The sequence below is a fragment of the Bacteroides sp. BFG-637 genome (genome assembly GCF_024793605.1).
Taxonomy (GTDB): domain Bacteria; phylum Bacteroidota; class Bacteroidia; order Bacteroidales; family Bacteroidaceae; genus Bacteroides; species Bacteroides vicugnae.
This window is the reverse complement of record NZ_JANUPD010000002.1, coordinates 4,152,343-4,210,013: the sequence shown is the minus strand read 5'-3', so window position 1 is coordinate 4,210,013 and position 57,671 is coordinate 4,152,343. Positions and strand designations below refer to the sequence as shown.

At 41.4% G+C, this 57,671-nt stretch carries 38 protein-coding genes and 3 pseudogenes (2 of these 41 only partly in view); 13 read left to right on the top strand and 28 right to left on the bottom strand.

Annotated features, from left to right (window positions below; translation table 11 throughout):
- From NXX38_RS16155 to NXX38_RS16120, 8 genes and pseudogenes are all read left to right on the top strand, one after another.
- Nucleotides 1–1,963: the 3' portion of a TonB-dependent receptor gene (locus NXX38_RS16155; protein ID WP_258980202.1), read on the top strand. It extends 1,154 nt beyond the left edge of the window; the window shows 1,963 of its 3,117 coding nt (coding positions 1,155–3,117); the start codon falls outside the window, past its left edge; the stop codon is at nucleotides 1,961–1,963.
- Between the two features lie 20 nt (nucleotides 1,964–1,983).
- The gene (locus NXX38_RS16150) at nucleotides 1,984–3,465 is read left to right on the top strand and encodes a RagB/SusD family nutrient uptake outer membrane protein (RefSeq protein WP_258980200.1); all 1,482 of its coding nucleotides are present in this window, start codon (nucleotides 1,984–1,986) and stop codon (nucleotides 3,463–3,465) included.
- A gap of 19 nt (nucleotides 3,466–3,484) precedes the next feature.
- The gene (locus NXX38_RS16145) at nucleotides 3,485–4,999 is read left to right on the top strand and encodes an IPT/TIG domain-containing protein (protein ID WP_148366211.1); all 1,515 of its coding nucleotides are present in this window, start codon (nucleotides 3,485–3,487) and stop codon (nucleotides 4,997–4,999) included.
- Between the two features lie 15 nt (nucleotides 5,000–5,014).
- Nucleotides 5,015–6,439 (top strand): hypothetical protein, encoded by a 1,425-nt coding sequence (locus NXX38_RS16140; RefSeq protein ID WP_195649074.1) that lies wholly within the window; start codon nucleotides 5,015–5,017, stop codon nucleotides 6,437–6,439.
- Nucleotides 6,440–6,480: 41 nt separating this feature from the next.
- Complete coding sequence (locus tag NXX38_RS16135) at nucleotides 6,481–7,707, top strand: alginate lyase family protein (RefSeq protein ID WP_258980198.1); 1,227 nt, start codon at nucleotides 6,481–6,483, stop codon at nucleotides 7,705–7,707.
- A gap of 519 nt (nucleotides 7,708–8,226) precedes the next feature.
- A complete protein-coding gene (locus tag NXX38_RS16130; protein ID WP_004325616.1) occupies nucleotides 8,227–9,213 on the top strand; it encodes a Gfo/Idh/MocA family protein in 987 nt (328 codons plus the stop codon).
- A 154-nt stretch (nucleotides 9,214–9,367) separates the two neighbouring features.
- Nucleotides 9,368–9,839, top strand: a pseudogene (locus NXX38_RS16125) (nucleoside deaminase).
- A 40-nt stretch (nucleotides 9,840–9,879) separates the two neighbouring features.
- Nucleotides 9,880–10,686, top strand: coding sequence for a fimbrillin family protein (locus NXX38_RS16120; protein WP_195649072.1), 807 nt, complete (start codon nucleotides 9,880–9,882; stop codon nucleotides 10,684–10,686).
- A 120-nt stretch (nucleotides 10,687–10,806) separates the two neighbouring features.
- Here the strand turns inward: NXX38_RS16120 and NXX38_RS16115 are convergent, their stop codons facing one another.
- On the bottom strand, nucleotides 10,807–12,477 hold the full coding sequence (locus NXX38_RS16115) for an OmpP1/FadL family transporter (protein WP_195649071.1): 1,671 nt from the start codon (nucleotides 12,475–12,477) through the stop codon (nucleotides 10,807–10,809).
- A 25-nt stretch (nucleotides 12,478–12,502) separates the two neighbouring features.
- Nucleotides 12,503–13,828, bottom strand: a complete 1,326-nt coding sequence (locus NXX38_RS16110; protein ID WP_195649070.1) for a hypothetical protein — start codon at nucleotides 13,826–13,828, stop codon at nucleotides 12,503–12,505.
- Between the two features lie 331 nt (nucleotides 13,829–14,159).
- Between NXX38_RS16110 and prmA the strand changes: the two genes are divergently transcribed.
- The gene (gene prmA / locus NXX38_RS16105) at nucleotides 14,160–15,026 is read left to right on the top strand and encodes a 50S ribosomal protein L11 methyltransferase (RefSeq protein WP_258980190.1); all 867 of its coding nucleotides are present in this window, start codon (nucleotides 14,160–14,162) and stop codon (nucleotides 15,024–15,026) included.
- Between the two features lie 176 nt (nucleotides 15,027–15,202).
- On the opposite strand, the gene NXX38_RS16100 is transcribed toward prmA, so the two are convergent.
- From NXX38_RS16100 to NXX38_RS16055, 10 genes are all read right to left on the bottom strand, one after another.
- Nucleotides 15,203–15,709 carry a flavodoxin gene (locus NXX38_RS16100; RefSeq protein ID WP_234131984.1) on the bottom strand — a complete coding sequence of 169 codons (507 nt, stop codon included), beginning with the start codon at nucleotides 15,707–15,709 and terminating at the stop codon, nucleotides 15,203–15,205.
- A 12-nt stretch (nucleotides 15,710–15,721) separates the two neighbouring features.
- A complete protein-coding gene (locus NXX38_RS16095) occupies nucleotides 15,722–17,758 on the bottom strand; it encodes a thiamine pyrophosphate-dependent enzyme (RefSeq protein ID WP_258980182.1) in 2,037 nt (678 codons plus the stop codon).
- A gap of 37 nt (nucleotides 17,759–17,795) precedes the next feature.
- Complete coding sequence (locus NXX38_RS16090; protein WP_258980180.1) at nucleotides 17,796–19,160, bottom strand: dihydrolipoamide acetyltransferase family protein; 1,365 nt, start codon at nucleotides 19,158–19,160, stop codon at nucleotides 17,796–17,798.
- Nucleotides 19,161–19,268: 108 nt separating this feature from the next.
- Entirely contained in the window at nucleotides 19,269–19,991 is a 723-nt protein-coding gene (locus NXX38_RS16085; protein ID WP_148366191.1) for a lipoate--protein ligase family protein, read from the bottom strand.
- Nucleotides 19,992–20,010: 19 nt separating this feature from the next.
- Nucleotides 20,011–21,354, bottom strand: a complete 1,344-nt coding sequence (lpdA, locus tag NXX38_RS16080) for a dihydrolipoyl dehydrogenase (RefSeq protein WP_234131987.1) — start codon at nucleotides 21,352–21,354, stop codon at nucleotides 20,011–20,013.
- Nucleotides 21,355–21,429: 75 nt separating this feature from the next.
- Entirely contained in the window at nucleotides 21,430–22,323 is an 894-nt protein-coding gene (locus NXX38_RS16075) for a glycoside hydrolase family 25 protein (protein ID WP_195649065.1), read from the bottom strand.
- A gap of 169 nt (nucleotides 22,324–22,492) precedes the next feature.
- Nucleotides 22,493–24,139 carry a diphosphate--fructose-6-phosphate 1-phosphotransferase gene (locus tag NXX38_RS16070; RefSeq protein ID WP_074556442.1) on the bottom strand — a complete coding sequence of 549 codons (1,647 nt, stop codon included), beginning with the start codon at nucleotides 24,137–24,139 and terminating at the stop codon, nucleotides 22,493–22,495.
- Nucleotides 24,140–24,346: 207 nt separating this feature from the next.
- On the bottom strand, nucleotides 24,347–25,726 hold the full coding sequence (locus NXX38_RS16065) for an efflux transporter outer membrane subunit (RefSeq protein ID WP_074556441.1): 1,380 nt from the start codon (nucleotides 25,724–25,726) through the stop codon (nucleotides 24,347–24,349).
- Nucleotides 25,726–28,830: an efflux RND transporter permease subunit gene (locus NXX38_RS16060; protein WP_148366185.1), complete on the bottom strand. Its 3,105-nt coding sequence runs from the start codon at nucleotides 28,828–28,830 to the stop codon at nucleotides 25,726–25,728. The genes NXX38_RS16065 and NXX38_RS16060 overlap by 1 nt, the downstream gene beginning before the upstream one ends.
- 3 nt (nucleotides 28,831–28,833) lie before the next feature.
- Nucleotides 28,834–30,090: an efflux RND transporter periplasmic adaptor subunit gene (locus tag NXX38_RS16055; RefSeq protein ID WP_258980176.1), complete on the bottom strand. Its 1,257-nt coding sequence runs from the start codon at nucleotides 30,088–30,090 to the stop codon at nucleotides 28,834–28,836.
- 272 nt (nucleotides 30,091–30,362) lie between these two features.
- Here NXX38_RS16055 and NXX38_RS16050 point away from each other — a divergent pair, with 272 nt between their 5' ends.
- A complete protein-coding gene (locus NXX38_RS16050; RefSeq protein ID WP_258980174.1) occupies nucleotides 30,363–32,579 on the top strand; it encodes a patatin-like phospholipase family protein in 2,217 nt (738 codons plus the stop codon).
- Nucleotides 32,580–32,751: 172 nt separating this feature from the next.
- Here NXX38_RS16050 and NXX38_RS16045 read toward each other — a convergent pair whose 3' ends face one another.
- The 11 genes and pseudogenes from NXX38_RS16045 to NXX38_RS15995 all read right to left on the bottom strand — a co-directional run.
- Entirely contained in the window at nucleotides 32,752–35,097 is a 2,346-nt protein-coding gene (locus tag NXX38_RS16045; protein WP_258980172.1) for a beta-galactosidase, read from the bottom strand.
- Between the two features lie 347 nt (nucleotides 35,098–35,444).
- On the bottom strand, nucleotides 35,445–36,704 hold the full coding sequence (locus NXX38_RS16040) for a DUF2264 domain-containing protein (RefSeq protein WP_258980171.1): 1,260 nt from the start codon (nucleotides 36,702–36,704) through the stop codon (nucleotides 35,445–35,447).
- 24 nt (nucleotides 36,705–36,728) lie between these two features.
- Nucleotides 36,729–37,900: pseudogene (locus NXX38_RS16035) on the bottom strand (glycoside hydrolase family 88 protein).
- Between the two features lie 419 nt (nucleotides 37,901–38,319).
- Nucleotides 38,320–39,879: an OmpH family outer membrane protein gene (locus NXX38_RS16030; protein ID WP_258980170.1), complete on the bottom strand. Its 1,560-nt coding sequence runs from the start codon at nucleotides 39,877–39,879 to the stop codon at nucleotides 38,320–38,322.
- Nucleotides 39,854–40,279 carry a biopolymer transporter ExbD gene (locus tag NXX38_RS16025; RefSeq protein ID WP_122137741.1) on the bottom strand — a complete coding sequence of 142 codons (426 nt, stop codon included), beginning with the start codon at nucleotides 40,277–40,279 and terminating at the stop codon, nucleotides 39,854–39,856. The genes NXX38_RS16030 and NXX38_RS16025 overlap by 26 nt, the downstream gene beginning before the upstream one ends.
- A gap of 4 nt (nucleotides 40,280–40,283) precedes the next feature.
- On the bottom strand, nucleotides 40,284–40,730 hold the full coding sequence (locus NXX38_RS16020) for a biopolymer transporter ExbD (RefSeq protein ID WP_258980169.1): 447 nt from the start codon (nucleotides 40,728–40,730) through the stop codon (nucleotides 40,284–40,286).
- Nucleotides 40,714–42,102 carry a MotA/TolQ/ExbB proton channel family protein gene (locus NXX38_RS16015; RefSeq protein ID WP_258980168.1) on the bottom strand — a complete coding sequence of 463 codons (1,389 nt, stop codon included), beginning with the start codon at nucleotides 42,100–42,102 and terminating at the stop codon, nucleotides 40,714–40,716. Before NXX38_RS16015 ends, NXX38_RS16020 begins: the two co-directional genes overlap by 17 nt.
- Before the next feature lie 446 nt (nucleotides 42,103–42,548).
- Nucleotides 42,549–43,175: a hypothetical protein gene (locus tag NXX38_RS16010; RefSeq protein WP_258980167.1), complete on the bottom strand. Its 627-nt coding sequence runs from the start codon at nucleotides 43,173–43,175 to the stop codon at nucleotides 42,549–42,551.
- A gap of 69 nt (nucleotides 43,176–43,244) precedes the next feature.
- Complete coding sequence (locus tag NXX38_RS16005) at nucleotides 43,245–43,430, bottom strand: hypothetical protein (protein ID WP_122137737.1); 186 nt, start codon at nucleotides 43,428–43,430, stop codon at nucleotides 43,245–43,247.
- A 300-nt stretch (nucleotides 43,431–43,730) separates the two neighbouring features.
- A complete protein-coding gene (locus NXX38_RS16000; protein WP_258980166.1) occupies nucleotides 43,731–44,345 on the bottom strand; it encodes a hypothetical protein in 615 nt (204 codons plus the stop codon).
- A 228-nt stretch (nucleotides 44,346–44,573) separates the two neighbouring features.
- A pseudogene (locus NXX38_RS15995) lies at nucleotides 44,574–45,731 on the bottom strand (VapE domain-containing protein); the annotation flags it as partial.
- Between the two features lie 464 nt (nucleotides 45,732–46,195).
- Here NXX38_RS15995 and NXX38_RS15990 point away from each other — a divergent pair.
- The 3 genes from NXX38_RS15990 (at nucleotide 46,196) to NXX38_RS15980 (ending at nucleotide 48,507) form a co-directional block, all read left to right on the top strand.
- Entirely contained in the window at nucleotides 46,196–46,834 is a 639-nt protein-coding gene (locus tag NXX38_RS15990; protein WP_258980162.1) for an HU family DNA-binding protein, read from the top strand.
- A gap of 50 nt (nucleotides 46,835–46,884) precedes the next feature.
- A complete protein-coding gene (locus tag NXX38_RS15985; RefSeq protein ID WP_258980160.1) occupies nucleotides 46,885–47,124 on the top strand; it encodes a hypothetical protein in 240 nt (79 codons plus the stop codon).
- Nucleotides 47,125–47,292: 168 nt separating this feature from the next.
- Complete coding sequence (locus NXX38_RS15980) at nucleotides 47,293–48,507, top strand: IS256 family transposase (protein ID WP_258980034.1); 1,215 nt, start codon at nucleotides 47,293–47,295, stop codon at nucleotides 48,505–48,507.
- A gap of 284 nt (nucleotides 48,508–48,791) precedes the next feature.
- On the opposite strand, the gene NXX38_RS15975 is transcribed toward NXX38_RS15980, so the two are convergent.
- The 5 genes in view from NXX38_RS15975 to NXX38_RS15955 are tightly spaced (at most 26 nt apart) and all read right to left on the bottom strand, a layout consistent with a single transcriptional unit that may run on beyond the window.
- Nucleotides 48,792–50,963 (bottom strand): alkaline phosphatase family protein, encoded by a 2,172-nt coding sequence (locus NXX38_RS15975; RefSeq protein WP_258980158.1) that lies wholly within the window; start codon nucleotides 50,961–50,963, stop codon nucleotides 48,792–48,794.
- 5 nt (nucleotides 50,964–50,968) lie between these two features.
- The gene (locus tag NXX38_RS15970; RefSeq protein ID WP_254008927.1) at nucleotides 50,969–53,461 is read right to left on the bottom strand and encodes a M60 family peptidase N-terminal accessory domain-containing protein; all 2,493 of its coding nucleotides are present in this window, start codon (nucleotides 53,459–53,461) and stop codon (nucleotides 50,969–50,971) included.
- Between the two features lie 19 nt (nucleotides 53,462–53,480).
- Nucleotides 53,481–55,436, bottom strand: a complete 1,956-nt coding sequence (locus NXX38_RS15965; RefSeq protein WP_258980155.1) for a LamG-like jellyroll fold domain-containing protein — start codon at nucleotides 55,434–55,436, stop codon at nucleotides 53,481–53,483.
- A 26-nt stretch (nucleotides 55,437–55,462) separates the two neighbouring features.
- Nucleotides 55,463–57,316 (bottom strand): DUF5008 domain-containing protein, encoded by a 1,854-nt coding sequence (locus NXX38_RS15960; RefSeq protein ID WP_258980153.1) that lies wholly within the window; start codon nucleotides 57,314–57,316, stop codon nucleotides 55,463–55,465.
- Nucleotides 57,316–57,671 carry the final stretch of a fasciclin domain-containing protein gene (locus NXX38_RS15955; protein ID WP_122137731.1) on the bottom strand. 412 nt of this gene lie beyond the right edge of the window, so 356 of the gene's 768 nt are visible here — the last part of the coding sequence; the start codon falls outside the window, past its right edge; the stop codon is at nucleotides 57,316–57,318. Before NXX38_RS15955 ends, NXX38_RS15960 begins: the two co-directional genes overlap by 1 nt.

Below are 57,671 nucleotides of genomic sequence, written 5' to 3'. Positions count from 1 at the left end.
GCCCTCTTTCATGCCTGTACGCCATACAGCCGCCACCTCCGCACTGACCGGCAAACCTATCGGTTCGTATGCACGAGGCAGCGACTTCAGCAATGTTACTTATACCCGTGAAGACGGAACCACTTTCACCCCGACCAGCAGTCCTTTCGGTTCGAGCAACAACAATCCGCGTTCACTGATGGATACGGAAGAACGTTTCCGCGAGGATTACAACCTGCAGGCGAATGCCTCTTTCAATGTCCAACTGATGAAAGGACTGGTATTCACCACTTCCAACGGCTTCTTTATCAAGTATCGCCAGAACAATCAATATCGCGATTATGCAGCGAAGAAAGATGAAGAATCTGCTATGGGTACTTATACCAACCGTCTGTATATCGACTTATTGAGCGAGAACACGTTGAACTATACCGGAAAGACAGGGAAGCATGACTACTCCGTACTGGCCGGCTACACAGCGCAGACTACTTCTGAAAGAACTGCCGGTATCGTCGGACTGGGCTTCCCCACCGACTATATCCATACATTGAATGCCGCAACATCTTTCGACCTTGACGGAACTTACACCCAGAAATACCGTACGGCAATGATGTCCCTATTGGCACGTGCCACATACAGTTATGATGAGAAATACCTGTTCTCTGCCAGTATCCGTACAGACGGAAGTTCTCTCTTCGCCGACGGGCATCAATGGGGCTACTTCCCCTCGGTATCTGTGGGATGGCGTGCTTCGGAAGAGTCTTTCCTGAAACAATTCGGTTGGCTGAACCTGCTGAAAGTCCGTGCCAGTTTCGGTGTGACGGGTAATAACAGTATTCCCGCCAATTCATTCTATGACCTGCTCTATCCCAGCAACTATGCATTGGGAGAGGGAAACGGCAACCTGATCTCCGGACTCGCCAAAACTAGCGAAACCAAAGGTAACAACCGCATCACCTGGGAACAGACTTACGAATACAACGCCGGATTTGACTTGAGCATCCTGAACAACCGCATCAACCTGACAGTGGACGGATACTACTCCATCACCAAACAGTTATTATTCAAACAGCCGGTTCTTTCTTTCACCGGATTCAATAACTACTGGAATAATATCGGACGCATCCGCAACAGTGGTATTGAGATAGAACTGAACACTCATAATATCCGCACCAAGAATTTTGAATGGGAAAGCTCATTCAATATCTCTTCCAACTTCAACAAGTTACTGGAACTTTCGGGAGAAGAACGACTGATCTCTACGGGTGAACGTAACGAAACATATCTGGCACAGGTAGGCAAGAGAGCCATTTCTTTCTTCGGCTACAAGACAGACGGCATTTACAAAAGTCAGGAAGAGGTGGACGCTGTTCCCCACTTGGCCAGCGCCGTACCGGGCAGTCTCCGGATTGTAGATATCAACGATGACGGAGTGATTAATGACAAAGACCGTACAGAAATAGGCAACCCATTCCCGACAGCAACATGGGGATTCACCAATACACTGACCTGGAAAGGATTCGACCTTTACGTCATGATTCAGGGAGTTCACGGACTGGATGTATTCAACGGTGACGGTTACTTTACCGAAACCAAGAAGTTCAACCGCAACTACGTGAAAAACCGCTGGATCAGCGCAGACTACCCGGGTGACGGAAAAACTCCCTCTTTCGCAGCAAACGGCGGTGTCGCCTGGGAATTTACGGATTACCTGATCGAAGACGGCTCGTATGTGGCATTGCGCAACGTGACTTTAGGTTATAAGTTCAATAAGAAGCAATTGAAAAAGATCGGAATCAACTCACTCCGTCTCTATGCTTCAGGACAGAACCTGTTCTATATCTGGTCCAAGGACTACCGTGGTATTAATCCGGAAGCACGCAAGACGAGTGGTTCTTACAGTTCTCCCCTTATCAACGGTTACCAGTCCGGAGGGTTCCCCCTGCAATCGACAGTCACTTTCGGATTCGAACTTAATTTCTAACTCCTTAAAGACAAATAACAATGAAACTAAAACATACATTCATCGGTATTCTCTCGACCTGTGCGTTGGGACTCGCCTCCTGCGACTTGAACATCATGCCAGATTCTTACATAGCCGATATCAACTTCTATAAGAATGAAGCGGAAGTGAATACTGCTATCATCGGCTGTTACGGAGGTATGCACAATCCGTTAAATATAGAATGGGCGCTGACGGAACTCCGCTCGGACAATACCCGCATGAACAGCACCCGTTCCAGTAATGACGCATTCATGCAACTGCTGGCACTGGACCTCGGAACAATGGACGCCAGCAACCCGAATATCCGTACTTACTGGGAGGCTACTTATCAGAACATCAATAACTGTAACTCGATACTGGTTCCCGAAGTGTTGAACGTAGTGGAGGACGAAAAGAAGCGTGCACAATTCGAGGGTGAAGCACTCTTTATCCGTGCTTATCATTACTTCAATCTGGTGCGTCTTTTCGGTCCCACCTTTCTGGTGACGGAAGAGATCAGTATGGAAGAATCATTAAGAAAAAACCGCAGTTCGGTACAGGCTACCTACTCACAAATCATCGACGACCTGAAACGTTCTGTCACGGACTTGCAGGATGTTACGTATAGTTCCAATGACTTGGGACGCGCCACGGTACTGGCAGCCAAGTCACTACTGGCAAAGGTTTATCTTACCCTCGGACAGTATGAAGATGCCAAACCGTTACTAAGCGATGTAGTGACTGTTAAAGGCGAAACGCTGAATGTCAAATATGCCGATGTGTTCGACACGACCAAAGAAATGAACGATGACATTATCTTCACTGTACGCTACAAAAGCGGCAGCCTGGGTATCGGTTCTCCGTTTGCCAATACATTTGCACCGCAGAACAGTGGCGCGAATGTAATCACCGGTAGCGGTGACGGTAAGAATTACCCGACGAAAGAAATATCCGCTGCTTACAGTAAAGAGGATTTAAGAAAGGACGTCAGCATGGCAGACAGTTATTATGATAAGAGCAAAGAGATGGAAGCACAGGTTGCTTATGTCAAGAAGTTCCTTTCAGAAGTATCTGTACGATACGATGCTGAAAATGACTGGCCCATTATCCGTTACGCAGATGTGCTGCTGATGTATGCGGAAGTATTGAACGAAGTAGACGGTCCTTCTGCCGGATTGAAATACCTGAATCTGGTACGTGAACGTGCCGGACTAAGCAAAATCGAGAGTAACGCTGTGACTACCCGTAACGTATTCCGTACCTATCTTGAGAAAGAACGTCGTTTGGAACTGGCTTTCGAAAATCAACGCTGGTTCGACCTCTTGCGTTGGGGCAAGGCCATAGAGGTGGTCAACAAGCATATTCAGGAAACGGAATGGGATTTCTATGCTGGCTATACCCAACAGATCAACAAGTTGCAGGATTACCAATTGATACTGCCGATTCCACAAAGCGTGATCGACAACAATCCGGGCGTCATCACACAGAACCCTAACTATTAATACTAAAAGACACTGAATCATGAAAAATAAATTCTATAGCCTATTCATCTTCTTCGTTCTCACTGCGCTGGCAGGTTGCAACGAAAAAGAATCGACTGATGTCACCGAACAGGGTGATCCTCAAATTATAGAGTTCACCCCGACGAGCGGTAAGTTCGGACAGGAAATCACTGTCAAAGGAGAATTCCTGCGCGATATACAAAAAGCAACGATTGGTGGCGTAGAAGCTACGATACGCTATAAGCTCTCTCAACAGGAGATTGTTATTGTAGTTCCCGCCAATGCCGGAAACGGGAAAATCGTTCTTAGTACGAAAGAAAAAAAGACGGAAAGTGAGCAGTCATTTACGATTGTATATCCGGTTCCCCAAGTGAAGAATGTTCCTGCCGGGGCGCACGTGGGAGATCAGATTGAAATACAAGGTGAGAATCTGGACATCGTGTCTAAAGTTTGTTTCGGCGATAAAGAGGCTTCCATCTCCTATCAGTCCGAAAGAGAAATTGTAGCAACCATTCCTTTCGTCATCACGGATACCGCTCCTATCTCCCTCTATTATCTTGACTCTACAGGAGAGCAGTTCACTCAACCGGAGGGTCCTGCTTTTGAGATCATCAAAGATATTCCGACCATTGACGCAATGGCAGAACGGGTGACCGAGGGAAGTCTGATTACCCTCAACGGAACTTTCCTGAATCTGATTGAAAGCATCCATTTCGGGGATGAAGTGAAAGTGACTAACTTCGTTGAGAAAACTGCCAACAGCATTGTATTCCGTGTTCCGGAATTGCCGGAGAGTGCTACTGTGGACGTTCTGGCCAAATATTATGAGGGAACAGGCAGTCTGACGCTACGGAATGACTGTTATGTATTTATTCCGAGAGTATTCAGCTATCCGAATCTGAAGATGGGCGCACACCGCAATGAAGATTTTGGTAATATGATTAACGGAACTACCGGACAGGTTTCCACCACTTGTATCCTGAAAGATGTTGATTCCCGTGCCCTGATTGATTTTGCAGCGGTACACAACAGTAATAATGACTTTGCATTGAACGGTCCGCAGAACATAAAGGCTAATTTGAGAAATTACTGGTGTAACGGTACTCCATTACCTCCATTGAAGAGTTCTTCTACGGAAGCCGAAGTCAACGAAAACTTTGGTGAGTTTACTTCTACTGTCACCAAACTTCTTGTACTTCAGGAAAGCAAAGGATATGGCGAACTGATTAGAAACATTAAAGAAGGAAACATCGAAGAAATATCTCCTACCGACGAGATTACCAAAGCATTATTCAATATTGACATGGATGCGGAAGGCTCCAACTCGGTACGCAGCCGTCAGAAAGCGGAAGCGGAGGATAAGGAAGCATCGAATATATACAAGGCAGGCAGTGTCGTTGTGTTCAAGAACCTGAAGAAGAATAAATTCGGTATTATGATTATCCGTTCTGTCAATGTAGACTTTGACGCTGTTAAGGCGACGAATGATGCCAATGCAACGATTACTTTCGACCTGTATTACCAACGTTACTAAAAAAGACGAAAGACAATGAAAAGACAATATAAATTTACCGCATTATCGGCAGTCCTGTTCTGCCTGATAGGTTTGTTGTACGGATGTACCCGTGACAATGAAATCATAATTCCGGAAACATCTGTCAATCCACCGGCTACGGATTATTCCGTAGCAATCGGTGACGAGGTTACCTTTACCGGACAGAATATGCATCTGATCTCTAAAGTGGCTTTTGACAATCAGGTGGTCAACATCACTACCGAGCCATCCAACCGTTCGCAAACCACACTGATAGTGGCGGTGCCCGATAATTTCGAAGTGACACAACATATCTCTGTCGTTGCCACTTACAATTCTGTACACAAACTGACTTTGAGTGATGCTTTCGAAGTGGTAGTGCCGGGTGTCACCACTGATGTGAGTTCTGCTACTATCGGAGATAAGATCACACTTACAGGAAAGAATATGCACCTGATTACTAAGGTAAACTTCGGAGATCAAGTGGTATCTTTCGATCCCAATCCAGACCGTTCGCATACTTCACTGATGGTAACTGTGCCCTCTACTTTCGATATAACTAAAAAGGTTCAGTTGAGCGTTACGTATACCACCCATACCGTGAATGTATCTAATGATTTTGAAGTAATCGTGCCACCGGTTATTCCTACTGTCACCACTGTTCTGGAAGGAGAAGTGGGCACAGGAGCCACTATTACGCTGGCCGGAACCAATCTGAATATTATCAAGAAACTAATGGTAAACGGACAAGCATACGAGTTTACAGCTACCGCTACCAGTCTTTCTTTCAAAGCTCCCGAAGACATTACCGAAAATTTAGTAATCGACAATGTAGTATTAGTGTATGACAATGTGCTGGGGGATAATCAGGAACTATCTGTATCGGGAAGCGTAACAGTGAAACCGACACCTACCCTGCCATACATCCTTTGGGAAAATATCGAACTGGGAAGTCATGGAACGGAGAATGCTTTCTTTGATGTTACGAATGGACGGACGATGACTCCATGCGATGTAGTCGAACATAAGGAATGGGTTACTTTCGCAATGGATAATACTAGCGGTGCGCCCACAGCGCGTCTGTTGAATCCGGCCAATATCGGAACCAATCTTCTGAACAGTCAGTTTTGCAATGGTACAGCTTTGAATCTGAATGATTATGCCATCTGGAAAGAGCCTACGCAGACAACCCCGTTCAAGAAAGTCACGGATGACGCACTGATTGCCAAAGTGACAAATGGTGAAATCACCAATATTCGGGATGACATCGGAGATGTGAAAGCGTCTGATATCAAAACAAATACTCCGACTATTGCAGCAGGAGAAGTGTATTACTTCTATCATAAGGAGAAATTCGGATTGATCTGGGTGAAACAACTGAATATTCAAACAGACAGAAAGCTGAATACCATCATTATGAATGTATATTACGAGAAATAGACAATACAATAAAACGAGTACCCCAAAAGTTATATTATCCCATGAATCTACGAGCGAACTACTCCAAGAGAATCCGTTTGTCACTGGCTTTCAGTATTGTTGCAATGACTGTTTGCGCCCAGAGCATCTGGAATGCGGAACATTTGGAACAAGTGAAAAAGTCTCTCAACCAACCCGCATACAGCGCCACTTATCAGAACTTGCTAAAGCAGGCAGACAAGGCTTTGAACGCCCACCATCTTTCTGTTATGATGAAAGATAAGACACCACCAAGCGGAGACAAGCACGACTACTTGAGCCAGGCACGCTATTTCTGGCCGGACCCTACCAAGCCGGACGGTAAACCTTATATCAGCCGTGATGGTGTGTCCAATCCGGAACTGGATAAACTGGACCGTAACCGCTTGGGAGAAATGGCAAATAATGTCACTACACTTGCACTTGCGTGGTATTTCAGTGGCAAAGAACAGTATGCACTAAAAGCAACCAAGCAGATTCGTGTCTGGTTTCTGGATAAGAAAACCTGCATGAATCCACATCTGAAATATGCACAGGTTGCGCCCGGACATAATAATGATCTTGGCCGTTGCTATGGTGTGATAGATACTTATTCGTTAGTGGAAATGCTGGATGCCGTCCAGCTTCTTGAAAAATCCCGTTCGTTCACCTCGAAAGATTCAGAGCAGCTAAAAAAATGGTTCGGGCAATTACTGGACTGGATTCTGACTAGCGAACAAGGAAAAGAAGAAGCCAGCCGCCCCAACAATCATAGTACTGCTTATGATGCACAGGCCATCGCATTTGCACTCTATACAGGCAATCATAAAGTAGCCGAACGGATACTTCGGGAAGTTCCCGAGAAGCGGGTATTCAAACAGATTGAACCGGACGGCAAACAACCCGAAGAATTACGCCGGACATTGGCTTTCGGATATTCAGAATTTAATCTGCAACATCTGATAGATATTGCGACTATGGGAGAAAAAGCCCATGTACCTGTTCTTTCCGTCAGCTCTGCCGACGGACGAAGCATTTACAAAGCTGCCGATTTTCTGAAGCCATATCTTGGTAAGGGAGTCAAAAAATGGCCTTACAAGCAAATCAGCGAATGGAACAGTAAACAACAGGAATTATGTAAAGACCTGTATCGACTGTATCTGCTCGATTCCACTCGCACCGATTATTTAAAGGCATATCAGCAGTTCCGAAAAAAGAACTCCAAAGAGCTTTTCAATCTTCTTTTCCTGAAAGAGAAAGATGCATTGTAAAAAAGGAGAATATACTCCGGAAGCCTACCCATCCAATCCGGTGGAATAGAGAAATAAAAAGCAAATAAAGCCTCAAAGACTTGACTTTCGCTTCCGAATATCGTATCTTTACAGAGTTAATGATAAAGTAGTTTCAATTAAACTACACGCAAAGGAGGGAATTGTGATTCCCTCCTTTCTTTTTATATATCAAAGGAAAAATCATATTCATAGAGGGGAAAGTTCCCCCCACCCCGGCTTTCCCTTCTGTTTTGCCCGGTATTCTTTCTCCTTCAACCCGGGGCATAGCGGTCTTCACCTTGCTTCTTACCGGAATTAGAGTGTGCGTTGCCATCTTTTAGAGGCTCTGTTTTCACCAAACAGATCGTCTGTTCAGGTAAAGCAGAGCCTCTATTGAAGTAAAACGTAATGTCTGTTTTCCCACTGTCTCTGCCAAGTTAATAATCAATAAAGTTGCTCTTGACAAAAAATAGCTTTATCTTTGGGGGGTTGTTAAAGCAGACACAATAGGTATATATTATGAGTGAAAAGATTATCAAATGGGGCTTTATTGGTTGCGGAGAAGTAACCAAGACAAAAAGTGGTCCCGCTTTCCAGAAAGTAGAACATTCGGAAGTCGTAGCCGTAATGAGTCGTGACGGTGCGAAGGCGAAAGCGTATGCCAAAGAGAGAGGAATCAAAAAATGGTATGACGATGCACAAGAACTGATCGATGATCCGGAAGTAAATGCTGTCTACATTGCCACTCCTCCTTCTTCACATGCTACGTATGCCATTATGTCCATGAAAGCAGGCAAACCTGCTTATATTGAGAAACCAATGGCTGTGACGTACGAAGAATGTACACGCATCAACCGCATATCCAATGAAACGGGAGTTCCTTGTTTCGTAGCTTACTATCGCCGTTATCTCCCCTATTTCCAGAAAGTAAAGGAATTGGTAGAGAACGGGACTATCGGTAATGTCATCAATGTGCAGATTCGTTTTGCCCAACCGCCACGCGATCTGGATTACAATCGCGATAATCTTCCCTGGCGTGTGCAGGCTGACATTGCCGGAGGTGGCTACTTCTATGACCTTGCTCCGCATCAGATTGATTTGTTGCAGGATATGTTCGGCTGCATCCTCGAAGCAAGTGGTTATAAGAGTAATCGGGGTGGACTTTATCCTGCTGAAGATACATTAAGCGCCTGTTTCCAATTTGATAACGGATTGGTTGGTAGCGGTTCCTGGTGTTTCGTAGCCCATGACTCTGCCCGCGAAGACCGTATTGAAATTATCGGTGACAAGGGAATGATTTGTTTCTCTGTTTTTACTTATGAACCTATAGGCTTACATACCGAAAAAGGACGGGAAGAAATCTGCATCGGTAACCCGGAACATGTGCAACAACCTCTCATTCAAGCAGTGGTAGATCACTTATTGGGTAAGTCCGTTTGCTCCTGTGACGGTGAAAGCGCAACGCTTACTAATTGGGTAATGGATAAAATTTTAGGCAAACTATAACCCCAAAAAGCAAAAAAAGTATCATTCTTCTCCGCAGTTTACCGATACTGTAAAAAAATTAATAGGGATATTCCATTGTATATTGTTAGTTTTTTCTATCTTTGTATAAAGAAGAGAAGGAAAAAATGAAACTAACAATATACTTTTTTGTACCATGACTAAAGAAGCCTTAATGAGGAAAGCAATCGAGCTTTCCAAAGAGAATGTTAAAAATGGTGGAGGTCCTTTCGGTGCTGTGATTGCCACGAAAGAGGGGGAAATAATTGCAACAGGAGTGAATCGTGTTACGGCATCTTGTGACCCAACTGCTCATGCCGAAGTGAGTGCAATACGTGCCGCAGCTGCCAAACTCGGTACTTTTAATCTTAGCGGATACGAAATCTATACTTCCTGCGAACCTTGTCCCATGTGTCTCGGTGCTATTTACTGGGCACGTTTGGATAAAATGTACTATGGAAACAATAAGACCGATGCCAAGAATATTGGCTTCGATGACTCTTTTATTTATGACGAACTGGAACTGAAGCCTGAAGACAGAAAGCTTCCTTCCGAAATCTTATTGCATAATGGAAGCCCTTACTGCCTTCAAAGCCTGGGCGGCCAAAGAAGACAGAGTAGAATATTAAAAAACCTCTCACTATTATTAACCTATTAATTATCCCTCAAATGAAAAGAAAAAGCCTTTTATTTGTGATGGCATCAGTATGCCTGTTCAGTTGTCAACAACAAGACGAACTGCAAGCCCCCAGTAAAGAAGGTATCAACTTTCTTACTACTGTCGACAATGAAAGTATCACTGACGCTGTTACTCGTAGCAGCAGTACCCTGTCACTTCCTTTAAAAAGTAGTTTTTCAGCCGGAGATGTCATTTCAATGTCCGTTTCCGAGCAGGAATATCAGCCTTTTACCTTGGGAGTAGATAACCAAAATTGGAGCGAGACAGCTACAGATTCGGAAGCTGTAACTTTCTATGCTCATTATCCTGAATTGTCCGGTGATGTAACGACTAGATCCCTCTTTAGTCGCTACCGTGATATCAAAGGCGGTTTAGAATATTTGTTCGGCACAGCCCAAGCCCGCAAAGGTTCTAGCAATGTAGCCCTTACATTCAAGCGAATGACTGCGCCCGTTATTCTACTTGATGAAAAAGGCAACCCGTACGAAGGTAAAGCAATCGTTAAACTTTTCCTGAAGAACAAAGGTGTGCAGGATCTTTTCAACGGTAAAATCGAAGCTGACAAGAATGCAACCCCGGAATATATCAGTATCCGGAAAATTTCAGAAGGTATCCTGACTAACTTGATTCCACAAATAATCAAAGCTGGTGAGAAGATTGGTTCTGTAATCGTAGACGATAAGGAAGAACCTATCATCGCAGATCAGGATATTACCATAGAAGCCGGAAGTCCTGTTACGATGAGACTTTACGGAGGTCGCGGAATTATTGATGAACGGACTCCGTTACGCAGATAAAACAAAAGAATAACAGCGATACTAATAAAAATCCCCGGAACCGCTGTAGACACTCAGCATTCCAGGGATTTTTTACACACAAAAGTTATTATTGAAATTGAAAACTGTCTCTTTATTAGATTAGAAGCGCATACCTACGGTAAACAACACTTGGCTACGTGTATTCGTCACTTTCGTTGCTTCCGGTGAACCAATAACTGTATCACCACCATCTACAAGTCCATTCACAAACGGATAGAAATTTTCTTTATATGTAGAGTATTTATAAGCCAAATCAGCATAAAACATTGATCCGCGATAACCAATACCCAATGTATAATTACTCATTGATTTAGAGTTAGCAAAATCCGTGTCTGTCTGAATAGAGTTTATAGCCAAATCCTTGAAAGCATCCTGATGGAAAGCAGCCGTACTATAATTATATCCTGCCCTAAAAGCAAACTGTGGAATCACCTTATACTCCAAACCAAGACGAACCGTGCTAACCCCTTTCAACATAGATGTCGTACTATTTTCAAATTCATAAGCAGAAGAATTACCTTCGGTATCTTTAAATTTCATGGAAGAATAATCTTGATACTCATACTCTGCTCCCAAAGCCAAGCTCTTACCCACCGTATATCCTAAACTTACATTATAAGTCCAAGGAGTTTGAAAATCGAAAGGAAGAATCATATCCCCTTTTCCTGGAAGATTATCCCATGATTTTACGTCATACCCCTTTATTTCTCCAGTTACAACATCCATCACATCCGATATAACTTGTGCACTTGTCTTATAATCCAAACTATAAAATATTGGCGTGTGTATAGCTAGCCCAACCCGAAAAGGCGAATATTCAAAAGGACGAATAATAGCTCCCAACTTCACATCAAAGCCAGAACCCTTTATTCTATTCCAACTCTGCAAATTATATCCCTCATCATTTCCATAATCCTCATCATAAAAAGTATACTTATTATAATCTACAGAATAAGCACCTAGCGTCAACCCCAAATATACCCGATCATTAAAATTAAATGATACATTAAAATCATATTGATCAATTCCACCGCGTTCTTCCGAGCGAAAGTTTGCATACCCATTATCCAACATTCCTTCAAAATGTCCAGGAGAGATATAAAGAGGATTACCATTTATATCCTTATACTGTACCTCCTTCCCTTGTTCATCCTTATAGGTATAAGGAATATTGTTTACCCCTCCTGTCTTGTCATGTATTGTTATATCCCTAATCAGTCCAGCATCAGCGCCTAAAATAGATAGCCAACCAATACCATTATCCGTATAAGGCGAATCTCCCCATTTTTCAATGCCAGCTGCTTGAGATGCCATTAGATAAGTTTGGGAGTAAAGTCCCAAATTACCTTCCATGCGCATGTTATTATTAAATGATTTCGCTTTATGATAGTTAAAACCGAAATTCACAAAACGTAGCGGAGTTTCATTGCCAATCTTCGAAGAAAATACAAATCCGATGTTATTAAAATCTCCCTTAGTTAAATCGGAATTAAACTTCTTCCCCAAATACTGACTTTCATTTCCATAAAGAGAAAACCCAAATGAAGTCATTACATCACTACTGCGATAAAGGCCAATACCTGCCGGATTAGTCCCTATCGTAGATATGTCTCCTCCAAGAGCTCCCATAGCTCCACCCATACCCACAAATCGAGCAGTTCCATTTAAATCTTTTCCTGTTAGTTTGGCACCGTCATATATCGTTTGTGCCATTCCCCAAGGTGCTATCATCAACATCCCTAGAGCAATTAAAACACTTATCTTTTTCATTCTTGTAAAACCGTTTAATTAATACTTATCTTCTGGCACTGCCACTACGAGAGGATCCTCCACCTGATGATGACCTAGAAGAACCACCACTCGAATAACTGCCCCGAGAACTGCTACCACCTGACGAAGCTGGAGAATAACTACGTGAAGAAGAACGAGAAGTACCATAGGAAGAAGAACGGGTATTACTATTACTTGCTGGAGAATAACTACGCGGTGCTTCTGAACTACCGCGACTATAAGTTGATCTTGCACTACTGCTCCTAGTAGTGGTTCCGGACGAACGCGAATAACCAGAAGAACCAGTCGAACGGGAAGATGAGGAACTTCCGCTACTTCTAGTACTACTTGGACGAGAATAAGTAGCACTGCTACGACTACTTGAGCTACTGCGTTCACCTGAAGTCCGTGTGCCCACTACACGCCTGGAAGTAGTTCCTCTGCTATAAGTAGAACTTGAAGAACGAACAGAACTACCTTCAGAACGAACTGCAGAACCTCCACGAACTGAAGAGCCACTGGAACGAACAGCACTCGAACCATATTGACGAGACGAATTTCTGTAACTGCTTTGTCCGGAAGAACGACGATTCGTATAGGTAGGGCCTGTCCAATGACTGCTTCCACCTCCGCCCCAGCCCCAGCTAGGACCACCGTGCCAGTGGTGGTGATGTCCCCAATAACCGCCGCCATACCAGCCACCCCAGTAGCCGCCATACCAGCCGCCCCAATAACCCGGAGAATATCCCCAAGCGTAATAAGGACGATTCCATCCCCAGCCATAGTTCCATCCCCAGCCGTAAGAGCCATAACGCCAATCCCACCAGAGCGGATTACTGAATGTCGGGAATGCATAAGCATACATACCATCGGTATATACGTTCCAGTCCCATGAATTCGGACCGTAAACTACATCCCAATACAACGGACTGCTGATGCTGATAGCAAAACGCGGATTGCGGAAACGGATGATACGTTCAGCGTATTCATAGTCGTCTTCCGTACCATTGAATTCACCTGTCACCCATTCTCCGTCCAAATCCGGATTAGATTTTTCTTTTATATATAAGGTATCATTATCCATTACGAATTCATTATCACGTGCATCGTAACGGCGGTTATATTCATCCACATCCCGTGTTCTTCCCTTACGGTCCTGAACCACTACTGTAGTACCCGGTGAAGTATAGATGTTGGTCACCTGTTTCTTCGGTTCCTTCTTAACCGGAGTTTCTTTCTTCTCCTGTTTGTCTTTTGAAGGAATGAAGTAAAGGTCGTCATCAACGCTTTGTGCCATCAAGCCTATCGGGAGGCACAAGGCAAATAGCAAGAAATAAACAATCTTTTTCATATCATCTCGGTTTATGTAATTACTTAAACTTATTCACGTTACAAAGATAAGGAAGAGATTTTTCGTTCGAGGGAGATTTTCCCCAAAGGATAATAGGGAAATCCCTATTTCACTACTTTTATAGAGAAAAAGAGGTGTTTGATTCTATCTAAATACGTCTATTTAACTTATGATATCAAAGGTATGGTAAACTTCACATACGATATATACAAATCAAAGAAGTCCATTTGGAGCTTTTGTTGATAGCAACATATACTTCATTAAAAAACTTCGTCAAGACTTCGTTTTTGAGTATCTTTGCCCCATCATTATTCAGATAAAAAGAAAGATTATGAAATATTTTGAGTTTTCATTTCAGACACATCCTTGCACCGAAACGGTGAATGATGTATTGGCTGCTGTATTAGGCGAAGCCGGATTCGAAAGTTTTGTTGAAAGCAAAGGCGGATTGACTGCATACATCCAACAATCCTTATGTGACGAAACTGTTATAAAAAATGCGATAGATGAATTTCCTATACCCGACACAGAAATCACCTATACTTATATTGAAGCAGAAGACAAGGACTGGAACGAAGAATGGGAAAAGAATTTCTTCCAACCTATTATCATTGGCAACCGCTGTGTGATTCACAGTACTTTCCATCAGGATGTTCCCAAAGCGGAATATGACATTGTTATCAACCCGCAAATGGCTTTCGGCACCGGACACCACGAAACGACAAGCCTTATTATTGAAGAATTACTGGACAACGAACTGAATAATAAATCCCTGCTGGATATGGGTTGCGGAACTTCAATTCTTGCCATTCTGGCACGAATGCGAGGTGCACGTCCTTGCACGGCTATCGATATCGACGAATGGTGTGTACGCAACTCCATCGAAAATATCGGATTGAATCATGTAGATGACATTGTGGTTTCACAGGGAGATGCTTCGTCACTGACCGGAAAAGGACCTTTCGATGTCATCATTGCCAATATCAACCGGAATATATTACTGAATGATATGAAACAGTATGTTGCCTGTATGCATACTGATTCTGAAATCTATATGAGCGGATTTTATGTAGACGACATTGACTCCATCCGGGAAGAAGCCGGAAAAAACGGACTGACTTTTATCCATTATAAAGAGAAGAATCGTTGGGCAGAGGTGAAGTTTATTTATAAAGGGGCAACCGAAAATCATGGTTGATATACGCTATTAATAAACACAAAACTCTTGATTGATATAAAAAAAATAGTGACGCTATATGACAATGATACCGTCAGTATCCCAATCATATACCGTCACCATTTTTATTGGATAGCGTCACTATCTCGTAGAAGAGAGAAGATCAGATTATTATGAACGAGGTCTTCACATAGTTGTTACGCGAACTCCCTCTTTATCTGTTGGCACCATTCCTTTATTTTCTCTTCCGCATGTTCAGACTGATTATCCAAATCAACAACCAGACCACACCATTGCCCGCCACGCAAAGCTTTGGAACGTTCGAAAGTGTAACCCTCGGAAGAAGTAAAGCCGACTAGCGTAGCTCCATCCTCTTCAAATACCTCCGCCAACAATCCGATGCCATCCGCAAAGTTTTCCGGATAACGTATCTGATCTCCTAACCCGAAGATTGCAACTTTCTTTCCTTTTAAATTCATTGTCCGTAACTCCGGCAACAATTCATCCCAATATGTAGGAAGTTCTCCGTCAAACCAAGTTGAAGCACCGACAATAAAACAGTCATAAGCTTCAAAGTCATTTTGCCAAGCCTGTTCAATAGGCACTGTTTCTATCTTTTCCTTACTAAATTCTTTCTGTATTTTCTCTGCCACCCAACTCGTTCTTTCAGCTTTGGTAGCATAAAATAAGCCTATCTTTTTCATAATCCACACTATTTAATATTCCAATAATTTCCGGGCAGCCTCGTATATCTTGGTCTCATCCGGCAGAATTTCCTTTTCCAGAATCGGATTAAAACCGACAGGGGTAAAAGTAGACCCCACACGCTGCACCGGTCCATCAAGATAGCGGAACATCTCTCCACTAATCATAGCAGCAAGTTCCGCACCAAAACCGGAGAAAACTTTATCTTCATGAACGACCAATGCCTTGCTCGTTTTCTTGACCGATTCGAATATCGCCTCTTTATCCAACGGAATCAAGGAGCGAATATCAATGACTTCCACTTTCCAGCCACCTTCTTTTTCCAATCGTTCTGCTGCGTGCAGGCAGAAATGGGTGGTATTGCCATAGGTAATAATGCTCAAATCTGTTCCCTCACGACGAACACGTGCTTTCCCGAAAGGTACTTCAAAATCTTCCGGCACTACTGCTGCCGCTTCTACCGAATTATACAATGCTTTCGGTTCGAGGAACAGAGTAAAGCCTTTGGATCGCATACTGGTACGAAGTAATCCGGCAGCATCATCCGCAAAAGATGGGCAGACAATACGTGCCCCCGGTAAAGTGGTCAAAGCTCCCTCCAGGTTTTGAGAATGATACAAGCCTCCACCGATATAACCACCGGAAGCCAGACGCAGAGTTATATTCGGAGCAAATTTCCCATTGCTACGCCAGTACTCATGTGTACACTCCACGTATTGCTCTATGGCAGGCCAGAAATAATCGGCAAACTCCGCTCCCTCAATCACCACATGAATTTTAGGATCAAAACGACTCATTCCATTGGCAGTGCCTACAATATAATCTTCCGCAATCGGTGCACTAAATACACGGGCCTCGCCGAATTCTTGCTGCATACCTTTGGTTACATTAAACACGCCTCCTTTTTCCCTGTTTGCCACATCCTGCCCCCAAATAAAGGTATCGGGATTATGGCGGAATTCAGCTTTCAATGTTTCATTAATGGCATTGACCAGAAAAGTCTTCTCCCCTTCCGCCTCATGTGTACCGTCTTTATATTTCTGTGGCTGATAAGGTTCGGGCATTACAAAATCATAAATGCTTTTAGGATCGGGATCGGGAGCAGCCAAAGCCTTCCGGTTGGCAGCAGACAATTCTTTCTTTGCATCAGCTTCTATTTGTTGCAATTCTTCCTCGGTCAGACGTTTATAACGCAGCAGCATCCGGCGGAACTTCATCAAGGGATCAGCATCTTTCACATATTCCAATTCATTCTCATCCCGATACAAGGTGTGTTTATCTGAATTGGAGTGCGAACCGATCCGGACACAATTCGCCTGCACAATAACCGGATTACGGGTGCTGATAGCATATTCCCGTGCTTCGGTCATAGCATTCATCGAATCGAATACATCCTTTCCGTTGCAATAGATAATCTTCAGGTTCTTGAAGCCCGAGAAGTTCTCAGCCACTTTACGGTTGGCAGTCTGTTCCGATTTGGGTACGGAAATACCATACCCATTATCTTGTATTACAAAAATCACCGGAAGACGTTCGAGACTGGCACCATTGATAGCTTCGTAAACGAATCCTTCGGAAGTAGCCGACTCTCCGTGAGAAGTGATAGCCACCCCTTTATGTCCATAATATACCATTGCTCTGGCCACACCTGCTGCATGGAGGTCGTGTGTACCAGTAGCAGAGGAGATATTTTCAATGTGCCATTCCGGTTTGGCGAAATGGTTCGACATATGACGTCCTCCGCTACCCGGGTCCGTCGCTTTGGAAATACCGTTCAAAATCACTTCTTCAGCGGTCATTCCGGCAGAAAGCACGGTTAACATATCCCGGTAGTATGGGAACAGGAAATCTTCACCGAGGGTGAATACCTGACCAACGGCAAGTTGAATACCATCATGTCCTGCATAGGGAGCATGATAAGACCACCCCAATGATTGCAACAGGTAAGACGGTGCCTTTTCGTCCAAGGCACGCCCCAATGTCATCAGATGATACCACTTTTTCAGGGTTTCTACATCTGTAGTCTTTATATCATATTTCTTTTTCATGAGTAATGAAGTTCTTAATGAATGAAACAATCAGTTATCAGCCTTTCCAATTTTCGAGATAGTCGGCTATAAAATGCAGGAAGTTACCTCCCAACATTCCGTCTACTACCCGATGATCGTAAGACAAAGACAAGTACATTTTATGCCGGATTGCAATCGTATCACCCTCCGGAGTCTCTACAACAGCAGGTTTCTTCTCGATATACCCTACTCCCAGGATGGCTACTTGCGGCTGATTAATGATTGGCGTACCGAACAGGCTCTTGAATGTTCCAAAATTGGTTATCGTAAACGTACCCCCATCAATATCTTCCGGCATTAATTTGTTATCCCTTGCTTTCAAGGCCAGAGAATCGATAGCAACAGCCAACCCGTTCAGATTCAGATGATCGGCATCATGTACCACAGGAACAATCAGGTTTCCATCATTCAAAGAGACGGCAATACCGACATTAATATGCTTTTTGAAAAGAATATTATATCCATCTACCGATACATTCACCTGTGGATAGGCAGCCAATGCTTTTGCCACGGCTTCTGTTATCACAGGCATATAAGTCAGTTTCACTCCTTCGCGACGGAAGAAAGCATCTTTATTTTTTTCACGCCAACGCACCAATTTGGTGACATCCACTTCTACCACATTGGTCACGTGAGGAGATACTTTCTTAGACATAACCATGTGGTCGGCAATAATCCGGCGGACACGATCCATCTCTTTGACTTCGACTCCAGGCATTGCTACAGGAGCAGACGATTTAGATAAAGTGGCAGCCGGCTGGGCAGCAGCGGCAGATGTAGCCGGAGCAACCTTCGGACTTGCCTGTTCAGAAGAAACAGCAACTGATGGTTTGCTTGCGGCCGGAGCAGCAGATGCCGGCTTCGGTTCAACGCTACCTCCTCTTTTCTTCTTTTCAATATAATCTTTTATATCTTTCTTACTCAATCGCCCTTCATAACCGGTTCCTTGTATAGCATCCAGCTCTTCTTTCGGAATCTTAGCTTCCCGCGCCAACTGAATCACAACAGGAGAGTACCAACGTTCTTCCTCTGCAACAACAGGTTTCGATGCAGTATTCGCTGATTCGTTCTTAGCAGTTTCCGCTGACGATGGTGATGTTTCAGAAACATTTACCGGCTCCGTTCCTGAAGATTCTTCTCCATCCAAATCAATTATAGCTACTACTGTTCCTACAGCAACCGTATCACCTTCCTTATATAAAATCTCCACCACTTTTCCCGCTACGGGAGAAGGGATCTCCGCACTTACTTTGGCAGTATTCACTTCAAAAAGCACATCGTCTTCCTGAATCATATCACCTACCTTTACAGACCAAGAGACGATGGTCCCTTCGGTTATACTCTCGCCCAACTTAGGCATTTTTATTTCGAATTTCGACATAGACAGTTAATTTATTATTCAACCTTGAGATATTACAACAACGGGCTGAAATAGAAAGTTTTAAGTTAAGTAAATTTTAACCGGATACTGACAAAGCCAGTCCGGACATCAACGACTATATATCCACTCTTTCTGAATATATTTCTCTTTCCGGAGCTGATTGACAGCCTCTATTTCCTTCCCGTTAAAAGCACTGACAGATTGGGACTTACTGAAATACTGAAAAGCCTTCTCTTTAAAATCAGTTACAGTTCCCTCCGGCAAGTGACTCCGAATATTGGTTACCTCACTCCGAACGGAAGGAACAGCATATACTGACGATAAAGTTTCATCATCAACCATCGGTTCCGGATTCAAAGCTTTATACAAGGCAGTCAGATCCGTATCATACAACAGAGTGCAATGATACAACACCCGATTCTTATGTACGCATTGCGCACTCCCTGATATTTTCAATCCATTCAAATAAATCCCCAATCGTTCATCTCCTTTTACCATCAGGCCTATAGAATTCAAGAAATTCAATGTCCGCTGCAAATAAGTAACAAATTCCGGCAGACGGGGAGCCGTTTCTATAAAAGTCAGATTGACATTACCCAAATCATGATACACCGCTCCCCCACCCGAAAAACGACGGGCAATATGTACTCGTCCCTGTTCCGCCCATTTCTTATCGACTTCCGACCGCAACCGCTGATGCTTACCTATTACCACAGAAGGAGTATCCTGCCAAAGCATGAAAATATCTTCATTTCCCTGCTTCAACAGATATTCCTCTGCTGCCAAGTGAAAGTAAATATCAGTAAACGGACTATAGATACATCGAATCATAGATCAAGCGGAATAAGAGTTAAAACATTATTTCGTGATAAATCTCTCCGACCGTAGGATGCGGAAACACAGTCTTCTGGAATTCCTCCACCGTGTACCCTCTCTGAATAGCAATACCTGCTATCACAATAAGTTCTGATGCCGGATTTCCCAACATGTGACAACCGATAATCCTCCCGTCTTCATCCTGGATCAGCTTACAGAGTCCGTTTCCCTGTTCATTCTCCGCAACGAACCGTCCGGAATAAGCCATCGGTAATTTTGAAACACGGTAAGGAACTCCTGATTTTACCAGTTCTTCTTCTGTCTTTCCCACTCCCGCCACTTCAGGGTTGGTATAAACGACTCCCGGAACACAATCGTAATTCATCCGGTCTTCCACTCCTAAAATATGATTGATAGCGACTTCCGCTTCACGGATAGCGGTATGCGCCAATAAAGAATAGCCTGTAATATCACCACACGCATATACACGAGGATGCGAAGTCAACAGATGTTCGTCTACTTTCACTCCATTCCGATGCAGTTCTATATTCAGCTTGTCCAGTCCTACCTTGGATAGATTTGCCTTACGTCCTACACTAAGCAAGATCTTCTCCGCTTCAATAGTAGACGTCTTGCCTTCTTTTTCTATCACAACTCCATGAGGATTTACTTCCACCACTTTCGTATTCAAATAGAAAGTGACTCCCCGTTTGGCATATTCGGCACGAAGCATACCGCTGGTTTCCTTATCCATCGCTCCCAGAATCTCCGGCATCATTTCTACCACATGCACTTTCACACCCATACTGTTGAAAAAAGAAGCAAACTCCATCCCAATCACCCCGCCGCCAATAATGACCAGCGTCTTTGGAAGTTCCTTTATTTCCAATGCCTCCTTGGAAGTCCAATAACTGATTTCTGACAGTCCCGGTATAGGAGGAATCACTGTATCAGAGCCGGTACATACCAGCAAATATTTCACGGAATAGGTTTCTCCATCACAAATGATTTGTATTTTCCCATCTTTTTCTCCTTCTATCAGAGCTTCCTTTTCTACAATAGTCACTCCGTAAGAACTCACAGTCATCTTCACACCGCCCGTCAACATTTTTACTGTTTTATCTTTACGGCTCATAATCTTGGATAAATCGAACGAAGGAGATTCGGCAGAAACGCCATATTTGGAAGCATTCTTGATGCTATCCAGTATTTTAGCAGAATATAACAAAGTTTTAGTAGGAATACACCCCTCATTGAGACATACTCCACCCATTGCCTTTTTCTCAAAAAGAACGGCCTTTAATCCGTTGGCCCCTGCCCGTTCGGCAGCTGTGTACCCGGCCGGACCACCACCAATAATAGCTATATCAAAGTTCATAATCGTATCTTTTAAGTAATAATACGATTATAACAAATATGAGAAGAGATAAGTTGTAGGGAAAAGAAATACCCGTTACTTAATTGTCAGCTTTTTAAGTTCCTCTAACGAGCCATTGAATACATTCAAATCTACGTCTTCTTTAATACCGGGAACACTTCCCACATCCGTATGTTGCCAAAAGTGCCATTTTCCCTGATACCTTACAGAGTCCACATAATAATGGGCAATCCAATAAGGGTATGCATTGAAGATAGAGTCGTCCAGATAACGGGTTTTAAATTTATAAGAGGTATAAAGAATAGGCTTCACCCCATAATGAGATTCCACCCGGTCCAGCCAGCGTTTGATGCCTTGCTGTAATTCCTTTTTCTCTTTTCGTCCGGTCACTTCCACATCGAGAACCGGAGGCAGGTCGCCGGAATCCAGTTTTACCGTGCGAATAAAGAAGTCCGCCTGTTTCAAAGCATCCGTGCTCGGAATATAAAAATGATAAGCGCCACGGATAAATCCATGATTACGGGCATTGGCAAAGTTTGCCTCAAATGTAGTATCGTTATGATCTCCTCCTTCTGTTGCCTTCATAAAGACAAAATGCAAAGGAGTAGCCGTCTCTTTATTCTGCAACAGCTTCTTCCAATCAATCTTTCCCTGATAGTGAGAAATGTCAATACCATGAATATCATATCCGTCAGGGATGCAGACACCGTATTCCTTTAAGCCATGGCAAGGTTTCCATCGATAAGCATAAGGACGGATAAAGAAATAATAGAAAGCTGCGGAGAAACAACCGACAATCATCACTGCCAGCATATTACGGAGCCAGGTAGGCATCACAGTTCGATGCTTCACCTGTTCCTTTTTTGAGGTACGGGAAGTTTTGGAAGAAGAGGCCGTTCCCTTTCTTTTAGTGGTGGAAACAGTTCTTTTCTTCTGTACGGCAGACATCGGGTTGTTGCGTTGCGGCATTTACTTTAAACGATCAATATTTTTAGAGATAGGCACGGATTACACGGAATACACGGTTTATTAAGAAATAACTAAAAAACCGTGTTAATCCGCGTAATCCGTGCCTGAAAGAACCCTTCATTGCAGCTGTTATTGCAACTGTAACATTAACAACTGCTCTGAAGTGTATTTATTTAGCTTGTTCCAGTTGCAAAGTCTTAGTTGCCTGGTCGCAAACTTCTGTAGGACCGAAGTATTGGATCGGACCCGGATATACATAATCCGTTTCGATAGCCCAACGTTCGCGTTGTGAAGCAAATGCTTTGAAAGGAGCACCATCCAGTTTTACCAATGCTTTCTGGATAACCGGCTTCATTTCACCGTGACGACGTTCCATGTTCATCATCATGGTAATAGGCACACCACCAGCAATCCATTCAGCAGCAGGAGCTGTTGTGTTACGTACAGAAGACATATAACCAGTCTTACCGTTAGCAATCAACATAGAAGCTGTGTAACCCAAAGAGTAGCAATAGTCAGCGTCAAAGTTTGACGGAGCAGCACAACGTCCTTCATAACCGAAGAAGTGGTGTTGAGCAGCAAATTTACCAACATACTTGCCTTCTTCTTTCCATGCAGCCAACTTAGTAGCTACCATTTCAGACAACAGTTTTTCAGTTTCGATCAATGATACCTGAACGTTTCCATGCGGGTCACGATCCAAAGTCAACTGACGGGCAACACCTTCCGGCAGACTTGCATAGATAGCAGAGTTTTCCGGAGAAAGTTTGCGGATGATATAATCACGTTGGTGAGATTTCTTAATCTGACCGAATTCTTCAGCATTGGCAGCCAGGAAGTCATTCAATTCAGCAATCAGACGTTTCATGGCAGGAATGAACTCAACCAGTCCTTCCGGAATCAATACTGTACCGAAGTTATGTCCTTGTGCTGCACGGTCTGCTACCACTTTAGCGATGTAAGTCACTACATCATCCAAAGACATATCTTTTGCTTCCACTTCTTCTGAAACGATACATACGTTAGGCTGTACCTGCAAAGCACATTCCAGTGCAATGTGAGAAGCCGAACGACCCATCAATTTGATGAAGTGCCAGTATTTACGTGCAGAGTTACAGTCACGTTGGATGTTACCGATTACTTCAGCATAAGTCTTACAAGCTGTATCGAAACCGAAAGAAGTTTCAATCATATCGTTCTTCAAGTCACCGTCGATTGTTTTCGGGCAACCGATTACCTGTACACCATACTTCTTAGCAGCATAGTATTCAGCCAATACACAAGCATTTGTGTTAGAGTCGTCACCACCAATGATAACCAGTGCCTTGATACCCAATTCTTTGATGATTTCATAACCCTTTTCGAACTGGCTTTCAGCTTCCAGCTTCGTACGTCCGGAACCGATAATATCGAAACCACCCGTATTACGGTATTCGTCAATGATATCAGCAGTCAGTTCCATATAGTTGTGATCTACCAGACCACCAGGACCCAAAATAAAACCATATAATTTGTTTTCCGGATTCAATTTCTTGATACCGTCGAACAAACCGGAGATTACATTGTGTCCGCCCGGAGCCTGACCACCGGAAAGAATTACACCTACGTTCATAGCAGGAAGAGCAACAGCTTCACCGGCTTCGAATGTAATCAACGGCATTCCATACGTGTTCGGGAATAATGCTTTGATAGCTTCCTGATCGGCTACAGATTGAGTAGCAGCACCTGCTACAGCCTTAACAGCTCCTGATGCCAATGCTTTCGGAAGTTTGGGCTGGTAAGCAGCCCTTGCGATTTGCAATGCACTTTTAGTCATTTTCTTTAATTTTTTATTTAAAGGTGTTAGTAAGTTTCTTGTCAAACTTGAAAAGCGTTGCAAATTTCGCACTTTTTTCCGAATTATGAAAATTCTTCTTCTGTTGTTTTTAAGACAAAAAGAAGAAGAAAGAAAAATTTAAGGCTATCTCCCGACGTGGGAGATAGCCTTTACGTTTTCTTCAGTGAGCTAATTTATAATATAATTCTAGGGATTCTGCTCCCAGCCTCCGCCAAGAGCCTTATAAAGTTGAACCACCGCAATCAACTCGTCACGAATGGCATTACTCAATCCGATTTGGGCATCAAAGTATCCACGTTGGGCATCCAATACATCCAGATAGTTGATGACCCCATTGATGTACTGCAATTGTGCCAGGTCCATGTAGCTCTTGGCCGAACGTTCCAGATTGGCACGAAGTTCGTATACTTCCTTGATCTTGTTGAAGTTGACAATCGCGTTACGTGTTTCTTTGAAAGCTTCCAGTACGGATTTCTCATAACTATGTACTTCAGCCTCATAAGCGGCCTTCTTTGCTTTCAATGCCGCACGGTTCTTTCCCCAGCCAAAGATAGGAGTCAATAAAGCTCCTTCCATAATTGCGTAGGGAGATTTCAGGAGTTCCGACAAAGAAGTACTTTCACTACCGAAACCGCCTGTCAAGGCAAGACGCGGGAACATATTCGTATAGGCCACTCCTACTTTTGCATTGGCAGCAATCAATTTCTGCTCTGCCTGACGAATGTCGGGACGACGTTCCAACAAAGTAGACGGCAACCCTACAGGAAGTGTTTCCGGAGAGTTAAACTCCTGAAGCAAACGGGAACGGGCTATCTTATTAGGATATTCACCCGCAAGATAAGCAATATCGTTCTCTTTCAGGGAGATTTTACGTTCCAAGTCAGGAACCAGAGTGGCCGTACGTGCCAACTCCACTTGTGCCTGTCGATAGGAAGTCTCGGAAGTCAATCCACCGGCAAACCGGATACGTGCCAGACGTACCCCTTCTTCACGGGCTTTCAACGTCTGTTTGACAATATCAAGCTCTGTATCCAAAGCTACCAGTTCATAGTAAGCCTGCGCCACTTCAGCCACAATCGTCATCTGCAATGCACGTTGCGCCTCAATAGATTGCAGATACTCGGCAATGCTGGCCGAACGTGCCCAACGTAGATTTCCCCAAAGATCGAGTTCCCATGAAACAAGAAATTGTGCTTCAAAGGTATCTGATCTCTTGAAAGCGTCTCCTCCATGATTCTCAAGTTCACGTTCCCCTGTCACTTTTCCTTTAATGTCCGGAAGCAATGCCGCCGTAGAAATTCGTTTCTGTGCAGCCATTTCTTTCACACGGGCAGCAGCAATCAGCATATCTTTATTATGATCCAATGCACGCTCTATCAGACTTCTCAATGTAGCATCCGTATAAATATCCCTCCAGTCCTGAGCACCGAAGCTGACCGAATCCTGTGATCTTTCCAAGCTGTCGGGTAAATGAAGATCAGGACGGACATAGCTTTTCCCTACCTTGCAGGAAGTCAGTACTCCGGCAAGTAACAGGATAGCAATATATAGTTTCTTTCGTTTCATTATTTCTTATGTTTTAAGATTTTCGACTTTGTTTTATACACCATCACAAAGAAGAACGGCACAAGAATGATACCAAATACGATAGCAAATATCATTCCGAAAAATACACCTGTACCGATTGCCTGCCGGCTTGCCGAACCCGGACCACTTGCCAGTACCATCGGAAGCATACCGAGCACAAAGGCAAGAGAGGTCATCAGAATCGGACGGAAACGCAATTTGGCTGCGTATATGGCCGACTGCACCAAGTCTTCACCTTTATCTACCTGCACCTTTGCGAACTCTACAATCAAAATTGCATTCTTAGCGGCAAGTCCGACCAACATAACCAAGCCAATCTGGAAATAAACATCGTTTTCCAATCCGCAAACCCAGACTCCCAAATAGGCTCCCAAAGCAGCCACAGGTAAAGAAAGCAATACGGCAATAGGCACTGTCCAACTTTCGTATTGTGCGGCAAGGAAAAGGAAAACGAACAAGAATACCAGTGCCATCACCATACCTGTCTGACCTCCCGCCTGCTTCTCCTGATAGGAAAGACCGCTCCATTCCAGACCGATATTATCGGGGAGATGATCTTTGGCAATCTGTTCCATGATCTCCATCGCCTGTCCGGAACTATATCCTTGCGCAGCTGCTCCACGAATAACGGCCGTAGTAAACATATTGAAACGTTTGATACTTCCCGGTCCTGTGGTATATGATGCATTTCCCAGAGAAGTCAACGGTACCATCGCTCCATTGGAGGCTTTTACGAAAAATAAATTAATATTGTCTTTATGTTCCCGGTAAGGAGCTTCCGCCTGAATATAAACCTTATATATACGGTTGAACATATTAAAGTCGTTCACATACACCGAACCGGTATAAGCCTTCATGGTAGAAAACACATCAGCCAAAGGCACACCCAGCATCTTCACTTTGTCTCGATCCACATCAAAATAGAGTTGTGGGATTTCCGACTGCAAAGAAGATGATAAGCCGGCCAGCTCTTTACGTTTGGATGCATAGTACATTAATGTATCTGCTGCGTCTACCAAATTATCAAAAGTGGCTTCTCCGCGGGCTTCCAGCTGCATCTCAAAACCTCCCGAACTACCCAGTCCCGGAATCACCGGAGGGGTGGACAGATAGACTTTACATTCCGGATATTCCTGAAGATGTTTTTCCACCGTATGCATGATTTTCTCAATAGTAGTACTCTTCCGATCTTCCCAAGGTTTCAGGATCACCGTCAGTTCAGCACGTCCCTGGTTACTTCCGACACGCGGACTACTTCCCGTTACATTCTGTATATACTCAATGTACGGGTTCTTTTCCAGATAAGCAATGGCACGCTCTGTCACGATACGGGTACGTTCCAGAGTAGCTCCTTCCGGTAGTTCTAATTCAATCTTGAAATATCCCTGATCTTCTACAGGTAAGAAACTGGTCGGAATAATACGATGAATCAACATGATAGCAATCAACACCATACCAAAAGCACTCAAAACTCGACGAGGATGCTTGATTGTACGAGTTACGGCAGCCACATACTTATTACTACCGATACCCAGCCATTCATTAATCTTCCGGAAAACGATATTCTTTTTCTTTCCGCTATCCGGCTTCAGAATCAGCGAACACATCACCGGACTCAATGTCAGAGCCACTACTGTAGAAATAAGCACGGACACTACAATTGTCACCGTAAACTGGCGATACAACTGTCCTGTAATCCCACTTAAAAAGCTAACCGGGACGAACACAGCCGCCAATACCAGTGAAGTGGCAATCAAAGCACTGGAAAGTCCGTTCATCGCTTTTTTCGTAGCTTCATAAGGGCTTAGGTGCTCCGTTTCCATGATATGTTCTACACCTTCCACCACCACAATCGCATCATCCACCACAATACCGATGGCAAGGATCAATCCGAGCAATGTCAGGATATTCAGTGAGAAACCGAAAATCAGCATGAATCCGAAAGTACCGATCAATGAAATAGGTACCGCCACTACCGGAATCAACGTTGCACGCCAGCTCTGCAAGGATAGATAAACCACCAGAACCACCAAAACCAACGCTTCAAACAACGTCTTATATACTTCATGAATAGATTCGGAAATATAGGTCGTCATATCGAACGGAATCTCATAGCTCAATCCCTCCGGGAAGTTCTTGCTAATCTCATCCATCGCCTCTTTTACTCTCTCGGCCACTTCCATCGCATTGGCACCCGGTAACATATAAATACCAAGCACGGCAGCATTCTCACCGTTAATACCACTCTCTGTATTGTAGGAAGAAGCTTCCAGCGATACACGTGCCACATCTTTCAATCGAATGATAGAACCATTCGCATTAGCACGCACTACGATATCTTCAAATTGTCCTACAGTGGAAAGACGTCCCTGTGTCGTGATAGGAATCGTGATATCCAATCCCTGTACAGGCTGTTGTCCCAGCACCCCCGCTGCCGATTCACGATTCTGATCTTTCAATGCATTCTGCAAATCCTGTACGGTCAGTCCGAAGTTTGCCAGCTTATCCGGCTGCGCCCATATCTGCATGGCATAATAACGGCTACCGATATTGGATACACGCCCCACTCCGGGAATACGGCGAATCACATCGAGCACATTGATAGTAGCAAAGTTACTCAAGTAAATCTCATCGAACTTTGGGTCAGTAGAAGTCAGACAAAGCGTCATCAACTGACTGGGAGCCTGTTTCTCTACCGAAATACCATTCTGAATCACTTCCGCCGGCAAACGGGACTCTGCCAGTTTCACACGGTTCTGAATCTCAACAGCTGCCAAATCCGGATCAGCAGATACATCAAAAGTAACTGTTGCCGAAAAGCCTCCGGAGTTAGAACTATTTGATTCCATATAAAGCATCCCCGGAGTACCATTGATTTCCTGTTCAATCGGAGTAGCCACTGCCTGTGATACAGTAAGTGCACTCGCACCCGGATAGGAAGCACTAATCTTCACCACCGGAGGGGTAATCTGTGGGTATTGATCCACCGGAAGCATCGTCAGACCGATAATGCCGACAATCACAATCACGATGGAGATTACAGCCGAAAAGACCGGCCTATCTATAAAAAAAGTAACTTTCATCGTTTATTCTCCTTTCGCGTTATCCTTCATTCCGGTAACATTTTCTTTCGCCCCGGCCACTTCACTTTTTGTCGCAGTTATACTATCCCGGGCCTCTGCATCCGATTGGCTCACCCGCACTTTCATACCTGGAGTCAACTTATGGAATCCTTCCACAACAACCATTTCTCCTTCTGCCAATCCTCTTTCTACCACCACATTATTCCCGACTTCCGGTCCTAATTCGATAAAACGCTTTTCTACCGCATTATCTTTACGCATGGTATAAATATAAGCTCCTCCCTTTTCGATGGTAACGGCTTTCATCGGAACAACGAGTGCTCCTTCACGAACATCCAGCAACAATTTCACCTTTGTAAACTGCCCCGGCAATAATACCTGTTTCGGATTAGGCATTTCTGCACGTACGGAGAAAGTACCGGTTTGAGGGTCCACCTGCGGTTCGGCAAAATCCACGTATCCTTTGAATGGATAAACCGTGTTATCCGCCAATGTAATGGTAATATTGGGCTGCCAGGAACGGGTAGAGTCCTGTTGTCCCAAATTAATATTTCTTTCTTTACTCTTCAGATAATCGAGTGCTGTCATACTAAAATCAACCAACACCGTATCACTCTTCACAATAGTAGCAAGCAACGATTTTCCCCCGGGTCCCACTAACGTACCCAAATCCACATTTCTTTCACTAATGTGTCCCGACAAAGGCGAACGGACAATGGTGTAGCCCAACTCCAGTTCAGCCTGTGCCAGATCCGCCTCACTCATGGCTACCGTTGCCTCGGCACTTTCATAAGCAGCTTCCGCATTATCCAAATCCAACTGGCTTGCAGCATTCTGCTCAAACAACGGACGGATACGTTTTAAATCACGCTCCGCCTTCAAAGCCTGCGCTTCGTCTTTTTTCAACTGCGCCCTGGCCTTATCAGCTTTGGCACGATACTGGTCCTGATTAATGACAAACAAAACCTGATTCTTATTGACATATGTCCCCTCGGCAAAAAGCATATTTTCCAGATAGCCTTCCACCCGGGCACGGACTTCGACGAACTGCTGGGCGCGAATACGCCCTACATATTCCCCGTATATCTCTACATCATCTTTCACTACCGGTTCCACAATGACTGTCGGCATTTCCGGTGCAGCCTTCTGAGGTCGGGTCAGTATCCAATATACACCCAACACAACTACCGCACAAATTATAGCAGCAATGGTTCTCTTTCTCCTCAGTTTCAACTCATGTTTCGAAAAGAATAATCTCATATCGAATCTTATTATTTAATTTAACTTATGTTTGTTCTTTACTCCTATATGCAATTCACATACCAAAAATGCGTCGCAGACATTATTAACTTACAATCAAAGCATTACAAATTCTTCTTCTTTTTGCAAAAGTGTGGAAATCCGCTGTATTGTGTAGAAATTATCCACATTTCCGACTTTTGGAACATTTTTTTTAATTCCCATTTCAACAACTAAACAAATTATGCTCTACATTTGTATTATATTAAACATCAACACTAGACCATGTCCTAATGAAAAAACAAATCTTTTCAACATTAGTTTTATCAATTGGCTTATTATTGCCTTTTTCTTTGCATTCTCAGGAGCAAAGAAAAAAGGTAGGTGTCGTACTGAGCGGCGGGGGTGCCAAAGGAATGGCACACATCAAAGCACTGCAAGTGATCGAAGAAGCCGGCATTCCTATCGACTATATAGCCGGTACCAGTATGGGAGCTATCGTAGGTGGTCTTTATGCCATCGGCTATACTCCGGAACAATTGGACAGTATGGTACGGAAGCAAGATTGGACGTTCCTGTTGAGTGACCGTATCAAAAGAAGCGCCATGTCATTAACAGATCGTGAGCGATCTGAAAAATATACAGTCTCTATCCCTTTCACCAAAACTCCCAAAGATGCCGCTACCGGAGGAATCATGAAAGGAGAGAATCTGGCCAATCTGTTTTCAGACCTTACCGTGGGATATCATGATTCTATCAATTTTAATAAACTTCCCATTCCTTTTGCCTGTGTGGCTGCCAATGTTGTCAACGGAGAGCAAATCGTATTCCATGACGGAATACTTTCTACTGCCATGCGCGCCAGTATGGCCATCCCCGGTGTATTTACTCCGGTACGGCAAGACAGCATGGTGTTAGTGGACGGTGGTATTGTAAACAACTATCCGGCGGATGTAGTAAAAGCAATGGGGGCTGATATTATTATCGGAGTAGACGTGCAAAACGCTCTCAAAAAGGCCGACAAGCTCAATAGCGTCCCCGACATTCTGGGACAGATTGTAGACATTACCTGTCAATCTAATCATGAAAAGAATGTAGACCTCACAGATACTTATATCCGTGTCAATGTAGAGGGATATTCATCCGCCAGTTTTACTCCGACTGCTATTGATAGCTTGATGCGAAGAGGTGAAGAAGCGGCAAGAGACCAATGGGATTCGTTGCTTGCCTTAAAAAAGAAAATAGGAATAGCCGAGAATTATACTCCCAAACAACACGGCCCTTATTCTTCCCTATCCAATGCGCGTACTGTTTATGTGACCGACATTTCATTTTCGGGTGTAGAAGTGGATGACAAAAAATGGCTGATGAAGAAATGCAATTTGAAAGAAAACAGTAATATCTCCACTCTACAAATAGAACAGGCCTTGTATCAGTTACGCGGTAGCCAATCCTACTCAAGTGCCAGTTATACATTGAAAGAGACACCTGAAGGCTATCATCTCAACTTCCTGTTGCAAGAAAAATATGAAAGAAGAATCAATTTGGGCATCCGTTTCGACTCGGAAGAGATCGCATCGTTGTTGGTCAATGCAACGGCAGACCTCAAAACTCATATTCCTTCCCGGTTGGCTCTTACCGGTCGGTTGGGTAAACGATATGCCGCCCGCATAGACTACACGTTGGAACCCATGCAACAACGTAATTTCAACTTCTCGTATATGTTCCAATACAACGATATCAATATTTACGAAGAAGGTGACCGTGCCTATAATACAACTTACAAATATCATCTGGCCGAATTCGGTTTCTCTGATGTATGGTACAAGAATTTCCGTTTCGGACTCGGTCTTCGTTTTGAATATTACAAATACAAGGATTTCCTGTTTAAGAAACCTGAAATCTCCGACCTGAAAGTAGAATCGGAACATTTTCTAAGTTATTTTGCCCAAGTACAATATAATACCTATGATAAAGGACGTTTCCCTTCTAAAGGAAGTGACTTCAGAGCTGCCTATTCGCTCTATACGGATAATATGGCACAATACAACGAACATGCTCCATTTTCAGCACTGAATGCTTCGTGGGCAAGTGTCATTCCAGTGACCCGCCGCTTCTCTGTCATTCCTTCCATTTATGGACGTATCCTGATCGGAAGGGATTTTCCTTATCCATTACAAAATGCTATTGGCGGTGATGTCCCCGGTTTCTATATTCCACAGCAATTACCTTTTGCCGGGGTTACCAATCTGGAATTAATGGATAACACCATTATGATCGCCTCTATTAAATTCAGACAACGGATGGGAGCCATTCATTATCTCACATTGACAGGTAACTACGGGCTAACGGATAGTAATTTCTTCGATATATTGAAAGGGAAGCAATTGTTCGGTGTTAGCGCAGGTTATGGTATGGATAGCATCTTCGGACCATTGGAAATATCATTAGGATATTCTAATCAGACAGATAAAGGAAGTTGCTTTGTGAATTTAGGATATTATTTCTAATTACCCAGACAATATCAGTCAAGCAAAAAAGAGAAGTAAAAGAAAAACCGTCACTCACGTGAAAGTTATTCTTTTACTTCTCTATAACTTAATGAACAAACTTAATAATTAACCTTATGACTTAAATGTCTTCAGTGTACATCATAGACATACAATTATCTTATTATTCCCTTTAGATTTTAAAGGGTGTCATTTTCAGATATACCCGATAATCTTTTATCATGCCTGTCTTACCGGCTTCTGCTCTCGGCAAATATGAAAATCCGGTTACTACCTTATCTTCACCGAGATTAATCACAATCTGATGCGGGAATTTATGTTTGGCAGCCGAAGAATAGCTTGTGTGCCAAAAGGTAGATTCCTGCAAGTCGAACACATTCGTTGCAATATTATTCGCTTCTTCCGTTTCCTCACTATCTGCATAAACAACTTTCCAATGTTGGCGTGACAAGGGCTTGCCATCAGCTCCCAGTAACTCCAATTCCGCAATGGCTGCAAAATCTTTCCCATCATGTGCATTCAATGCTTCCAGACAGAAGAAACGTGTTTCCACCTCTTTTCCAAACTTCACATGTTGCCAACCATTACCCGCCTTGAAAGAACCTTTATAAACGGGCGTTTCTCCGCTCAAGTCCAAGTTCTCACCTACTTTACGATGTGCATAGGCAGCACCATGAACGCGTAAATTATCGAGAATAGGTTGTTGCAAGCCTGCCGTTTCCGGTTGTACAGGTCCAGCCATATCCAATATAATCACTTCGTTCTCACCTTTCTTCAACCAACATCCCGGCACATATAAGGTTTGTTGTGGTCCTATTTCCCAGTAACGTCCAATAGCATAACCATTCACCCAGACCATCCCTTTACTCCAGTCAGTCATATCCAGGAAAGTATCACCGGTTTTATCCAGCGTAAATGTTCCACGATAATACGCAGGGTCTTTTTTCGGATTATCTTGTTTCACAAATTTCTTATTCTTTGCAAAAGCATAATCAACCGGGATATTATAAACTTTCCAATTCTTCAATGAAGTAGCAGCACCGTCCGATTGAATTTCCACCTTTTCAGTAATACCTTTCCAATCATAAATACCTTTACCGAAATTCATACGGCCCATCGCTTCTACCAGAATATCCAATTGGGCTCCTTCTTTCACAGGTGGAAGAATAACAGTCCCTTCCCCTTTCAAACGACTTAATGTCGCCAATTTCTTGCCATCAAGGAAAACCTGTGCCCAGTCATGAGCCTCTGTAATTGTCAGAACTTGCTCTTCGTTAGATGCCGGAAGTGTTGTTCGATATAGAATACTTCCCCAACCCTGATCAAACGCTTCCATTGACTGAATATTTTCACTGATTTTTGGCTCCGGCAGATTATCAAACAGTATCGCCACTTCATCTAACTTAAATGAAGGAACAGTAATCGTTGGAATAGAATCCGGGATTTCCGGCAACGATTCGCCTTCAGGTAAATAATTACTTAACAATTTACGTACTTCAAAATATTTGGGAGTGACTTTTCCTGATTCATTGATAGGTGCATCATAATCATAAGACGTACATGTCGGAGAGAAGTTCGGGAAGTTTGCTCCTCCCCAATGTCCGAAACTAGTACCTCCATGAGTCATATATAAACTAAATGAAATATTACGATCGAGCATATCTTTCATTCCTTTTACCAAATCCTCCGCACTGCGTGTTTCATGCTTCGCTCCCCAATGATCGAACCATCCGGACCAGAACTCACTACACATCAATGGAGTATCAGGACGAAGCTCTTTCAAACGTTCAAACTGCTGATCTATATTGGCTCCCGTACCAAAATTGACAGTCCAAAGAAGATCATCCAAAGCATTGTTCTCAAAATTAGAATTCCAGTCACACTGGAATAAAGGTACCCCTGTGAATCCCGCTTGCTTCACAAGATCACGGATAGCAGAAATATAAGGCTTGTCAATACCAAATGAGCCATATTCATTTTCTACTTGTACCATAATTATATTTCCACCTTTGCTAATCTGAAGATCAGCAAGTTGTTTACCAACTTCATTCATGAACAATTTCACACGTTCCATATAATACGGATCCTGTTCACGGAGCTTAATATCTTTCTTTTTCAGTAACCACCAAGGCAATCCGCCCATCTCCCATTCGGCACACACATAAGGACCAGGACGCACAATGACGTACATACCATTCTCCTGCGCAAGACGACAAAATGCTGCAATATCCTTTTGCCCGGTAAAATCATATTTTCCTTCTTCCGGTTCATGGAAGTTCCAGAAAACATAAAGGCAAATGGTATTCATACCCAACGCCTTAGACATTTTAATACGATGTTCCCAATATTCTTTTGGAATACGAGGATAATGAATCTCTGCCGCTTTTACGACAAACGGCTCTCCATTAAGCAAGAAAGTCTTGTCCCCCACCTCAAATGTTCCCTTTGAAGATTGAGTACAGGAAGTGCTGAATACAGTCACTAACAAAATAAGCAAATACAATAAAGGTCTTTTCATTTTCAATCTATTCTATTGTTTTCATGATACATTAATCTCTTTAGAAATTCACCACCGGTTAATGTTTCCATTAAAACCGATAGCGAATTTGAAAACTAATCCCATTTAATTACCCCAAAAAACTAAAACTATTACCTATTGAAAACTGATGCAAAGATGGAATATTCTTCTTACACAAAGGTCTTTAAATCGGTCAAAATAGGATAATATTCATTCAATTTTTCCTAATTATGGCTTTTTAGTATCAATTTGACTCTTTATAAAAATCCCGCCAATACCTCTTAATAGTATTGACAGGATTGATGTTTATAATAAAGGCTAGTTAGTGTTATTTTAAGGATCCATCCTTAGTAATGTATAGTATGATCTTTCGGAAACTCACGACCGCTCCATGCTTTCTTAGAAGTCCAATCTTGAGGAGCCGATGTCCAAAAGGAATGATTAGCAGGAAGTCCTAAAGGAAGAAAAACCTCTGATGTTATATACATACTTCCATTGTTACTATACCAGTCGGCCAGTCCGGTCTGATGCCCAGCAAAGCCTAATTGCAGAAATCCTTTCTCATTGAAATTCCCGTTAACAGAGAATAAACGTTTCATGACGCAAGTTAACGCATTACGAACTTGTCCTTCCGGGAGTTCTTCAGGTAACATTTCTTTCCAGCAGAGCATTGACAACGGTTGGAAAACTCCCAATCGATAAGTCATAGAACGACCAAATACAGGGAAGGACGCTTCAGGAGATATAAAACGCTCCAAAATCATTCCAAAACGTTGCATACGTTTTTTAGCTAAATCTTCAGTCTTTTTTTGCATCTCCAAACTACGATCATGTAATATTACCTTATGATCGTTCACAGTCTGCATTACTTGTACAAACATAGGCTGAATCACATAGCTATTATAATAATCGAACGCAAAAGTTTCTCCATCCGAATACCAACCATCACCTACATACCATTCTTCCGCTTTCCGAACAGCCGTATGAATGCGGAATAAATCATATTGCGCATCGGCTTCCATTAAAAAAGATTCAATCATAGCAGAAAATAGCAACCAGTTAGTATAAGGCGGATCAATTCGACGCAACAACTGGAATTCTTTAATATACCGTTGTTTTGTCACGTCATCCAATGGTTCCCAAAGTTGCTCTTTAGCACGAAGAAAACTACTGGCAATATAAGCCGCATCTACTAGAGGCTGCCCTTCATTTCTCCATAAAAGATAATCGGGGCTATCCGGATCAACAGCATGTGCGTAGCTTTTCAAAGCCCATTCACGCAATTGCTTACGCATTTTTCCTTCTTCCGTGTCATCATCCGGCAAAGAAAGCCAAGGAGCAATACCGGACATCAGGCGCCCGAAACATTCCATATACGTCACATCCTTGCTCCTTCCATCCCAAGTAGGGCTGATTTCTACCTGCATATTTTTCTTCAACTCTCCTTTACTCATATTACTTAATACCGGAGCAGCAATTTTATATGCCATCTGTACCCAATATTCACGGTCGCAGATTTCTCTTTCCACTTTCACTTTTTTGGCATAAATTACCGTGCTTAACATGCACAATAAAATAATGACCAAGATGTTTTTGCTTTTCATCATTACATTTAAATATAAAAATAAATTCTAATCATTCAGATATTTCACCATTTCAGAACCTGCCAACAAGAAAGCTCCTACTCCAAAATCAGCAGTTGTTTCTGGTCCTACATTTTTATGTTGGTCTGCTCTTTCACCAATCGGCTGTACATAACCAATCTTTCCACTAGGTTGCAAAGCTATTTCAGTCAGGTATTCCCAACCTTTTTTTATAACAGGTTCATAAATGACCTTATCCAAAAATCCATTATTCACCCCCCAAAGATATCCATAAGTAAAGAAAGCGGTTCCACTAGTTTCACGTCCCGGGGCCTGTATCGGATCTAATAAACTACGAGTCCAGTATCCCTCTTCCTGCTGTGCAGCAGCTAATGATTTAGCCATCATTTTATAAATCTCAATATATTCGGCACGATGAACATTATTCTCCGGTAAATCTTGTAGTACCTTTGCTAAACCAGCAAACACCCAGCCATTACCTCTCGACCAAAAATCCTTTAATCCTTGATTAGTCTTATGTTTCGGATATATATATTTTCCATCCCGATAAAACAGGGCACTTTCCTTATCATACATCAAATTCTTGGCATACGTAAAGTACTCATACAATTTATCCAAATATTGCTGATTACCCGTAACCTTATAGAGCTTAGTCATCACCGGCATTACCATATACAATCCGTCTGCCCACCACCAATAGTCATTATTAGGAGTTGACATTTCATATTCCATCACCTCCTTCGCACGAGCTATTTTATATTCTGCCGGTTCCCGATCCATATTATATAAATCTATATAAGTCTGAAAACAAATCTGCCAATCTCCGAAAAGAACATGTTCCATCGTTTCACCATAATTATATTTCCACTTGGATTTATCATCAGAAGTAGCCCCTTTCCATTGATTCTTTTCAGCCCATGCCTCTGAATATTTTTTGTAATCTATATTACCTGTCACCTCATAAGCCGCAATATTTCCCGTATGATAAGCTGCCGGATGCCAAAAGCAAATGCCGGTTCCGGATTCTCCTCTTGCCAATAGTTATTAACCTTCTTAATAGTCTCAAGAACCTTTGACTTTGTCCATACACTATCAACAATTACTTCACTCTGACCGTTACTCTTACCTGATTTACATCCTGCCATGCAAATACTGAACACACAGCTTAATACCCAAAAAGAAAATCTCCTAAAGTTCATTAATTATACAGTTTTTCGTGGTTATTATTCAAGTCACAAAGATGTATCCTTTTAAGGATAAAAAGGTTCTATAATGCGTCAAAACCGTACAAAAATCATTCAATATATAGAAAAGTCTTTTGAATAACGATTAAACAGCTTTGGTCTTTGGGGACAAATGATATATTTCTTATAATATTAGTTACTTCCGATAATGAAAGAAACAATCCTTTTTCAGACATTTAAAGTGTAAACTGACCATTCTGATCAGAAAGTGTTTTATGCTTAATTTTCCTCTCAATTATTTTAGTACCAATAATCGGACAACCACATTTGTCCACAATGATTTAATAAAAAAGTTATGGAAGACAACGAGTCTTCACATAACTTTTACCAATAATTAATCCTTAAACAATCTTTCTATTTAAACACATATCTATCTATTTATTCTGAGGAATAATCAAGAAACTAAACCCACAGGGACCGCCACCTCCATTTTCCAGCCGTACCAAAACTTTATTCCACCCCTGCCGGAACTGAAAGGGAGCAATATGTTCATCAATATTATACCAGCTGGTACCGTAATCGCGCCATACATCCTTACCATTAATCCACACGCGTCCGCTGTCATCCGTACCAATAGCTACTAGCATCGTAGTAGCTTCATCAAAATAAAGCTCGGTATAAGCATAGTAAGTCGAATGACCGGTCGTTACTGGAGGGACATTATGCATTGATTCACTCTGCATAAACTTCCAACGGAGCGTCCCGTCAAGCTGCACCTCGTCTCCGATAACTTTTAACGGATCAGAATCCGTCTCCGCAATTCCCATACCTACCTGCCCATCAGTATACACAGCATCAAAGTCAATAGAAACCTCTGGCGGATGAACGATAGAAAAGTCCTCTCGGCCAAAACTCTCCCACGGTCCAATCATATACCATGTATTGATATAGAGCCACCCTTTACGTTCAGCATTTTTAGAAAAGCGCCGTCCGGGCAACGCTTGTGCTTTTACCATTTCCTTACTCAATTTCGAGCCTGAATAAGCACTGAACGTTCCTTTTCCACCTCCGGGAGCAGAAACCTCTCCATTACCTCCCATACCCATACCGATTCCATTTCCTTTACCACTACCGTTACCTCCAGGTCCTCCATTACCCGGACTACCATTGCCTTGTCCCATTCCGTTTCCAGGATTACCAGCCTGACGAACTGCTCCGAACAGACCTTCCAAACGAGATTGTGCTAGACCTGCCTGACGAGTAGCTTGTCCAAGTAATCCACGATAATTATTCAAATCAGCAGTACTCTTTATCTGCAATCCTCCACTGGCATTACTACCAGCCGAAGTTGCCCACTCACTATCCCTTGACTGCATCCTTATCAATTCATCAAAACTCGGCATACGTGAATTTCCCGCTTTCAAAGAACTGTACACTTCAGGGAACGATTGTCCCTTAGATAAGGACTGTTTAGCAGCACTCACAGCCAAATGACTTTGTTGAATTTCAGCCTCATAATCACGCAGCACAGCATAAAGTTCTTCTACAGAAGCATTGGCTGACGGATTTCCAGTTTGAGGAATAGCCCGTGCTTTCGACGTATCATTTGCATCAGCAGGTGCTCCCCATGGCAGTTTTCTTTTTTCCACTTTCGTCAACATATCGTCTTTACGCCGTCTCATTGTTTCAGCCATCGTTTGGAACTTCTTCACCTGCTCTTCCAGATTCTTCTTGACCAAAACTTCCGACTGCTCTACCAACTGTCTGGCATAATTAGACGGTAATGCCCGTTGCGCCTGTTCCTGTTTTACCTTTTCTGTCAAACTTTTCCTGGACTTTTGATTTTTCTGCTGTTTCATTTGCAAATCCATCGCCTCTCGATCAGGAGATGGCATCATCCAAATATAGAATGCTCCTCCCGCAAAACAAATCAGCGCTATCACCCATGATAGGATAACCGTCAGACGGCTACTCCCTGTTGTAGTTTTCGTCATACGTCCTGATTCCTATATTAGTTAAGTTATAAAACTGACAAGCATCCATTACTTCTACAAAGCGTCCGAACGGAGTATGCCTGTCCATATCAATGCGAATACGCTTTCCCGGATCGGTGACACATGTCTGCCGTAATTGTTCCATCATAAAATTGGTTGAGCAAGGTTGCCCGTCCCAATAAAAGTTACCATCGGCGTCCAACCCTACAATAGCCTGCTTATCATCCGGTTTCAATTTAATGGCCGATTGTGAAGTTGGCAGATCAACAGGAATATCCCTATTTTTCACTTTCGTCATGGTAGATACCAAAAAGAATATAAGCAATAAGAACACACAATCGATCAAAGGGGACATGGAAACTTCCGGTTCGTCCTCGTTATTAAATAATGATAATCTCATAGGCTTAATATGGTTTACTCCCAAGGCGTACACGTGTATGTGTAAACCCTTGTATTTGACACTGGTCGAATATTTCTATCACTGTACTTACCGGCACAGTACGATAAGCCGTCACATCAATATTTGTCTCCACTCCCCGACTATTACGTAAATCTGAAAGAAAAGCACTTAAATCTTTCACAGGCAAGTAAGTGCTTTCACCAGAATAGGCATCGTGTCCTACTACCTGATACACATTCTTCTTCTCATCTACTGAGATAATCACCGCTTCCTCACCCGCCCGTGTAGTGGAAAGGCTTGAAGTCATTGTAGGAAGTGTCAATGGAATCTGCATCTCCCATTTTTTCATCATCGTAGTCACTAAAAAGAAAATAAGCAACAGAAACACACAGTCTATCAAAGGAGACATTTGCACTTCTACTTTATCATCGTCATCATAATTCAGTCTCATGCTTTTCCTCCTTACTATCCAGGTACAATTTGGTTATCACTTCTTCAACTTCAACCTCAACCAATGAAGCCATACGCATAATGCGATTTTTGATAATAAAATATAAAGCAATGGCAGGAGCTGCTATAATCAAACCGGCAGCGGTTGTTATCAATGCTTTGGAAATAGAATCAGACAAGATAGAAGCACCACCTTCATCGCCATATAAAGCAACCAAACCGAATGCTTCGATCATACCTACAACAGTACCTAACAGACCGATTAACGGAGCCAATGAAGCAATAACAGAAAGAGGATAAATACGTGCTAAATGCGTACGAATATCACGTGCAGCCATGTCACCCGCTGTTTGGCTTACAGCTTCACGTCCGGCTTTTACATGCTCGAAAATAAAACGTAGCGAATTGGCCAATGTGGAAGGATATTTATCACATGCAGTCAACGCTCCTTTCAAATCTCCATTTATCAAACATTCATTGACACTTTTACACAAAGGTTTCGGAGCCAAACGGCCTTGACGCGAAGTAATCAATCGCTGGATAGCAATTACAAAAGCAATCACTCCCAATAAATACAACGGATACATCATTGAACCACCTGCCTTGATCTGTGCTCCCCAGTCAATTTGTACTCCCTGATCGACTGCAATACTATCTGATACCGCCTCATTATACATCAATTCATCATCTTCCTCCACTACAGGTACAACAGTAGCAATTTCACTCGGAAGTACTTTCGGAGCATTTTTTATATCATCCTGCGTTTTTGCCAAAAAAATCTCATCAAAACCCGCATCACGTCTTTCAGGACAGATAAATGACATTCCGGTTAATGTAATGTTACCGAAATCCTTCCAAAGATCGCGTGTCATCACCATCCAATGCCCGGGCTTGTCACCAAGATTAAGGCCAGTCAACTGATTAATTAGATCCTTCGGTTCCCCAGCAATATATGTAAAATCATATTTCTTTCCTTTCTGATTAACAGACTTTTCAGATACATGAAATTTCATACCTATTTGTTCTCCTCCCCATTTTACCCATGCAAAGGTGATATAACGATATTCACCCGGCCCAGGATTTTCACGAATGGGAATAGATAGTCCGGTCAGCTCTGCCGGACTTTTAGAAGCATTTACATATATATAGTTCTCGGATTTCTTAGAATACCCTCCATCGCGTACAAATTTACTATCCGGCTTTGTCCATTGAGCACCATCCGGCAGTTTAGTACTAAACAGTTCGTATAGTCCTTTACCGGATTTACCATTCGTTTGTGCCGAAAGCGGGGTAGTAAACAACAGGGTTACTACCAAGATACATACACCTACTATCCCTTTCTTTAAACCAGATTTCATTTTTGTGTAATTCATGTCTATTCTTTTTTATTATTAATTTAAAATTTATAGCCAACGAAAGTCATCGAACTAATTCACAGTGGCAAAGTTCTTAAAAATAATAGAGAAACGGGTATTCTAATCATTCAAAAAGTTCCAAATCTTTGGTATACGACTTTATATGGAGTCTGATAATCATTCAAAGAGGTTCAAAAATAAATCATGCCTGAATCTTCCTTCATAAACTGTTGTTCATATGCTATAAATTAAAAGGTCATCTATCCTAATAATAGACGACCTTTTTAAAACTAACCGAACATCATATCAATATCATCCAAAACCAACTTTTTCAATCAGTAAAAAATGATGATCTCTTATAATATCATAAAGAATCTAATATCAATTTTATAGAATCTCTTTTGAGTTTCCTTTACTATTAAATGAGATGAAACGGAACACGGTTTCACTCTTTCCCGCTTCATTCAATCCCCCAAAGCAGAAATAGCATACACGAGATGACCTGACTTCATCATCCCGTTCGATAATTTGATTGTCTTTTTAACAGGTTTCCGAGGAACGGTGCGCAAAGCCCTCATGATAGTGAAAACGGAATCCACCGCCGCTCTCCGAATCTTGTCATTGCTTTTTCCGGGGTAACGATCCAAAACCTCCCGCATCAGCGTGTTTTGATAATTTCTCATGATTTGAGAACTCTTTGTATAACCTTCAGAGTCCTGCGTAGTAGCCCTCAAACTATCCGCCACCAATTTTGTACGCGGTTGTTTTAGCAGTTCCTGTGCAGTCGTCAGTTTGAAAATGTTATTTTCCATCCTCTTCAGGCATTTCACCAATTCTTTCTTCTCTTCCGTTTTAACATCGCCGGTCTGAGTATTCATTAAAGCGTCCGCTTGCTCTTTTAATCGAGTAAGTTTCTCCAAATATTTACCCCGCAATGCTTCGTATGACATGCCGCCGCGCTCGTCTTTATACAATTCACGATCCAACGCTCTATATTCTTCTGATATTTCTTGCGGAACTTGGGCGTACACACCGTTAGTGCCCCATGAGAGCAAAACCAATAAACTAAAGATAAAGATCATCTCTTTCATATTCCTGTTGTTTAAGTTATTAATAAATTTATAGTAATATCTAGATATTTGCAATAACAGTTATTGGAATTACTCCCAATCATAATAGGAATCATATTCATCTTCAGAACAATCTCTCCTTTCCACTCCGTATTTAAAGATTTTACCACTCATATCCACATCATGCCCTCCACATAACTTTGCTGTATCATAATTATACACAAATGCAGGAACAGCATATTTCAGTTTATCATAATTAATCAGATTGGATAGCAAAATGGAATAAGAACCTCTTTAATCTCGTTATCAAAAAAATAAGTTTGTTCCATATATAGTATCTTTTATAAATAAGCAATCGCATTATGAATTTCGAATATACAAAAATAAGCCATTTCTTTCGTAAAATCATAAAAAGAGAAGAATATACCGGACAATCAAAAATACTACCATTCAACAATTTAAGTTCAAATACGTCCTAAAAGTTGGACAAAAAAACATGTTCTTCAACAGAAATTGTATCACCTCCTTATAAGAACTTAGTAAAACCACTTCCCAATTACCACGTATTCATTCATGTCAATACTTTATTATATATTCATCAAAATTAGACAGTGTCTGATATCTATTTACATTTAATAGTTTTTTTAATCTATTCCTACTCCTTAATACAGATTCCTCCTTAATACCCAGTAAGGTTGCAATCTCCCGATTGGAGAACCTCAAACGAATCAAACAGCATAAACATAACTCCCTCTGTCCAAGTTGTGGATATGCATACAATAAACGCGAATAAAATCGGTCCGAGATCATATCCGAAAAATAAAAAAGTTTTTTCCATTCTTCTACTGAGCAATTTAATATTATAGTAGAAGTATTCTTCTTCAATAATATATAAAAATGAAACGCCTCAATATCAGACTCTGTAATTACATTATTCACAACTAAAGGAAGTCCTTTAAAAATCAACCGAAAACGCTTCACATCCATTTCCAGGTCATTTTTAGCTTTTATTTCTTTTACAAGCTCCTTTTTTATTTTTTCGATCTCCATTCTTGCCAATAACTCACATTCTTTTCTTATATGTATTTCTCTATATTGTCTATAAAAAACAACTAATATAATCATTACCAATACCAAGTTTATCCAATACGCATTAGATGTAACAATATTATTCCAATCATCAAATGTCATTTGTTCCTAAAAATTTTATAAGTATACAATATTGTTATTTATTAGAATTATCGTGCAAATATCCTGAAAATATTACTCCAATAAGTACCCATATCATTCAAAAAGGTTCATTTTTCAATCTGACATTCAATTTAAACAAAATAAATAAAATCTCTTCACCCTTCACAGCACCTTCCTATAGGGCAATAGCGGGTGAAGGGACCTCCTTCACCACCAAGTTCACACTCCTCAAACCGATATTACCCGATATACATTTCCAAACTTAGTATGTTTACGTTCTATCCCCACCGCTACCAATATTTGCGCCAAACTTGCCGGATTGACACCACGCATAGCTGCAGGATTCCTCTTTTTTAAACATTGAAATATATCAGCCGCAGAAAGAAGATCACACTCCTCTTCTCTTTCTGCCGGTCGATAACAAGCACGCAGTACATCTTCCACTGGTCCTTGACGGTAAAACGCCATATTGTTCCTTTGCAATTCCTGTTCTTCTTCTTTCGTAAACCAATAACGTTGACCTGACAAGATTGCCACTTTCAATTGTGAATAAAGTTGTTCATATTCAATCGCTTCACAATCAATAGGGCGCTCTACTTCCACGCAAATAAACCTGCGGCTACCAGTCGGGTCAGTAAGCAAATCTTTCCTGTTAGACGTACCAATAAAAGAAGCAATACGAGGCAAGGAGCGGTAATTTTTCTGATATGCTTTGCATAGCCTCAATGAAGACATCTGCATCAGATTCTTCAACAATGGCATTTTTGCAGGAGAAAACTTATCAAATTCATCCAAATTGAGAAGTCCCATCTCCGCCAGTCTACGCTCCACATTTCCCTGACTTGTTAAATCCACCTTATCCATATAATAACACCGAAGCACAGGAGGAAGCAAATATTTACAAAAAGTAGATTTAAAATATCCCTGTTCCGTACTGATGAGCAAGGGAGCAACACTATTCGCATGATCTCCCATTACCCCCATCCATTGTGCCGTCATCCCCAGCATCCAAATGCGGAATCCTTTTTCCCATAACGGATTTTCCGAAACCCGTCGTGCCAATGCGGACACACGGTCTATCCCATCCCACTCAGGTAATTCATCCAGATAAAGCCTGAAAGGATGATATTCAGCTATGCGGGTAGAATAAATACAACGTGACAGATCACGATCCCAGCATCCAATACCGGCCTCATGCGCTTCAAGGCAGAAAGTGTTCAACACACGTTGATTTACAGGCTGAAGTCCCTCGTTCATCCGTTCCAACAAACGAAATTCAGTTTCTTCCGTCAGAACATTATAACGGAAATCATAATGAGATTTCAAAAAAAGGTCTACACTTGCAGTCAAATTTTTCGCTTTAGAAAGTGAGCCCTTCTCTTTATTTCCTTCCTATCTTTAGACACCTCATAACAACTAACCGAAGACTTTGATATTTCTTCCAGTAATCCTTCACACTCTCCGCTTTTACAAAAGCGGTTTACAAACTTCTGCCATAATGAAAGCAGCACACTTTTCTTGTCCATAAAATTTCGTTTTTAGTATTTAATGGATGCGAATATAATATCCGGAATATGGGATTTACAACTTTTTAATCCCTTCATTTTTATAAAAATGAACTTGGCATTTTACCTTATTGTTTCTTGTTTATCTCCTAATTAAACCTTATCTTTGATGCGGACATTTATTATTTATCACAATAATGATAATATCTTATCACAGTAATGACATATACATATCACATTAATGATAAGCACTTATCACAGCAATGATAAGTAACAAATATCAAGAAGAAAATTAAGGAATATCAGGAAGATAATCTACAAACATCTAAAGAAAAAAGAAAGACTATGGCAGTACAATTTGAACTATATAAGACTCCGATGCCGAAGGAGAAGAAAAACAAGGTAAGGTATCATGCACGTCCGATTAGTTATGAAACAGTAAATACAGAGAAATTGGTTTACCGCATTCACGAGCGCTGTTCTTTAAGCCCGTCTGATGTGATAGCAACTTTGGAAGAACTGAAATACGAAGTGGCACAGTGTCTTAAAGAAGGAAAAAAGGTACATATCGACGGATTGGGATATCTACAAGTAACTCTTTCCTGCGAAGAAGAAATACGGGATCCTAAAGACAAGCGAGTACATAAAGTAAAGCTGAAAGCAATCAAATTCAAAGCAGATAAAGAACTGAAAGCCGAACTTTCTGATATGGAATTTCACCGTTCGAAATATAGGCCGCATTCTGCCGGACTTTCCGAAGTGGAGATAGATATGGAATTGACAAAGTATTTTTCGGAAAACCAACTTATCACCCGAAAAGACTTCCAGTACCTCTGCGGAATGACACAAATTACTGCATACCGCCATATTAAAAGACTAATCGCAGAAAAGAAGTTGCAAAACAAAGGGACTACCCACCAACCCATTTATACACCCGTTCCGGGCAATTACAGGGTTTCGGTAGCTGTGAAATACAAAGAATAAGAATATAAAGGTAATGCAAAACAATAAATTATTTATATTTGTAGATGCCATTGAGTAAAAACCAATTAATGTTTTTTACTGGTGAGAAAAAATACAAAGAGGTAGATTATATACTGAAAAAGAAAAGTCGTATAGTAACGATTGAAGTAAAAAGCAATAGCGAAACCTACAATGCAGGACTCGAAGAAATCAGAAAAATGTATCATCCATACGCAACAATGGTTGTTGGAGAGGGAGGTATGAAAGTAGAAGATTTTCTAAGTATCAACCCTGTTAAGTTATTTAAATGAAAGAGTGATGAAACCTCTCCTCCTTCACCCGCTTTCCCTTTCTGGATAAGGATTCCAGTAAAAAGGTGAAGGAGGTACTAAAAATACACTTTTCATTTGTAACGAGAATGTAATTTAAACTGTGTCAGGAAAGAAAAAAGAATTAACTTTGCTAACACAGTTTTTTTTATGAACGAAGAATTTGATTTTGAAAGTATTAAGAACAAGGCTCTCGAACAACTTAAATCGGGTAAATCCTTGTTAGGTAAAGATGGTGCTTTTGCTCCTCTTTTAGAAAGTATTCTTAACGCCGCCTTGGAAGGTGAGATGGATGCGCATCTTAGTCCAACAGAGCGTGAAGAGGGTAATCGCCGTAATGGCAGGATGCATAAGCAGGTTCAAACTCCCTTAGGGGAGGTTACTGTTTCCACTCCCCGTGATCGTAATTCCAGCTTTGATCCTCAGTTTATAAAGAAGCGTGAAACGGTTCTTGCGGAGAGCGTTTCTGATCGTATTATCGGTTTGTATGCTTTGGGTAACAGTACGCGTCAAATCAGTGATTGGATGGAGGAAAACTTAGGTAATCGTGTATCTGCCGATACAATCAGTTCAATCACCGATCGTGTACTTCCGGAAATAAAGGCTTGGAAGTCTCGCAGTCTTGATTCTGTTTACCCCATTGTTTTCATGGATGCTATTCATTATAAAGTAATGGATGATCGCGGTCAGTCTGTCAGCCGCGCTATCTATAATGTTTTGGGAATAGACTCGGAAGGTCATAAAGAACTTTTAGGGATGTATATTGCTCATAGCGAAGGCGCTAATTTTTGGTTGTCCGTCCTTACGGATCTTCAGAATCGTGGTGTGAAGGATATTCTGATAGCTTGTGTAGATGGCCTGAAAGGTTTTCCTGATGCTATTGCGAGTGTTTATCCTGATACTACTGTCCAACTTTGTATTGTCCACCAAATTCGCAACTCCATCAAATACGTAGCCAGCAAGAATCAAAAGGAATTTATGAAAGACCTTAAACTTGTTTACAAAGCTGTAAGCAAAGAAACAGCTGAAATGGAACTGGATAATTTGGATAAGAAATGGGGAAAACTTTATCCTATTGTGATAAAATCATGGAGGGATAATTGGGAACGGCTATCTGCGTATTTCCAATTTACTCAAGGTATTAGAACACTTATCTACACTACTAATACTGTTGAAGGATATCATCGGCAGATTCGTAAGGTTACCAAAAACAAGGGCATATTCCCTACGGATACAGCCCTTGAAAAATTGGTTTATCTTGCTTACCGGAACGTACGTAAAAAGTGGACTATGCCTATTGCTAATTGGGCTATAATTGCACAACAATTAGCAATTAAATTTGGAGAACGATTGATTTTAATCTAATTTTGTCGCTCGTCGGGACGGGTGGTCCCGCCCCTTGCCGCTGGGCGTTCCCCGACCGAAGAGATTTTAGAGAAAAGAAGGCTTGACACAGTTTATTTTACGCTCCCTTTGTAACTCCAATTTACGTATTAATACTATCTATCTTATATTACCCTAATTATTCGCATATACATTTCCTGCCCTATACACTTTCAATTATTTCTAGATTCAAGAAGTAATATATGTATAAAACAAAGGGTATCTCGCAAGACACCCTTATCAAACTTATCCTATTAAAAAAATCCTTATTTGTCATAATCGCGCCATTCCAAATCTTTCGTATAATCACCTAAGAACATTCCGCGCCATACGACTTTTTTACTTTCGGCCTCATACGAGCTAGCTACACCATCCAATTTAGAGGTTTTAAATTTCTGATCTCGTGTAGTTTCGGTTGGAAAAGAAACTCCCATCCATTCCAAAACAGCAGGCACTGGTAACACACTTTCCATCATTCTTCCATCAGTCAACATCGTCTGATATAGCGTATTAGGCATAGTCATATAACGTAATATATCACCTTCCTCTTTTTTAATATTGGTATAATAACTCTTACCATCGGCACCTACTATTTTCTTCCGCAAGCGAATACCCTCCGTCGGTATATCTCTATATTCATATTCAACCACTTCCTTACCATCTTCTCCTATTGATCGATTCTTCACAAAACGTTTCTTCACAGTCTTTATCTGATTGACTACGATTGAGTCATCCTGTATGTATAAACCATTATCTCCCTTATAGAATTGCCAATAGCCAATAAGATGCTGGTAATTAGGATCAGAAGAAGTCAACTTCAATTTATTGCTATAATTTACAACCTCCTCTGGTGCAAACTCTTTATTCCAAATACGAATTTCAAGAATATAACGGCATGAGTTTCTCATTCCACCATTAATCTCCAAATTTGTATTATCTGTAAAATATTGCTTTTCCCAGTCGACCTCTTTCTCTATAATGGTACCAGATGGCGTTTTCTTTATCCCGTCATAATAATTATACAAAGCAAGTTTTCCTCTCCGCTTGAAAATAGACTTTGTATATGGAGGAGTTATATTCCCCCATTGATCACCACCCACATAATTACCATTTTGGTCATATTCATTACCAGCCTCTTCCTTCTTCTCGATATATGCCTCTGAATTATAAAGTCTCATAGTAGAAGTCAACGTATGAACCATAGGATTCAGAAAATTAGCTGCTCCGTTTTGTGACATGGTTCCATCACTTTGTCCAAAAAAGGAAGCTGCTCCAGATGTATAAGTATGGTCTAACTTTACATACCAATTTCCTTTCTTAAGAATATTTATCCCATCCTGATTCCAGGGAACATAACTATGGCTATTAGAAGGTCTTGCCGCCATTATGAATTCAACAGTCATTCCACCATCTAATGAATCAGGTGAATAAATCTGGCGCATAGTCGCAATATCTTTCAAGTCTGGAGTACGAGTTATGGAATCAATAACTGTTCCATAAAATGACTGGTCAAAACACAAGACATCTTCTATTACTCCTGGATTCATCTCTTTCGACTGTGTAAAGTGATCATAATAAAAAACACCAAACATATTTCGTTCTTCCAAAGACATCCCTCCATAAGTACCATTAGCTGTTCCGCCATGATTAGAAGTGACAACTACCAACCAATCTTCGTAATAATAATTCGGACGTGCTCTAACAGCATCCAGCAACTGACCTATATAATCATCCATCTTCGACATAGCTTCCACATAAGCGGTATTTCCTGTATTCCATCCTCCTCCACTCACTGCAGCATCTAAAACACTTCGAAAAGAAAGATAAATTACCCGGTTATTTTCTTCATCAATATTTTGCAAAGCTTTACTCAATGTTTCCTCATCCGAAGTAGAGGTGATTGTTACGCTTGCTTCATCCAATAATTTATCATTCAGCGTTTTCCATGGCGTAATAGCTAATGTTTTCATTGATTTGTTATAATCAGTAATATACTGAAAAAAGCCAGGATAAGCCTTCAATGATTCATCAAAATCCGGATCAAACACTTGTTCCGACTGATAAGTATTATCCGACATTCCGTGTCTCAATGGTATATTGCCGGTCAACATTGAAGCAGATGCAATTGCATTTTCCGCTGTAGATGTATAGTTCTCTCCTTCCACATGCTCCGCTTCCATCCCATTCCAAGAATAACGACTGTGAGGAAGCATCCCCTTTATTGTTCCATTCTCGGGAAAAGCATTTTTTGCCAAATCTCCTCCTCCAGCACCATCGAGATTAATCCAAAGCACATACTTTTCAATAGAGGCACGGCTTGCTGTTTTGCCTTCCTCTTCCACTTCCATAGGCGTATCATATTTGGTACATGCAGTCAGTATACTTCCCAATACCATTACTACCAAGAAGCCACATTTCCATATCTGTTGTGTTTTCATATTTATCAATCCTCCTTAAAATAAAACGTTCCAAACTCTGCAATCTTCTGTATACGGTTCAGGTATTTGTTAGCAAATTCCGGACGGTTAGGTTTTTCATCAACCGGAAAATTTGCGGGACGGTCTTTTGCCACGTGACTATCTGTATCCATAATTAGACGGATTCCTGTCACCCCGCTCTGTCTTGCAAACTCTACATAGAATGTATTACGCCGATCCGGCCAAAACTGCTGCCCATTAACTTTACCTCCTTTCGGATCATCTTTTGAATCATAGACGCGTCTCCACTGAATATCTTTAATATTGGTATACAACGTATCTATATCATCATAACTCAACTGATCATTCGTTACCTCTACCATAATATGTTGAGGGTGAAAATCATATTTCTGATAATCCTTCACATCACCATTATAAATAGATGCTTCGGAATTATAATCACCAAACGCCACATAAACTCCATCTATATCTATTCCCACATTTCCTGGCTGAACCACTAGAGAATAAGGGTAATCAGGAGTCTTTGCTCCATAATATAACTTGTCTACTTTAAAAGCATATTTCTGCTCTCCATCAAACCACTTTACATCTGTATAAGGATCATGATAAGAGGACCAGAGTGTACTAGGATCATTATCAAAAAGATTATAAGGTGAACAATACGCTTCATTATATTTATCAGGATTATCCTCCAAATTAGTCAAATGCTTGTTTCCAAAGAAATTATAGCTGTAATTTTTTGCCTTCAAATTGTCTTCTTCACCCGAATAAGCAACTACGGCCCAGTCAGAACGTAAATGCAGGTACGGATATTTCCCAGACAATGTTTGAAATGCCTTTCCATCAAATACTGCAGTTTCATTCTTCTTTAACGGATTATAATCCCATATACGTTTTTCCACATGCTTATACTTGGCAGCTTCTACACGCTGTGCATCTCCTACCATAATTCCCCAACGATCGAATAATTGAGAAAAGTCGCGTTCAAAATAAGTAGTCAAACAAGTTAGCATAGCATCCTGCATATTCAATCTTCGAGAGGCAGGCAATAGTTCACTTTGTTTTTTTAAAAAGCGATTGAGATAACCGAAGTACTTCCAACCATCTTTATCTGCATCAACTTGCTCATAACTCAATATGGCAGAAAAAAAAGAGAGTACAGCAGGCCAAGTCTGTGCACTTCCATAATCAGATTCCACAGATCCCCCCACATTCTTATTAAATATTTTACAACTATCAGCATTTGCAAAAGCCGCTAAATTTGTAAAGGCTGATGAAAGCAACTGATAAGAAGTACTAGCCATAACATTGGTTCCTTGTTTCTTACCTGAAAACAAATTAGAGGTATTTGTCTCTCCCCACCAACCATTTTTATATAGAAAATAATAATTAGGCATCAGTAAATACATATTCTTGAAATCTGACAAAGTAGTTGAAGGAAAATAAGTTGGGATATACATATCTGTCTGTATCCATCCCATAATGTGACAAATATTTATAGCATTCTGCTTAATCAGTTCAGGATCAGTAATAGCGTCAATCACCTCTTCAGAAGAGAGTAATTCCACATTTGTTGTACTGTAATATGAGAAACGTTCAGTCAATAAGTGCACATCCATCACCTCCCTGAACGGAAACCCTAATACAGGGAAGTCAGGATAGTTCTCTATATCTTCTCCGTCAAGCCCATAAAACTCGTTGTAACAAAGCATCCAATCGTTCCACAATCGAAGAGCCTCATCCATTTGAGTTACAAAGGTCTTACCCTGCTGTAATTTCTGCTTCATGTACTTCACGGGGACAGAAAAAGCCATCTGCTCTCCCCGCAATTCAATCCATGGTACTGTTGTCTCATTTATTTTCTGTATCCATTCGTCCGCATCAGTTTCTCCCTGTATATAATCAGGAGCTGCATATGCACCTTTTACTTTCACGGAAATCGTAGGAGCATCAGAATTGTTAGCTCCTGTACGCTTGATCCAAATATATCCACCGTAAGGATTACGAATCTCATTGGTCCCCTGAAACAATGGCATAGCTGATGTTATTTTTGCATCACGTTCCAAATAAGCTGTTCCTACTAAAGAAGAAAGATCACGTGTATGAACCCCTATCTGCACAATCAGCCCTTTCACATCATCATCCAACGTCAATGTTATTTTTTCACCTGCTCCTGCATACAATCCGGTACTATAAATAGCTGGTGCCACTGCTTTCAGGTTTACCTTATCCGACGCAACCGAATTGCGGGACAAATCTATATTCACAATAGCCTCATCAAGTCGTTTCTCCTTCAATGTATCCACTAATCCTGGAAAAGCACGTGCACGATCATAATGGCTGACATCAATACCTCCTCCTTCGTAATAATCACCTCCCGTTTCAGACACGTAATCATCCGTATTAGAGACAATTCCCTCAAAGTCTTTATCTTCGCACGCTATCGCTCCCCACACAAGTCCTATGGTCAGAAGCATATAAACTATCTTATCTTTCATTTTCTGTAAAATTTAAGCATTAATTGTTTTCATCCGAAAGTTGAGTATAAGTTAACTTCCAGGCCTTTCCTTCCATATTCCAATCCCATCGCACTGTCTTTCCAAGCCAAGAAAATACCTGACGAGAAACGTCTACCGTATTAAATGTTTTACTATAATATGTTATATCTGACTCGGGAATAGGATGCATACCTGAAGATACCTCACTACCCGATGTCCATGCATTAGCTACACCACGGTCTATAACAAAATCATCAGAATCATCATTTTCCTTATTATCTTTGGCATAATTCTTCATAATCGGTTCTAACTGATCTTCCTCTAAATCACAGGGCCAATATCCTACCAAGTTATCCCAAAGAGGATACGCATCCGCCAATTTATGAAGTTGATTCTTTCCGGCATATAATTCCACCTCTTCTGCAGTCAAAGCTTTATTGTAAATCTGGAGATTCGATACATACATATAATTCTTTGATTGCTGCCCTTTTGTATTCCTTTGAGTATTTTGAGAATCCCTGTTTTCTGTTCCTCCGATACGTAATGGCGCTTGTTTGGATGTTGCCAAACTAGGAGTCGCAGCATACCATTTTACCATATTAGCATTTGTCTGGCTACTAGAATTATTTAATTTTCCATCTAAATATATGGTCAACAATGTATTCACCTTTTTCTTGGGATCTGGTTCCAGCGTCAGTGTAACCACATGCCACTCTCTCCAATCAAGATCAAGAACGTTTTCGTTTTGAGTCTGGAATATTGCTCTTTTATCCCCAAAGCCAAAACAAATACGTCTATTACTATTATCTTGATTAAAATGAAAAAACCATCCATTAGCTTCCTTGTTATCTTCATTCATATCAGTACTCTTAGACATAATAACATATTTCTGGGATCCCAATGTACTAGCTCTCAAGAAAAACTGAATTGTAATAGGGGCTATTTCTTTTGTCGTTGGGTCAAAGACAAACTCTCCCATTTCCAAATTTCCCAATCGTGCTGATTCCGCATACGTTGTAGGATTCGGATATCGGTTATCATATGAATAAGCAGGAGTATAGAAAGTATAAGCTAACGCAGAATTACCCGGAGTGACCTGTACTGTGGATTCCAGATTAGGATTATACATCAATGTGAACGTATTTCTTGTTCTGTCGTCGTAATGGGTAGCAGGGGATTCCATAGATGAACAACTCCCTCCATAATTAGAGGTTACTATAATCAGCCATCTTTCTCGGGTATAGCCGGGACGCTCTTTCAACGCATTCCAAAATTCTCCGATATAGCTATCCAATTTTCCAATAGCATTCGAAACATCCTCTGTCGGATCTCCATTATCCTTATAAAAAATTCCATCAGCCGCATCGACTACCCCTTTGAATTGTGCAACAACCAAATCGGATGTTTGCGGTAATTGCAGTTCTTCCAAAACATGTTCTTTAACAGCCTCATCCCCTCCTACTAATTCAGGAGCGTTCATATCATCCGAACTAAAAGCTGCATGAAACCGATTACTGGCTGCGTACATACTAACAGAAGCACCAGCATCTACCAGTCTTGACAAAAAGTTATCTACTGTTCCGGCCTGTTCTAATTGCGTTTCTGTCTTTATGCCATGTGCTGTATTGCCTGTCATTAAATTAGCCCATCCACGTGCTCCTGTCATTTGTTCATCATTGACCAATTTATTGGTTCCATCCGCCAATCCATAATCAGTATACATCGCATGAGCAATCATTGTTTTCAGATTGGGAGTTTTATCAGCATTTCTAGCAGACTGCACTGAGCGTCCGGCGGCACCATCCATCACTATAAGCAGTACATGTCCCGAGTCATAATTGGAACCTGATGCCGGGTAATTGTAGCGCAACGAATCTTCCATCGTGCCGTCACAACTCACGGCAGCCAATAACAACATTCCCGTCATACACCTACACACCACTTTTCTTATTGTTTTGTAGTTCATTGTTTCCATCTTGTTTCTCTTCGTTTTAAGGTTACTCATTCATACGTATTTACCACATTCTTCACATCCACTTTCAACATCACAATATTATTCATTCGTTTACCATCAAAAGAAGTGAAGTCACCAGTCAACAATAGCCCGTTGGCATAATCTGATGTCAAGGAATATTGTGCATCATACAATTCACCATAGAATCTGCCAGGCACATTAAATTCTTGAATGGCATTACCTTTCATATCCAAAATCAAAAATCCCTGACGAGTAATTCCTGCATATTTATTAAATGTCCCGGAAATAACAAGATGTGGTTTATGTATGTCGGAATAAGGAGTCAAATCGACTATTTTTGCAAAATTAGGTCTTCCACCTTCCATTTTTTTCAATTCAAATTCTATATCAAAAGTACCATCTACATTTAATACAGCTAATCCAGGAACCGATTTTCCATTGAAAGTAGTAAAACCACCTACAATAACAATACGTTCTTGCGGTATTCCTTCTTCATCAGTGTAAGACGTGTAAGTTATCTTAGTTATCTCTCCATCAGCACCAGCGCCAACATTTGCACTAAAAGCATCATCCACTACTCCATTCTTATCTAACTTTACAATATTATTTGCAGTTTTACCATCAAATGCAGTCAAATCACCAACAATAATGATTGACTCATCATTTGTCATACATGCATCCTTTATTTCTCCATTCGCTCCTGGCAATGCTTCCTCCGGAGTGACAATACTTCGGCGATACCCCAAATCCAAAGTTCCGTATTCATCCATCCTCATCACTGATTTAATCGCTGTATATATCTCTGCAGGTATAATGGCTTTACCGTCTGTGCTACAAGTCGTATTTTCATAGTCTATATGTACATGCCATCTGGAATTAGTAACAGCTATTATTTTTCCATCTGTTGTACTGAAAGCACGTATAATTCCATTTAACATATCTGTACCTCCATTGAAAACCGGAATATTTATCTCTTTCATATTACCATCAGGATCCGGGAATTTTCTTTTCTCCGTCATAACCGTCATATCATTATTCACTAAAAGCACATTCCTAAAACTAAACCCATCCAACGTTACTGAAGACCACCTTTCATAATCATTGAACCAACCATATAACAATGCTTTAGGTGATTCCTTATCTGCTTTCCAAGAATCCATACCACTTAACTTAGCAGAATAAGAAGAAATCGTATTTCCATCATCAACATATATACGCCAATATATCCCATATTTAAGCGCAAACTTATTAGCTGTACCAAAATTTATCAGGCCCTTCTCATTATTAACCATCAAAAGTCCTGCATACGAGCTATTTTTACTTTGCTCGAAATCACCACACAAATAAAATTCTGTAGTTTGTTGGGTATTACCCGACCAAGGTACACAAGCAAAAATAGAACCGTGACTCGGACCAGTCTTATAAAACTCAAAACCCTGATCGACAGATACACTACCTGATACATTAAAATAAGGTCCGTAAAAGATCTGATTTTCCAAAACTAAATAAGTTGTTCCCGAACTTACATTTTCCGGTATAATAATGGTCAAGGTAGAATCAGTAGCAGCCGCAATTTCACACTGCTCATCGGATATATAAAACTCAAAATCGAATTTATTTTCAGCTTTATGAGAGTATTTAGCCAATCCAGCAGCTTTAAAGGTAACCTCCGCACCTGGTCCAGCAGTCTCTGGATCAGGCGTTTCCGAGAGCAACTTCACAGTTAGTGGTTCACGCCCGCCCGAATAAGGATTTTCTTTGATAGAATCTTCTTCGTCAGCATTACAACTGGCTACGGCCAATGACAAAGCAACCATACACAGTATCCCTATTGCTTTGCGCAGCTGCTCTCTGTTATTATCGCAATATCTTTTATTCATTATTCTTCATCTTTTAGTAAGTGTTCTTCATCTTCTTCTTTACCAACAGTCATCCGGTTCTTGTCTGGATAATCAATACCAGCCTCAAGTGCTTTTCTATACAAGGCTGAGATACTAAATCCAAGGTAATGATCAAGCCTGATAACATGTACGATACCGTTATGAGGTTCTATATTACAAGATGACACATAAGCATATTCCGGATACCCAAAATCTTGATAGGCGTACATAATCTGTCTATAGCCTGCATATTTAATTCCATTCGCATCACCATAGCAAACTCCCATCGTCATCTTATAACTTTTATCATAAGTAAGATTAGTCTGTCCCGGATGCATGCTTATTGCTGTAGTAT

What these genes read in the sequence shown, in the direction of transcription:
- NXX38_RS16130 (WP_004325616.1), top strand. Translation starts at nt 8,227, where the DNA reads ATGAGTGAAAAGATTATCAAATGGGGCTTTATTGGTTGCGGAGAAGTA.
- NXX38_RS16095 (WP_258980182.1), bottom strand. Translation starts at nt 17,758, where the DNA reads ATGAAAAAGAAATATGATATAAAGACTACAGATGTAGAAACCCTGAAA.
- NXX38_RS15970 (WP_254008927.1), bottom strand. Translation starts at nt 53,461, where the DNA reads ATGAAAGATAAGATAGTTTATATGCTTCTGACCATAGGACTTGTGTGG.
- NXX38_RS15975 (WP_258980158.1), bottom strand. Translation starts at nt 50,963, where the DNA reads ATGAAAACACAACAGATATGGAAATGTGGCTTCTTGGTAGTAATGGTA.
- NXX38_RS16010 (WP_258980167.1), bottom strand. Translation starts at nt 43,175, where the DNA reads ATGAAAGAGATGATCTTTATCTTTAGTTTATTGGTTTTGCTCTCATGG.
- prmA (WP_258980190.1), top strand. Translation starts at nt 14,160, where the DNA reads ATGAAATATTTTGAGTTTTCATTTCAGACACATCCTTGCACCGAAACG.
- NXX38_RS16040 (WP_258980171.1), bottom strand. Translation starts at nt 36,704, where the DNA reads ATGATGAAAAGCAAAAACATCTTGGTCATTATTTTATTGTGCATGTTA.
- NXX38_RS16030 (WP_258980170.1), bottom strand. Translation starts at nt 39,879, where the DNA reads ATGACGAAAACTACAACAGGGAGTAGCCGTCTGACGGTTATCCTATCA.
- lpdA (WP_234131987.1), bottom strand. Translation starts at nt 21,354, where the DNA reads ATGAACTTTGATATAGCTATTATTGGTGGTGGTCCGGCCGGGTACACA.
- NXX38_RS16135 (WP_258980198.1), top strand. Translation starts at nt 6,481, where the DNA reads ATGAATCTACGAGCGAACTACTCCAAGAGAATCCGTTTGTCACTGGCT.
- NXX38_RS16015 (WP_258980168.1), bottom strand. Translation starts at nt 42,102, where the DNA reads ATGAATTACACAAAAATGAAATCTGGTTTAAAGAAAGGGATAGTAGGT.
- NXX38_RS15990 (WP_258980162.1), top strand. Translation starts at nt 46,196, where the DNA reads ATGGCAGTACAATTTGAACTATATAAGACTCCGATGCCGAAGGAGAAG.
- NXX38_RS16090 (WP_258980180.1), bottom strand. Translation starts at nt 19,160, where the DNA reads ATGTCGAAATTCGAAATAAAAATGCCTAAGTTGGGCGAGAGTATAACC.
- NXX38_RS16055 (WP_258980176.1), bottom strand. Translation starts at nt 30,090, where the DNA reads ATGAGATTATTCTTTTCGAAACATGAGTTGAAACTGAGGAGAAAGAGA.
- NXX38_RS16020 (WP_258980169.1), bottom strand. Translation starts at nt 40,730, where the DNA reads ATGAGACTGAATTATGATGACGATGATAAAGTAGAAGTGCAAATGTCT.
- NXX38_RS16120 (WP_195649072.1), top strand. Translation starts at nt 9,880, where the DNA reads ATGAAAAGAAAAAGCCTTTTATTTGTGATGGCATCAGTATGCCTGTTC.
- NXX38_RS16045 (WP_258980172.1), bottom strand. Translation starts at nt 35,097, where the DNA reads ATGAAAAGACCTTTATTGTATTTGCTTATTTTGTTAGTGACTGTATTC.
- NXX38_RS16025 (WP_122137741.1), bottom strand. Translation starts at nt 40,279, where the DNA reads ATGAGATTATCATTATTTAATAACGAGGACGAACCGGAAGTTTCCATG.
- NXX38_RS16070 (WP_074556442.1), bottom strand. Translation starts at nt 24,139, where the DNA reads ATGACTAAAAGTGCATTGCAAATCGCAAGGGCTGCTTACCAGCCCAAA.
- NXX38_RS16100 (WP_234131984.1), bottom strand. Translation starts at nt 15,709, where the DNA reads ATGAAAAAGATAGGCTTATTTTATGCTACCAAAGCTGAAAGAACGAGT.
- NXX38_RS16065 (WP_074556441.1), bottom strand. Translation starts at nt 25,726, where the DNA reads ATGAAACGAAAGAAACTATATATTGCTATCCTGTTACTTGCCGGAGTA.
- NXX38_RS16145 (WP_148366211.1), top strand. Translation starts at nt 3,485, where the DNA reads ATGAAAAATAAATTCTATAGCCTATTCATCTTCTTCGTTCTCACTGCG.
- NXX38_RS15980 (WP_258980034.1), top strand. Translation starts at nt 47,293, where the DNA reads ATGAACGAAGAATTTGATTTTGAAAGTATTAAGAACAAGGCTCTCGAA.
- NXX38_RS16110 (WP_195649070.1), bottom strand. Translation starts at nt 13,828, where the DNA reads ATGAAAAAGATTGTTTATTTCTTGCTATTTGCCTTGTGCCTCCCGATA.
- NXX38_RS16140 (WP_195649074.1), top strand. Translation starts at nt 5,015, where the DNA reads ATGAAAAGACAATATAAATTTACCGCATTATCGGCAGTCCTGTTCTGC.
- NXX38_RS15960 (WP_258980153.1), bottom strand. Translation starts at nt 57,316, where the DNA reads ATGAATAAAAGATATTGCGATAATAACAGAGAGCAGCTGCGCAAAGCA.
- NXX38_RS16050 (WP_258980174.1), top strand. Translation starts at nt 30,363, where the DNA reads ATGAAAAAACAAATCTTTTCAACATTAGTTTTATCAATTGGCTTATTA.
- NXX38_RS15965 (WP_258980155.1), bottom strand. Translation starts at nt 55,436, where the DNA reads ATGGAAACAATGAACTACAAAACAATAAGAAAAGTGGTGTGTAGGTGT.
- NXX38_RS16075 (WP_195649065.1), bottom strand. Translation starts at nt 22,323, where the DNA reads ATGCCGCAACGCAACAACCCGATGTCTGCCGTACAGAAGAAAAGAACT.
- NXX38_RS16060 (WP_148366185.1), bottom strand. Translation starts at nt 28,830, where the DNA reads ATGAAAGTTACTTTTTTTATAGATAGGCCGGTCTTTTCGGCTGTAATC.
- NXX38_RS16115 (WP_195649071.1), bottom strand. Translation starts at nt 12,477, where the DNA reads ATGAAAAAGATAAGTGTTTTAATTGCTCTAGGGATGTTGATGATAGCA.
- NXX38_RS16150 (WP_258980200.1), top strand. Translation starts at nt 1,984, where the DNA reads ATGAAACTAAAACATACATTCATCGGTATTCTCTCGACCTGTGCGTTG.
- NXX38_RS16000 (WP_258980166.1), bottom strand. Translation starts at nt 44,345, where the DNA reads ATGACATTTGATGATTGGAATAATATTGTTACATCTAATGCGTATTGG.
- NXX38_RS16085 (WP_148366191.1), bottom strand. Translation starts at nt 19,991, where the DNA reads ATGATTCGATGTATCTATAGTCCGTTTACTGATATTTACTTTCACTTG.